The organism is Enterobacter asburiae, assembly GCF_007035645.1.
Lineage (GTDB): Bacteria > Pseudomonadota > Gammaproteobacteria > Enterobacterales > Enterobacteriaceae > Enterobacter > Enterobacter asburiae_B.
In genome coordinates this window covers 2,184,258-2,239,824 of sequence record NZ_AP019632.1, presented here as the reverse complement: position 1 = coordinate 2,239,824, position 55,567 = coordinate 2,184,258, and the positions used below count along the sequence as shown (strand labels likewise).

The following is a 55,567-nucleotide window of genomic DNA, read 5'->3' as shown; positions in this document are numbered from 1 at the left end:
GCTGCCAATAATGCCCGCTCCGCCGAGGATCAACAGCAGGACGGTGGCAAAGTTGGCGCTAAAGCCCGCCACCACCTGCACAAAGGGTTCAATGTAGCTGTACGCCGTGTAATGGGCCGTCACCACAATGACGGTAAGCAGGTAGATACCCAGCAGCGCCGGGCGACGCATCAGCAGCGGCAGGCTTTTCAGCGAGCCGGAATGTTCGCTCGGCAGCGCGGGCAGCAGCTTAATCAGGCATACCAGCGTAACCAGCGCGCCCATACCAATGGCGAAGAACGTCGTACGCCAGCCGAAGTATTGCCCTACGATGCGGCCAATCGGCAGACCCAGCACCATCGCCAGTGCGGTACCGGTGGCAATCAGGCTCAGCGCCTGGGCGCGTTTACCCGCTGGCGCGAGTCGAATAGCCAGCGACGCGGTGATCGACCAGAACACCGCATGGGCAAAGGCAATACCGATGCGGCTAATGACCAGCACCGTAAAATTCCACGCCATAAACGACAGGACATGGCTGGCGATGAACAGCACAAACAGGCCGATCAGCAGCCTGCGCCGCTCCATCTGGCTGGTCAGCAGCATAAACGGCAAGGACATCAGCGCCACAACCCAGGCGTAGATGGTCAACATAATGCCCACCTGCGCCGTTTCCATCTGGAAACTTTCAGCGATGTCAGACAACAGCCCAACCGGAACAAATTCTGTGGTGTTAAAAATAAACGCGGCAATGGCCAGCGTGACCACGCGTAGCCACGCAACCCTGCGGGAAACTGTGTTCGTTGTCATAGGGGTGTCGGAGATTCGTTGCTGAAAAGAAGAGGAGACGATCTTAAAACGTCGAACGGCGAAAACTCAACCATTATGTGACGCAGATCTCAATATTTACCTTATGAAAGCGGTAGCCGGGAACGCCGTTTTCATTGAATATAAAAGAACAACACAATAAAAACAGGCGGTAAGACAATGCAGGAGATTGATTTTTATCTGGTAGATGCGTTCAGCGACACCTCGTTTGGCGGCAATCCGGCCGCCGTTTGCCCGCTCAAGGAATGGTTACCCGATGAGACCTTGCTGAAAATGGCGCAGCAGCATAATCAGTCGGAAACGGCTTTTTTCGTCTGCAGTAAAGGGGGCATTGAGCTACGCTGGTTTACCACGCTTACCGAAGTCAATCTCTGCGGCCACGCTACGCTGGCGGCCGCGCACGTGCTGTTTACCGAGCTGGATTACCCGGATTCGCGGATCCACTTTGATACCGCCTCTGGCCGCCTCACCGTCAGCCGGGAGGGGGAGTGGATGACGCTGGACTTTCCTGCATGCCCAACCCATCAGGAGACACCCCCGCCGGAGATGCTCTCGGCGCTGGGTATCAGCCGCTACGTTGAAGCCCGTAAAGGGCGCGCATGGCTGATCGTTCTGGAAAATCGCCAGCAGGTTGAAGCGCTTGCGCCGCGCTTCTCGGTGATGACGCCGGGCGAGCATAAGGTGAGCGTTACGGCGCGCGGTGAGGGGAAATATGATTTTGTCAGCCGCTTTTTCTCACCGGGCGTTTCCGTCCCGGAAGACCCGGTCACCGGCTCCGCGCACACCATGCTGATCCCATACTGGAGCGAAAAGCTGGGCAAAACCACGATGTTCGCCCGTCAGGTATCAGCGCGCGGCGGCGATGTACGCTGTGAGCTGAAAGGTTCGCGCGTGCTGATGAGCGGGCAGGCCACGCTTTATCTGAAAGGCACAGTTTTTCTGCGCTAAAAACCCATAACAAGAGAGGAAGAGACAATGCAGGAAATTGATTTTTATCTGGTGGATGCCTTCAGCGATAAAACCTTTGGCGGCAACGCCGCAGCGGTATGTCCTCTGGAAGAGTGGCTGCCGGACGAAACGCTGCTCAAAATGGCGCAACAGCATAACCAGTCTGAGACCGCCTTTTTCGTGCGCACCGACGGCGGGTTTGAGCTGCGCTGGTTCACCACGCTGGATGAAATTAACCTGTGCGGTCACGCTACGCTTGCCGCATCGCACGTCATTTTCGAATACCTTGATTATCCGCATACCGAAATCACCTTCACCACGCGCTTCGTGGGCGAGCTGACCGTCAAGCGCAGCGGCGACTGGCTGACGCTGAACTTCCCCGCGTGGTCGACGGAAGTCGTCGAAAACCCACCTGAGGTGCTGTTTAGCGCGCTGGGCATCACGGAGGCGAAAGAGGTGCGCGTCGGACGCGATTACATGGTGGTGCTGGAGAGCCAGCAGCAGGTGGAAGCGTTAACGCCGGATATTGGGGCCATGCTTCCGCTGGATAAAATGGTCTGCGTGACGGCGCCGGGAGAAGAATATGACTTCGTCAGCCGCTTCTTCTGCCCTGGCGAAGGGGTGCCGGAAGATCCCGTCACCGGATCCGCCCACAGCATGCTGATCCCTTACTGGAGCGAAAAGCTGGGCAAAACGTCACTCAATGCCCGCCAGGTGTCATACCGTGGCGGGGATCTGCGCTGCGAGCTGAAGGGCGACCGCGTGCTGATTGGCGGCCAGGCTACGCTGTACCTGAAAGGGCGAATCTTCCTGCGCTAGCTGAGTGACGCGCTATAAGTTAATACTATGAACCACTCCGGCAGGCCTGAGCTATGTTGATATAAAAACAGCAAGGAGCCTGCCATGTATTCCATTACCTCTGAATCTGCACGTCATCCGGACATTCTCACGCTGATCGCGGCGCTTGACCGCTACCAGAGCGAACTCTATCCCGCCGAAAGCAATCATCTTCTCGACCTGTCCGCGCTGCCGGAAGCCTCGCTGATCCTGATGGTCATTCGTGACCAGCAGCTGCACGCCGTAGGCTGCGGAGCCATCGTGCTCAACGGCGACGGAACGGGGGAGATGAAGCGGGTCTATATCGATCCGGCCCATCGCGGGCAGCATCTCGGCGAGACGCTGCTGGCCGCCCTGGAAGATGAGGCCCTGAGCCGCCATTGCCACACGGTAAGGCTGGAGACGGGCATCAAACAGCGCGCTGCGGTTCGCCTGTACGAGCAGTGCGGGTACGATTTGCGTCCGGCGTTTGCCCCGTACGCTGACGATCCGCTCAGCCTGTTTATGGAGAAGGCGCTGGTTGAAGACGTTCGTTTAGCAGCGCTATAAAGGCTTCCAGCTGGCGGGTCATCGCCCCGCGCCGCCACACCAGCCAGGTAGTGAGCCAGCGCCAGTTTTCCGCCAGCGGCCAGGCTTCAACCTGATGATGTCCCGGCATACTCTCCAGCATCGAGCGCGGCATCAGCGCGATGCCCGCGCCCGCAATGACGCAGGCGAGCATGCCGTGATAGGACTCCATCTCATGAATGCGGCCGGGGGTGGCTCTGTCCGCATGAAACCAGCTTTCCAGATGTCGACGGTACGAGCAGTTCGCGCGAAAAGCGTAAACGTCGCTGCCGCTAACCTGCGTGGCGCGGGCGACCTCCGCGTGCCCGGCTGGCGTGACCAGCATCATCTCTTCCCGGTAGACCGGCATCCCCTCCAGCTCCGGGTGCGACAGCGGCCCGTCGACAAAGGCGGCGCTGAGGGTTCCCTCCAGCACGCCATCAATCATCGTCCCGGATGGCCCGGTAGAAAGGGCAAACTGGATGCGCGGATAGCGCTGGTTAAACTGCGCCAGCGTTTCGGGAATGCGCACCGCGGCGGTGCTTTCCAGCGCGCCGAGGGCAAATAGCCCCTGCGGCTCATCACCCGCGACGACCATGCGCGCCTCATCCACCAGGGCGAGGATCTGCCTGCTGTAGCGCAGGAAGTTATGTCCGGCGGGAGATAGGCGCAAACGCTGGTTCTCACGAATAAACAGCTCAACGCCAAGATCGGCTTCCAGCTGGCGGATGCGGGTCGTCAGGTTAGACGGCACGCGATGCACCTTCTGCGCCGCCTGGGTGATGCTGCCCGTCAGCGCGACGGCGTTAAACATTTCAAGCTGGGTTAAGTCCATGGCATTCTCGTTTCGTGAATAAGGTGGTTAGTATTATTCATTTTTAAGAAATAGCAGAGTGAGCCACAATGAATCAACCGAAATGCGTGGAGAACATCATGAAATATTCATCTGCTACACATGCCCTGTCCGTTAACCCGGCAACGGGGGAAACTCTTGCTGCTTATCCCTGGGCGACGCCGGAAGAGGTTGACCGCGCGATTGCTCAGTCTGACGCGGGGTATCGCCAGTGGCGACGCGAAAGCGTGTCCCACCGGGCGCAGAAGCTCCGGGATCTCGGCGCCGCGCTGCGAAACCGCGCGGAAGAGATGGCGCAGACGATCTCCCGTGAAATGGGGAAACCCATCCTGCAGGCGCGGGCGGAAGTGGCAAAATCCGCCGGTCTGTGCGACTGGTATGCCGGGCACGGCCCGGCGATGCTGCGTGCGGAACCCACGCTGGTGGAAAACCACAGCGCGGTTATTGAATATCGTCCTCTGGGGCCGATTCTCGCGGTGATGCCCTGGAACTTCCCGCTCTGGCAGGTGCTGCGCGGCGCGGTGCCCATTCTGCTGGCAGGTAACAGCTATTTGCTTAAGCATGCGCCAAACGTGCTCGGCTCTGCGGAACTTATTGGGCAGATCTTTGCGGATGCCGGTTTCCCTGAAGGCGTATTCGGCTGGGTGAACGCCACCAATGACGGCGTAAGCCAGGCGATTAACGATCGCCGTATTGCGGCGGTGACCGTCACCGGCAGCGTGCGTGCCGGTGCGGCCATTGGCGCGCAGGCAGGAGCCGCGCTGAAAAAATGCGTTCTTGAGCTGGGCGGCTCCGACCCGTTTATCGTCCTTAACGATGCCGATCTGGATCTCGCCGTGAAGGCGGCGGTGGCGGGTCGCTACCAGAATACCGGGCAGGTGTGCGCGGCGGCGAAACGTTTTATCGTCGAGGAGGGTATCGCAGAGACCTTTACCCGGCGTTTTGTCGAGGCCGTCTCTGCGCTGAAAGTCGGCGCACCGGATCGGGAAGAGAACTTTATTGGCCCGATGGCGCGTTATGACCTGCGCGATGAGCTGCATCAGCAGGTGCAGGCCACCCTGGCCGAAGGGGCAACGCTGCTGCTGGGCGGAGAGAAAATCAGCGGAGAGGGCAATTACTACGCGCCAACCGTGCTGGCCAACGTCACCCCGTCGATGACGGCGTTTCGCCAGGAACTGTTTGGTCCGGTCGCGGCCGTGACTGTCGCAAAAGACGCGGAGCACGCCCTGGCGCTTGCCAACGACAGCGACTTTGGCCTGTCCGCCACCGTCTTTACCGCTGACGCGGCGCTTGCGGATAAATTCTCCCGCGAACTGGAGTGCGGCGGCGTGTTTATCAACGGCTTTAGCGCCAGCGACGCGCGCGTGGCCTTCGGCGGCGTTAAGAAAAGCGGCTTTGGCCGGGAGCTTTCCCACTTTGGTTTGCACGAGTTCTGCAACGTGCAGACGGTGTGGAAGGATCGGGTGTAATTTATTGCCCGCCTGTGATTACGGCCCTCATCACGAGGGCCGTTGTCATTTATCTGCAATGGTTCTGTCATTTTCATTTCGTAGACTCGCTCGCGTCTAACGCATTGTTAATGAAGATAATTATGAACCTAACGCAAATTTTTCGCCGTATTGCGCAGCGTCTCACCCCTCGTCACTTTGGCCTGCTGACGGGTATCTTTTGCATTATTGGCCTTTTCTCCGCGCTGCAGCTCTCCTCCTCATTTCTGCTTAACGCCTCCCTGAACGACGCCCAGCGCAACGAGCAGCAAAACCTGCTGGCCTGGCAGCAGCAGAGCAAGCTGGATCTGGCCCGCGTCTCCCTGCTGGCGGCAAGCGACCTGCTTAACCGCTCCGGCGTCTGGTTTATGCAGGATAAAGAGACCGGCTCCGACGGGAGCTGGCACAGCCTGATGGATGATGCGCAAAAGGCGCTGGCGGTTTCTCAGCAGGCGTGGAAGGCCTGGCTGGCGCTGAATCCGCCGAAAGACGATGCCCTGGTGAACAGCTATCAGCTTTTCTACGGCGCGATCAACGAGCAGGCTGAAGGTTTGATTAAGACCAACACCATCGACGCGTTTTTTGCCGTACCGGCTCAGGCGTTTCAGTCTGATTTTAACGACAACTATGCGCGCTATCAGCAGGCAAGCGAGAAGCAGGCCATGCAGGGGCGTCAGAGCTTAATGGCGCAGCTCTCCGGCCTGCAAACGTTGTTCCTGTTTGCGCCGGTGCTGCTGCTTGCCATCGCGGTTGTCGTCTGGTTCGGCATGTCCAGATGGGTGATTACGCCGCTGCGTCGGTTGATTGCGCATATTAACCGGCTGGCGGCAGGGGATCTCTCCGGCACGCCGCCGGACGTCATGCGCTTCAACCGGGAGATAGGTCAGCTTAGCGACAGTATTGCGACGATGCAGCACGGTCTGCAGCAGCTGGTGACGCAGGTCAGCCATGCCACTGCCACCATGGTGGAGAATATTGGCTCCCTTGCGCAGGGTAACCAGAAGCTGTATCAGCAGTCAGCGCGCCAGGCGAAAGAGCTTGAGGATGTGACGGCGCATATCGCGTCGCTGGAAAGCCATGTGGAAGGGAATACCGGCTATGCCAGGCTCGCCAGCTCGCGGGCCGATGAAGCGCGTCAGGCCGCCGTGGGGGGCGACCGGATGATGTCTACCGTGAATGCGTCCATGCAGGCGATCGTCGACCGATCTTCTGAGATGCGCGGGATCGTGGCGATGATCGACAGCGTGGCGTTTCAGACCAACATCCTGGCGCTGAATGCGGCCATCGAGGCGGCCCATGCCGGAAATCAGGGGCGCGGTTTTGCCGTCGTCGCCAGGGAAGTCGGGCTTCTGGCCAGAAAAAGCAGCCACTCGACGCAGACCATTCAGGAGCTGATCAACCGTTCGCTGCGGGGCATTGAAGACGGTTCCCGCGCCGTTACCCTGATGGAAGAGAATCTGCAGCAGGTCACCGGCCTGGTGGGCAATTTAAGCAGTTTGCTTAATGAGATCTCAACCGCCACGCTCAGCCAGGGAGACAGTATTCACCAGATGACGCGCCAGCTTCAGGCGCTGAATCAGGTCTCCCGGCAGACGGACCTGCTGGTCTCTGACGCCTCGGATGCCTCTGAGCGGCTGCAAAAGCAATCCGATCTTTTATTGCAGGCCGTTTCGCGTTTTCGTCTTAGCGCCTGACGCAATACATAAGCCTCTGTTATACTCGCAGCCCGTTTTAGCCTGAGGGCAAGGAGCAAAGTGTGGCTGCGGTCATCCATAATGAGATGTTGGACGAGATTCTGGCGCAGGTTCGTCCGTTAATTGGAAAGGGGAAGGTTGCCGACTATATTCCGGCCCTTGCCTCGGTGAGCGGGAACAAGCTGGGGATTGCTATCTGTACCATTGACGGACAGCGATACCAGGCAGGCGATGCGGCTGAGCGTTTTTCCATTCAGTCCATTTCGAAAGTGCTGAGTCTGGTTGCGGCGATGCGCCAGTATGAAGAAGAAGAGATCTGGCAGCGTGTCGGTAAAGATCCTTCCGGCCAGCCTTTTAACTCGCTGCTTCAGCTCGAGATTGAACAGGGTAAACCGCGAAATCCCTTTATCAATGCCGGGGCGCTGGTGGTCTGCGATATGCTGCAAAGTCGCCTCAGCGCACCGCGCCAGCGAATGCTGGAGATTGTTCGCCAGCTCTCGGGCGTTGACGATATTGCCTATGATGCGGTGGTGGCACGCTCGGAGTTTGAACACTCCGCCCGTAACGCGGCTATCGCATGGCTGATGAAATCCTTCGGTAATTTCCACAACGACGTGGCGACCGTGCTGCAAAACTACTTCCATTACTGCGCCCTGAAAATGAGCTGCGTTGAGCTGGCCCAGACGTTCCTGTTCCTTGCGCACCAGGGGCACGCGCCGCATCTCGATCAGGAGGTGGTTTCTCCGCTTCAGGCCCGGCAGGTTAACGCGCTGATGGCCACCAGCGGGATGTATCAAAACGCCGGCGAGTTCGCCTGGCGCGTTGGCCTTCCGGCTAAATCGGGCGTTGGCGGCGGGGTCGTGGCGATTGTGCCGCATGAAATGGCGATAGCCGTCTGGAGCCCGGAACTGGATGAAACGGGAAATTCCCTTGCCGGCGTGGCGGTTCTGGAGAAACTTACCCAGCGCCTGGGACGTTCCGTATACTGATGTCCGATCTGGATCCTCTCTTTTCCCGCCTGGCGCGATCGACATTTCGCTCGCGCTTTCGCCTGGGCGATAAGGAACGACAGTACTGCTGGGACAAAGGCCCCGAAACCATTGATCGGCACGCCGCGGATTTTGTCGAAAAGCGCCTTGCGCCCGCGCACCCCGCCAACGACGGTAAACAGACGCCCATGCGCGGTCACCCGGTGTTTATCGCCCAGCATGCCACCGCTACCTGTTGTCGGGGCTGTCTGGCAAAATGGCATAACATTCCACAGGGCGTAACGCTCACGGCGCAGCAACAAAATTATATCGTCAGCGTCATCCACCACTGGCTGGTGCTGCAGATGAACGCCTAAATTTGACGAGTTATGCTCCCGTGGTATTTGTGTTATAGATGCATCCCAAGTTAGTCCCGATCATGCTGACGACCGCAATAATTGCCATAAGCTTTCATATGGAATGATATTTAATGCGTTCTGCTCTTACCGCTTTCAGGCCGTTCCAGATTGATACGCCGCTGCGAAATGCAGCGACGATCTTCATCCTCACCACTTTATTCTATTTTGTGGGCGCGGAATTACGGCTCGTTGAGGCCCTGTCGCTGTTCTGGCCGCTAAATGGCGTCATGGCAGGGATTTTCGCCCGCTATGTTTACCTGAATCGCCTGCATTACTACGCGGTATGTTATGTCGCGATGCTGTTGTACGACGCGGTAACGACCAACTGGGGTATGGCCTCCGTGGTGATCAACCTGTCAAACATGATCTTTATCGTCGTCGTCGCCGTGCTGGTCCAGCGCGACAAGCGGCTGATGAAGAAAACTCCCGATCCGCTTAACGCGCTACGCCTGTTTAACTACTGTCTGATTGCCGCGCTGCTTTGCGCCTTGCTCGGCGCGGTAGGGTCGGTCGGGATTGACAGTCATACTTTCTGGCCGCTATTTGCCGACTGGTTTAGCGAGCAGTTCTCAACCGGCGTGCTTGTTGTGCCCTGTATGCTCACGTTACGCATGCCAGGGCGTGAGCTCAGGCTACGTCTTGAGCAGCTGCTGCCGGTAATTGCGCTGATCGTCTCGGTGATCGCGTCGGTGGTGATTGGCGGAGCGGGGAGCCTCTCGTTTCCTCTGCCTGCGCTTATCTGGTGTGCGGTTCGCTACTCGCTGCCCGCAACCTGTCTGCTGACGTTTATCACGGGTGCCACTGAAATCATTCTGGTCGCCAACTCGATTATTAATATCGCCGTGGCGACGCCGTTTACGACGCCAATGATGTTTTCAGCCCGGCTGGGGATCGCCACGATGGCGATCTGCCCGGTGATGGTATCCGTCAGCATGGCGGCGATTAATTCCCTGATCCGCCAGGTTTCACTGAGGGCGGATTATGACTTTTTAACGCACGTCTACTCGCGTTCCGGGCTTTATGAGGCGTTAAAGCATGAAGAGACGTACCGGCACACGCGTTTTCTAACCGTCATGCTGCTGGATATTGATTATTTCAAAAGCATTAATGATAACTACGGCCACGAGTGCGGAGACCGCGTGCTGGCGTCGTTTGCCCGACAGGTTCAGCAGGTCGTCGGCGAAGACGGCATGGTGGCGCGCATGGGCGGAGAGGAGTTCGCCGTGGTGGTCAATTCAGGCGACGCGCAGCACGGTTTTGAACTGGCTGAACGTATCCGATCCACCGTTGCCGGTCATCCTTTTACATGGCGTCACCAGACGCTCTATCTGACGGTCAGCATTGGCCTCGGCAGCGGAAAGGCTGAGTCCTGGCAGCTGACCGAGGTCTTCAACAAGCTTATGGCCGAAGCGGACGATCATCTCTATCGTTCAAAAAAAGCGGGTCGAAACCGTACCAGCGCCCGGGTGGCGGACGAGCAGATTGCCGCGCCCTCCGGGAGTGAAACATAGCTGCGTTAATCGTCATAAGGCATTGACGTGAATAGTAAGCGGCTTAACAGGATGTCAGAACACTGACAATGTCTCTGTTTAAGCTACGCTTTTAGTAACGCTTTACGTCAGGAGACATTATGAAAGCACCTGCAACCCCTGAAAATGAAACAGACAGACTCAACTCGCTACGAGAATCAGGTCTGCTTGAGATCGACAGTTCCCCGGCGTTTGACCGCTTAACGCGTCTGGCAAAACGCTTCTTCCAGGTGCCGCTGGCGATGGTCAATCTCATTGATGAGCATTCGCTGATCGTGAAGTCGGCCGACGGTCAGGCGCCGGGCAGCGTTCCGCGCAATATCTCATTTTGTGGCCATACGATCCTCACCGAAGCGCCGCTGGTGGTGGGGGATATGCTTCAGGACGATCGCTTTGCGGATAACCCGCTGGTGGCCGGTGAGCCTCGCGTGCGGTTTTACGCGGGCTTCCCGCTGCGCCTGCGCGACGGCGCAAGCGTTGGCTCGCTGTGCCTGATTGATTACGCTCCCCGCGAGTTTTCTGCCGCCGACCTCGCCGTGCTGGGGGACCTTGGCGCGCTGGCGGAAGATGAATTTGCTGCCATCAGCGCGGCGACCACGGATGAATTAACCGGGTTATTCAACCGTCGGGGCTTTAATCAGCTCGTGCGGTTCACGCTTTCCGTTGCCCGGCGTCGCGCTGAGCCGCTCACGCTCGGCTGGCTGGATTTGGATCGCTTTAAGGAAATTAACGATCGCTTCGGGCATGAAGAGGGGGATAAGGCGCTGAAAGCGATGGCGCAGCTAATGCGCGCCTCTTTCCGCGAAGCGGATCTGCTGGTGCGTTTTGGCGGGGACGAGTTCGCCGTGCTGTTCGCGGATACGGATGAGCAGGGCGCCTGGATTGCCATGCAGTATCTTGCCGAGCAGGTAGAAAACTATAACGCCCGCAAGCTACATCCCTGGTCGCTCCATTTCTCGTGGGGGCTCAGTGAATTCGATCATAACGGCAACGACCTGCAGCAGTGGTTAAAAGAGGCCGATGAAAAGATGTATGCCATGAAACAGCAGCGACAGCGCTCCCGGTAACATAACAAAAGCGTATGTCCGATCCGTTTGCGTTAAGAAGATGTTAAATGCACAGTGACGGTATTCAACGTAAGGAAAAACAATGAATACCTCACTGCAAATCAAAAACCTCACCCGAGACGACATTCTCACCCATCTTGATGCGCTGGCCGGGATCCTCGAAAACTGTGTGAACGGCGGGGCATCCGTCAGCTTTATGCTTCCCTTTAGTCTGGATAAGGCTCGTTCGTTCTGGCGCGGCATCGCTGAAAGCGTAGGGCGCAACGAGCGTCTGGTGCTGGCCTGTGTCGACCCGCAGGACGGCGTCATCGGTACGGTGCAGCTGATCGTCGACCAGCCGGAAAACCAGCCGCATCGCGCCGATGTGGCGAAGCTGCTGGTTCACGAGAAAGCGCGCCGCAAAGGTGCCGCGATGGCTTTGATGGAAGCGCTTGAAGCGGAGGCCCGGGCCAGAGATATTTCGGTTCTGGTGCTCGATACCTCCACCGGCAGCGGCGCCGAGACGTTCTACCAACGTGCCGGCTGGCAAAAGGTGGGGGAGATCCCGCGCTATGCCCTGATGCCGGACGGCGCCATGACGGCCACGTCCGTGTTCTATAAGTTCTTATGATTATTTTGTACAACTACGCTGTGGATTGATCAAAACAGGGTTTCTGGTCGTTAAGTTTTGATAAGTTATCGTACCAATCTTATCAGGCTGTATGACTAATCATGAAAGGAACCCTCTTGTGAACACGCTCAACCGTCGTGATTTTCCCGGTGCTCAATACCCGGAACGCATTATTCAGTTTGGCGAAGGCAACTTCCTGCGTGCGTTTGTCGACTGGCAAATTGACCTGCTAAATGAACATACCGATCTTAACGCCGGTGTGGTTATCGTCCGTCCTATTCAGAGCGACTTCCCGCCGTCGCTGAACACTCAGGATGGTCTCTATACCACGATCATTCGCGGCCTGAACGGGCAGGGTAAAGCGGTGAGTGAGAGCCGTCTTATCCGCTCGGTTAACCGGGAGATCGACGTCTACGGCCAGTATGATGCGTTCCTGAAACTGGCGCACAATCCGGACATGCGCTTTGTTTTCTCGAACACCACCGAAGCGGGTATCAGCTACAACGCGGGTGACCGATTCGCCGATGCCCCTGCGGTGAGCTACCCGGCGAAGCTGACGCGACTGCTGTTTGAGCGTTATAGCCACTTCAACGGTGCAGCAGATAAAGGCTGGATCATCATTCCGTGCGAGCTGATTGACTACAACGGTGACGCGCTGCATGAACTCGTCCTGCGCTATGCCCGGGAGTGGGCGCTGCCTGCCGCCTTTATCCAGTGGCTTAACGAGGCAAACAGCTTCTGCTCGACGCTGGTTGACCGTATCGTGACCGGTTACCCGCGCGACGAAGCGGCCACGCTGGAGGCTGAGCTGGGTTATCACGATGGTTTCCTGGATACGGCTGAACATTTCTATCTGTTTGTTATCCAGGGGCCGGCATCTCTTGCGCAGGAACTTCGTCTGGATAAATACCCGTTGAATGTGCTGATTGTCGACGACATCAGGCCCTACAAAGAGCGCAAAGTCGCTATCCTGAACGGCGCGCATACGGCGCTGGTGCCGGTGGCATTCCAGGCTGGGTTAGAGACGGTAGGCGAGGCGATGAATGATGCAGAGATCTGCGCGTTTGTCGAAAAAGCGATTTATCAGGAGATCATTCCGGTTCTCGATCTGCCGCGTGACGAGCTAGAATCTTTTGCCAGCGCGGTAACAGGGCGTTTTCGCAACCCTTACATCAGACACCAGCTGCTTTCCATCGCGCTTAACGGTATGACCAAATACCGCACCCGCATTCTGCCGCAGCTGCTGGCAGGGCAGAACGCAAGCGGACAATTGCCTGCACGTCTGACGTTCGCGCTGGCTGCACTGATAGCGTTTTATCGCGGGGAACGTAACGGGGAGAACTATCCGGTGCAGGATGATGCATTCTGGCTGGAACGTTATCAGCAGCTGTGGGCACAGCACCGCGACCAGCAGTTGAGCACCCGTGAGCTGGTGCAGTCCGTACTGAGCGTGAGCGAGCACTGGGAACAGGATCTCACGCAGGTCACCGGGCTTGTCGACCAGGTGACCCTGGATCTTGACGCCATTCTCCTGAAGGGAATGCGCGCAGCGGTGAACCCCCTTTGCTAATGACGTTACCCGGCTTCGGCCGGGTTTAATTACATCTTAATTTAGTTACAACATACTATGTACTCTTTTTTTAAAACCGCATGCAGCACCGTGCGGTTATCGCTAAGCAGGTCATAAAATTCAATGTCCCGTTAACATGCTTGCAACCGTGAGGGAGATCACGTTTAATAGCCACGCTCTTTTCCTTCCTGAAACTCACTATGATTGTTCGTCCTAAACAGCACTGGCTACAACTGATTTTTGTCTGGCACGGCTCGGTACTTCCCAAAATTTACACCCGACTGCTGCTCAACTTCCTGCTTTCTATTGCCGTTATCCTGATGCTGCCGTGGTATACCTCGCTGGGTATCAAATTTACCGTGGCGCCATTTAGCATTCTCGGCGTGGCGATCGCTATCTTTCTCGGTTTCAGAAACAACGCCTGTTATTCGCGCTACGTTGAGGCTCGCCTGCTTTGGGGGCAGTTGATGATAGCGGCACGCTCGCTGTTTCGCGAGGTGAAAAACACCTTGCCTGACGATAAGCACCTGGGGGAATTTGTCCGCCTGCAGATAGCTTTTGCCAACTGCCTGCGCATGACCCTCCGCCGGGACCTGAACGCCGAACAGCTCTCTCGCTATCTTGCTCCGGACGATTTACGTCACGTGATGAGCGCCAACTCGCCGGCGAACCGCATTTTACTGATTATGGGGGAGTGGCTGGCCGTGCGGCGGCGTAACGGGCAGCTTTCAGACATCCTGTTCCACAGCCTGAACAACCGTCTGAACGATATGTCCATCGTCCTCTCCGGCTGCGAGCGCATTGCGACTACGCCGGTGCCGTTTGCCTATACGCTGATTTTGCACCGCACGGTCTATCTGTTCTGCATCATGCTGCCGTTCGCGCTGGTTGTAGATCTGCACTACATGACGCCGTTTGTCTCGGCGCTGATCTCCTACACCTTTATCTCGCTGGACACCCTGGCGGAAGAGCTGGAAGACCCGTTCGGCACAGAAGATAACGATCTGCCGCTGGACGCCATCTGCAACATGATGGAACGCGATCTGCTGCAGATGAACGATGAAGAGAACATTCCTGAAAGGCTGATGCCGGATAAGCATTATCAGCTGACCTGACGGGCGTTCCATTCGTCGCGGGTAATCTCCCACAGTTCGGAATCCAGCATGCCGCTGACGTAGGCTTTTTGTTCCGTTCTGATAAGCCGCATGCCGCTACTGTCTGAAATACGCCGGGAGCGGCTGTTGGCGGCGGCTTTCGGAGCGCGTAACACGGGTTTGTTTAGGGTATTGAACCAGTAATCCGTCGCGGCAATGCTGGCCTCGCGCATGTATCCCTGCCCCTGAAACTCCGGAGCCAACCAGAATCCACGGTTGTTATCTTCAACGTCATACAAACAGATAATACCCATCAACTCATCCGGCACCTCGCGACGACGGATGCTCCAGAACCAGGCGATCCCTTTTGCCATATCCGGCAGCGCCACGTTGTTGACATAGTTTTCCGCGCCGTTATCCGGGTAGGGCCAGGGCACGGAAGAGACCATATAGCGGACGATCTCCCAGCGCGGATAACGCTTTTGTATCTGGGCAGCATCTTCGGCAACCAGCGGTTTTAGCAATAAGCGTTCTGTCGTGAGCGTCGGTATCGTCATCCGCGGATCTCCATATTTAAGCGTTATTCTTTTGTTTGTGTTCTGGTATTTTCATCTTTACGGCACTCTATCCCAGCGAGCTCTTTTCCCATACTACTAACAATTGCAGAGGTCAGCATGACATTAAGACGGGCCAACCCACAGGAAGCCGAAATACTCTGGAATATTCGCAATCAGGCGATTCGTCACGGCTGTAAAACCAGTTACGACGCTGACGTCATTGCGCGCTGGACGCCGGATCTCATGCCCGAACGCTATCGGCAGATGGTCATTGAATACCCTTTTTACGTGGTGGAAGATGAAACGGGCGACGTTGCGGCGACCGGCTATCTGGATCTGGATACCCACTGTCTGGAGGCGATATTCACCTTGCCCGCGGCCTTCGGTAAAGGCATGGCGACCCGAATTATCGAGGCGCTCAAAAATGAAGCCCGTAGCCGGGGGATAACCCGCCTGAGGCTGGATGCAACCCCTAATGCCCAGTCGTTTTATCAGAAGCTGGGGTTTGTCACGCTGCGCGAAAACTATCATCACTCGCGTATGGCAGGGGCTGATTTACGCTGTTTTGAAATGGCGATCGACTTGTAATGTGAGGAACACATGGCTGTCACGGTAAGACCTCTACGTGAAGACGATTATTCCCAATGGCGACCGCTGTGGGATGGCTATACCCATTTTTATGACTGTTACCTCGAGGAATCCGTCACCGCATCGACATGGGAAAGGGCGCTCTCAGCGCATTCCTCGATGTTTTGCCGCGTGGTAGAGAAGGATGAAAAGGTCATCGGTTTCGCGATGTGCATTCTGCACGAAGGAACCTGGTCAACGGCCCCCGTTTGCTACCTGGAAGATCTGTTTGTTGATGCCGACGAACGCGGGGCGGGAGCCGGTAAGGCGCTCATTGATGCTCTGATTGAGGAAGGCAAACGCGAAGGGTGGTCAAAACTGTACTGGGTCACCCGGGAGAACAACCCGGCGCGCAAACTTTATGACAAATACGGTCAAGCTGACGATTACGTCCGCTATCGCATCACCCTTTAAGGTGACAAGGCCTGGGTTTGTATCACACTGTATCTGCATCGCTGGTACATACACAGGCTTGCAATAAACCCGCTTTCGCACATATCCGCTATACATTGCCGTGTTGTTATATCCCCGTGAACTGTACTCAACCGGAGATACCAACATGTTTAGCAAACTCGCGTACTCAACTCTCGCACTGACCGTTTCTCTTGGCACCGTGATGTCCTGTCAGGCTGAAGTCACCGGCACAAATTTCGCGGCAGCCTTTGATCATCCGCAGCAAATTAACGCCGGCGATCTGAATGTCGGTTATGTCGACATCGGCCCGAAAAACGGCCAGCCGGTTATTTTACTGCACGGCTGGCCTTACGATATTCACAGCTACGCCGACGTCGCGCCCGCGCTGGCGGCAAAAGGCTATCGGGTGATTGTGCCTTCTCTGCGCGGCTACGGCACCACGCGCTTCCTGTCACCCAAAACGCCGCGCAACGGCCAGCCTTCAGCCATGGCGAAGGATATTGTGAACCTGATGGATGCCCTGAATATTAAGCAGGCGGTATTTGCAGGATATGACTGGGGTGCTCGTACGGCGGATATCGTTGCGGCGCTGTGGCCAGAGCGCGTTAAGTCACTGGTGTCGGTGAGCGGGTATCTCATCAGCAGCCAGCAGATTGGCAAACAGCCGCTGCCGCCAAAAGCGGAACAGCAGTGGTGGTATCAGTTCTATTTCGCTACCGCGCGCGGTGCTGAAGGCTATGCCAAAAACACGCATGACTTCGCCCGTTTGATCTGGTCTCAGGCCTCGCCTGACTGGAAATTTAGCGATGCTGTCTTCAACGCCAGCGCCAAATCCCTCGATAACCCGGATCACGTCGCGGTGACGCTCAGCAACTATCGCTGGCGTTTAGGGCTGGAAAAAGGCGAGCGCAAATACGATAGCTACGAGCAAAAACTCGCTACGCTGCCGAATATCACCGTTCCAACGATCACCATCGAAGGCGGGAACAACGGCGCGCCGCATCCGGCTCCGCAGGCCTACGCGGGTAAATTTACCGGTAAATATGAGCACCGCACCTTCGGGGCAACCGTGGGGCACAATCCGCCTCAGGAAGATCCGCAGGATTTCGTCAAGGCCGTCGTTGACGCGGACAAGCTCTGAAATGTGCTATTTTCAGTACGTTACCCTTCGGTCTGGAGATTTCGGTGGAGCATATTGATCATATCCTTGTCGTCGATGACGACAGGGATATTCGTGAACTGATTGTCGATTATCTCGTTAAGTCTGGCTATCGCGCGACGGGCGCGGCCAACGGCAAAGAGATGCGCGTCGTGCTGGATAAACAGCATATCGACCTGGTGGTGCTGGATGTCATGATGCCCGGCGACGACGGGCTTACGTTATGTCGAGAGCTACGCGTCGGGAAATACAAAGATCTGCCCATTCTGATGCTGACGGCCCGCAACGAGGAGACGGATAGGATCCTGGGTCTGGAGATGGGCGCGGATGACTACGTGGTGAAGCCGTTTGTCGCCCGCGAACTGCTGGCGCGTATCAAAGCGATTTTACGGCGTTTTCGCACGATGCCGCCCAATTTGCAGGTGACAGAAGCCGGGCGGCTGGTGATGTTCGGTGAATGGCAGCTCGATACCGTTGCCCGTCACTTAATCGATCCGGAAGGGGTGATCGTGGCGCTCAGCGGGGCGGAGTATCGCCTGCTGCGCGTTTTCCTTGACCATCCTCAGCGGGTGCTGACCCGCGATCAGCTGCTCAACCTGACGCAGGGGCGAGACGCCGAGCTGTTTGAACGTTCTATCGATCTGCTGGTTAGCCGGGTCCGCCAGCGCCTGAACGAAGATGCCCGCACGCCTGCCTATATCAAGACCGTGCGCAGCGAGGGCTACGTTTTTACCATGCCGGTCACCATCAAAGAGGCTAACGAATGACGCTCTGGCCACGCTCGCTGCTGGCCCGCCTGCTGCTCGTCGTGCTGTCCGGCCTGCTGCTGGCCAACGCCCTGAGCCTGACGCTGGTCATGATTGAACGAATGCACAGCGCCAGAACGGTGATGCTCGGTAATCTGGAAAACGACGTCGCAACCAGCGTCGCCATTTTAGACCGCTTACCGGCCAGCGAGCGCGCAGCCTGGCTTCCGCGTCTCGAACGGGGCAACTACCGTTATATTCTGGGGCCGGGGGAGCCCGGCAACGCGCCGACGGATAAGCGTTCGCAGGACGCCATCCGAACCTTAAAAGCGACGCTTGCGACACAGTACCCGCTCAGCTTCACCGCCGTTCCCGGTGCCGTTTCACACATCCAGGCGCATCTGACGTTACGCGACGGCGCGCCGCTGACCATTGACCTGATCCCACGCATGCCGCCGGTCGCCAGCTGGCTGCCCGTAGTGCTGATCCTGCAGCTGCTGCTGCTGGCTGCGTGCGCCTGGATTGCCGTGCGGCAGGTGGTGCGGCCTTTTTCACAATTTACCCGCGCGGTGGATTCGCTGGATCCGGCGGCCAGCACGCCAATGACGGAGAAAGGGCCGCTTGAGGTGCAGCGTGCAGCGCATGCCTTCAACGCGATGCAGGCGCGCATTCAGTCTTATCTCCGGGAGCGCGCGCAGATCCTGGCGTCCATTTCTCACGATCTCCAGACGCCGATTACCCGCATGAAGCTGCGCGTCGAGATGGCAGGGGAACCTGAACTTCGCGACAAGCTCCTGAACGATCTCGATAGCATGACGCGCCTTGTTCGCGAGGGTATTGCGTATGCCCGGTCATCAGAATCCCTGGAAGAGACCCCGCTGAAGCTGGAGCTGAACGCCTGGGTCAACAGCATCGCCTGCGATTATCAGGACATCGGTAAAAACGTGCAGCTTCAGGCAAACGATACCCGCTTGCCGATCGTTACGCGTCCGCAGGCGCTTCGTCGGGTGATGACCAACCTGCTGGATAACGCCCTTAAGTTCGGTGGGTATGCCGTTATTGCCATTGATAATTCGTCTTCCGAAGAGGTGGTGATTCATATCACTGACGGCGGACCGGGAATACCCGATGACGAGCTTGAGGCGGTATTACAGCCGTTTTACCGGGTGGAAACATCGCGCAACCGCGATACCGGCGGAACAGGACTCGGACTGGCGATTGCCGCGCAGCTCACCGCTCAGCTGGACGGAAAGCTCAACCTGACGAACCGGGCCGGAGGCGGACTGGATGTCTCCATTACGCTACCGCGCCATTAATTGTACGGCTTTGTATCTCCCGGCCCGGTTGATACAGAGCCAGACAAAATCTGCGTTTTTACACATATCCTGAACACATCCGCACGATGAAATAGCCTCACTGCAGCGTCGCAGGACTTGTATTGTGAGGTGTCTATGTTTCTGGTAATCGCTTTTCTGGGCGGGATGATAAGCCTGCTCAGTCCATGTACGCTCCCGGTTATCCCACTCCTTTTCGCCGGTTTTCAGGGACAGCGACGACATATTCTGGCCCTGCTGGCGGGGATGATCGTGATGTTCACCCTGGTGGCGATGGCCGTCACCGTCGCCAGCGAGTGGATAGCAGAGGCAACCATCGTCGGGCGCTGGATCGCTCTCGTTATTCTGGCCACGGCCGCGCTGGCCTTAATTTTTCCGTCATTCGCCCAGCGTATTGCGGGTCCGGCCGTCAGCGCGGGAAATGTCCTGAACACCCGAAGCGGGCAAACGCGCGGTATGGCATCGGCTTTTCTGGCCGGGCTTGCGGTGGGGCTGCTCTGGTCTCCCTGCGCCGGTCCCATACTGGGCGCCATTTTCAGCATTAATATCGCGGGCCATTCGGCCATTACGACGGGCGCGCTGCTGGCGGCCTACGGCAGCGGATGCGCGCTAATGCTGAGCCTGCTCGTTTCAGGAGGCCGCACGCTGATGGCGCCGTTAAGAGCAAAATCGGCGCTGATGGAAAAGCTGCGGCAGGGGGCGGGCGTAGCGATGCTGGCGGCTGTCGTATTCAACGCGACGGGAATGACTTCGCTTCTGACAGGAGCAAACGGCGTTGCGGACCGTCTGGAGACAACACTCCTGACGCTGGCGAAACCCACAGCCGCGCCGGTGAAGCTCCAGCCGGTCGTGATGACAGAGCCCAGCAGCCAGCTGCCTTCATTAAGCGGGGGGACAGGGTGGATTAACGGTGACCCTGTCACGTCTGAATCCCTGCGAGGGAAGGTGGTGTTGATTGATTTCTGGACGTGGGATTGCATTAACTGCCAGCATACGCTCCCGCACGTGCGGGACTGGGCCACGAAGTATCAGTCGCAGGGGCTGGTCGTGATTGGGGTTCACACGCCGGAATATCCCTGGGAAAAACCGCTCGCCTCGGTGAAATACGCGGTAAATAAATGGCAGCTGCCGTACCGGGTGGTGACGGATAACAACTATCAAATCTGGAACGCTTTCGGGAACCAGTACTGGCCAGCGCATTACTATTTCGATGCCAAAGGCCAGCTACGCTATACCGCCTTTGGCGAAGGAGATTATGCGCAACAGGAAAAGGTCATTCAGCAGCTGCTTAAAGAAGCCCGGTCATAACCCGTCAGGGCTGGCGTTGCGCCACGATAAACAGCCGCGGAAAAGCGAGCAGTATCTGCCCATTTTCCTGGAGCGGATACTGCTCTTCCAGCAGTTCATGGTAGCGTTTCAGGAAACGTTTCTGCTCGCCCTCGTTAAGTTCCTGGAGCCACGGGCGCAAGCCGGTGGCGCTTACCCAGTCAATTATGGCCTGGTGTGAGCTCATTTTATGGAAATAGGTTGTCCGCCAGATATCCACGTCACAGCCCGCCTCGGACAAGATATCGTAGTAGGCATGCACACCCGGGAGAGGTTCGCGGCCGCGGTCAGGGTAGTCTTGTTCCAGCGCCACTTCACGCATCGCCACATGAGTAGGTTCAAGCCAGTTGTCAGGCATCTGGATTGCTAATACGCCGTTAAGCGTGAGTAAAGAAACGAGATGAGGCAGGAGATCGTAATGGTCAGGAACCCATTGTAGCGAAGCATTGGCATAAATCAGGTTCAGCGGTTGGCCAGGCTTGTACTGGCGGATATCGGCCTCAACAAAATGGCAGTCAGGCAATGCGGCTCTTGCTTCCTCAAGCATTGCAGGGGAGTTGTCGACCCCGGTAATGTGCGCCGAAGGCCAGCGATGCTTCAACAGCGCGGTGCTGTTTCCCGGCCCACAGCCTAAATCAGCAATGGTGGATACCTCATCCAGAGGAATTCTGGCGAGCAGTTCAGCGGCAGGACGCGTTCTTTCCGCGCCGTACTGCAGATAAAGAGAGGGATTCCAGTCGGCCATTTTGGTTCTCCGTTTAGCATGCTTCTGCAAGAGTAGCACAGCATTAAGAACAGAGATAATAGGAGAAAAAATAGAAAAAGGAAATATTACCCCTTAAATACTTAAGGGGCAATACTTTAATTGTAATTATTTTATGATTATCGTTTTTTAATATTTTATCGGCTAAGTGCTTCTTACGCTCTGTACCCGAAACTATAAATATTAGATAATCATGAATGGATATATCCCTGGTGTTTCGTAGGTCTTTGACCTCCTGGCCACTGAGTTTCACGAGGACTTAGTGGCCGGGTACTTTTTAAGTATAAGGAATACCATGCACAATGAAAGCTGTCCTAAAAGACAGGGGATAATAGTTTCAGGTGTTATTATCAGGAATAAGAGCAATGAATTCTGTTATTGAGTTTTTTTTGCATGATTACGATGATTTACCGTCAGCATTAGCCCGCGAACTCTTCCGACTCAGGAGAAAAACCTTTCGGGACCGACTCGACTGGAAAGTTGAATGCGTTGAAGATATGGAAAAGGATCGGTTTGACAACCCAAACACGACATACTTGCTGGGTATGTATGAGGGACAGTTGTTATGCGGCGCACGATTCATTAACTCGACGCATCCGACGATGATAAGCGAAATATTTCACAATTATTTTGACGAAGCCATTATTTTCCCGGCAGATGTTCCCTGCTGTGAAATTAGCCGTTTATTTTTAGATAAAGAAACGCGAGACTCCGCAAGTCTGCAGGGCGTGCCCGCCAGTAAGGCATTGTTTCTTGCAATGAATATGTATTGCATAAAGCAAAAATACCATGGAATGTACGCAGTCGCCAGTCGCGGTATGTATGCCATATTTCGCCATGCGAACTGGAAAGTTGAAGTTATTCAACGCGGTGTTTCTGAAAAAGGGGAGGTTATTTACTATATTTATATGCCTGCCAGCACCAGCATTATTGAAGACATTATTAGCAAAGACAAATCCAGTCACTGGCTTCGCGAAATGCTGGAGCATTTACGCCACTTATAACCAGTGGCTGAGGCTCAGTCGTCCAGTAAGCGTAGTTCTGTTCCAAGCTTTATTGCGTGTCTGGCATTATTCACACCGAGCTTTTTCATTACATTTCCCATATGGAACTTAACGGTGCGTTCAGCAATAGACAAAATAACAGAAATTTCTGCGTAGGTTTTCCCGGCGCTGACCCATTTAAGGATTTGTCGCTCACGTGGTGACAGAAAAACATTCTTTTTCTGTTGATGCTGGCTATACAGGTTGAGTGTCTTCTGATGCAGTTGAACAAGGAAACTTAGAAATTGTGGCCGATATTTTTCTATATCAATACCAGAGTGCTTAGGACTGATGACGGATAAGACGACAAGATTATTCAGATAGTCATGCAGAGGAAAAGTCTGTCCCTGGTAGATATCATACTGGACGCTTTCGTTGAAAATGCGCGTCAGGTTATAACCATCCGACAGGATGACATCACTTTCCCAGAAAAAATCTTCAACACAGCGCAAAGCCCGAATGATAACAGGGTCAATGAACTGATATTTCCTGTCGAGGTAGATATCAAACCACTCGGGGCTGTTATTGATTATCCGCATCTGGGAAGGATCTTTCTTGTTCATAATGGCGTAGGCGAAGACGATCCCTTTGAAATCCTCAAAAAACGCGTCCAGCTCACTCTGAATTAGCGTATTGATCGCTATGTCGTTGTAATATGTATCCTTCACGTGAGTTGCTTGCCTCCTGTTCGAGTGGAGGAGCAAGTATAATATGCTTCGTTATCTGTAGCGAGTCGCATTTTAATCCAGCCAACAGATAAGACAGACTACCTCAACTGGTAGCCTGGTCAACGTGTGGCATTTCTAATGGTAAATGCAGATGACTCGGCGAATTTTTGAAAATTTTGTCAAATCCCGAAATAGTTCACTAAATATAGTAGGCTGCAAAATTTAGGAGGTTTTTCGCTTTACATTTGAGTAATGGACAAGCGTACCGACCCAGATTCAAAATCAGGATTTTAACCAGCAGTCTACATAATGCCTTTAAGAGCAATATGATAAAGCAGCATGATGGTTTTACCGTCGACAATCTTGCCTGTTTCTATGCCGCGTAATGCCTCTTCAAGCGTCATTTCCAGCACGTCGATATCTTCTCCCTCAGCCTTGATCCCGCCGCCTGCGCCGGTTCTGTCTTTCGGCTGATACTCGGCAAGATAAAAATAGAGTTTTTCCGTGACGGAGCCCGGGCTCATATAGGCTTCAAAGATTTTCTGCACGCTCGAAACCTGAAACCCTGTCTCTTCTTCCGCTTCTGCTTTTATGCGGCTTTCGGGATCCATGTTGTCCAGCAGTCCCGCCGCGGCTTCGATTAAATCGTCCTCATGGCCGTTGATAAAGACAGGAAAGCGGAACTGGCGCGTCAGGATCACCGTTTTTTCCTCACGGTTGTAGAGAAGAATAGTCGCGCCGTTGCCACGGTCGTAGACCTCCCGTTTCTGTCTTTGCCATTCGCCGTCACGGCGCTGCAGGTCGAAGGTGTATTTTTTAAGGTTGTACCAGTTATCTGACAGGGTTTCACTGTCAATGATGCGCACATCTGCACGTTTTGATTGCACGTTTGTTCCTCCTTACGTAGAGTAATTATCATAAACAGCATTATCGTGCACTTTCAAGATAAAACATGCAACATCAGGAATTCATGATGCTCACCAGTCAGCGAAAAAAATTGATCCTCGAAAAGCTCGGCGCCGAAGGTCAGGTCCAGTCAAAAGCACTCAGCATGCTCTTTGACGTCTCTGAAGACACCATTCGGCGTGATTTACGCGAGCTGGCGGCAGAAGGGCGTTTACAGCGGGTTCACGGCGGCGCGCTGCCGTCATCTTCTGCTATTGCTCCCTTTGCCGAACGGCAATCCGTGAAGATGGATGCAAAAAAGAGGGTCGCCCGGAAAGGGGCTCAGCTGATTTCATCAGGGCAGGTGGTGATCGTTGACGGTGGCACGACAACATCGGAGCTGATTACGTTTTTCCCTCCTGACCTGCGCATCACGGTGGTTACGCACAGCCCGAGCATCGCACTGCGGCTAGTGGATCATCCGTCCATCGAGGTGATTCTGATCGGCGGTCGCTTGTATAAACACTCCATTGTTGCGGTTGGCGCTGCGGCCATCGAAGGCATCGAAAATATTCATGCAGATCTGTTCTTTATGGGCGTGACCGGGATCCATCCTGAAGCGGGGCTGACAACCGGCGATTTCGAAGAAGCGTGCATCAAACGTGCATTTTCCGGCAGAGCCGCGGAGACGGTCGTCCTGGCTTCCCCGGAAAAGGTCAACACAGCGTCTTCGTTTGTGATTGGCGATGTGTCATCGGTGAACACCATCGTCGTTGAAGACAATACCGATCGGGACTGGATCCGCGCGGTATTGGAAAAAGGGGTCTCCGTCGTGTTGACCTCGGAGAGTGACTGAAAAAGCCTTGTGCTACACGCCCTCCGGCGCATGGCACACTGCCTCGATATTGTGGCCATCGGGCGAGATGACAAACGCGGCATAGTAATTTTCACCGTATGACCTCAACCCCGGCCCGCCGTTATCACGTCCGCCGGCGCGCAGGGCGGCATGGTAAAATTCATCGACCTGCTGGCGCGTGTTGGCTACAAACGCCAGATGCAAAAGGGCAGGTTTTTCATTTGTCTGAAAAAGACAGAGCGAAACATCGCCTGAACTCATTTCGACACCGTAGTCTGGCGTGCCCTCATCGATGAGTTCTACACCAAGCGGCTTAAGCGCATGGAGGAAGAAGGTTTTACTTTTTTCATAATCACTGACGCCGAATTTCACATGATCGAACATGGTTCCTTCCTTTATGAGATGGAGAAATAACCAGTATAGAAGGAGAGTGGGGCGACCATACGAAATAACGTGTCAATGTGACAGTCATCAATTTATGCAGTCTTTTCCGATGCCGAAGCGGACAAATGGCATATTTAAAACGTCAGGGTTTGAGCTGGAAAAATAGACCAATCCGGTTCTGTTGTCCCGCGGGTTGTATTTTTTCAACATTTCAAGCTCAATGCCGGTGCTCATAAATGTTTTCCCGTTTTTATCAAACAGGAAGAAACACATTTTATTATCTTTGCCCGGCTCAATACTTTTACCCGACGCGTTATCAAGCGTAACCTTGTAGCTAACCATATATTTTGCTTCGCCCGTTGTACTGTCCCATTGGCTTCCCTGAGACTCTTTTTGAGCGAAAATGGTTATCCCGGTGAGCTTGTCGTCATGGCTCTCTTTCTTAGCGGCCTGAGCCGTCCCGGCGGCGGACAGCGCTAACGCAAGACAAATTCCTTTAGTCATGAGACTTCGCATTTTTCTTCCTCTTCATTTTTTACATTGATTCACTTAGCTATAACGCCGAACGCTTTCGTCCAACGAACGTCCAGCGCAGGTAGTCGTAAAGCCAGTTAAACAGCATCGTATAGGGCAGGAAAAACAGCACCAGGCCAATCTCAACAAAAAATGCCTCCGTCACGGTCAGGTTCAGCATAACCATTGCCACAGGGATTAAGGAGATGATAAGTCCCGTTTCAAAACCAACCGCATGGATTGCGCGAACGAGAAATGTGCGTTGAAACTGATGTTTTTTCTGCAGGGAATCAAAGAGCTTATTAAAAATAAAATTCCAGACCGTTGCGGTAAGTGCAGATATCACGGACAACGAACCTGACTGAAGTACCGACACGTTCATCAGCCAGGCGAGTGACAGCGCGATGATAACGTTGGCCGTCACTTCAAAAATGACAGCATGGAAAACTCTCTCTTTAAAACTTTTATTTAATTCAATTTCCATTTGCTTACGACAGCGTTTTCAAAAGCTGAAGTATATCAGACATTTTTCAACCCTTTCTAAACGTGCAGGTTATGTTAAATACAGCCCAGGCCCGCTAGTGTAGAACGCACGGCCTCGGTAAGAGGGGTCTGCGGTTCATGGCCTAAAAAGGCGATCAGTTTTGAATTATCCATCTCTATTGTCTGCTCCCAGAGATAGCGCATCTCCCGCATTTCACGCAGCGTGGTGTTAAACGGACTCATTGCAGAGACCAGCCACCATGGAAATGACTTCACCTTCGCCTTAATACCGGCATGCTCCGCGACGTGCTTAACGGCTGCGGTCATCGTTGTCCCATCAGGATCCCAGTGTCCACGCATATGGAAACAGGAAAACGGTTCGAGTTCATCCCGCCGCGCCAGCAATGCCGCAACGGTTTCGGCGACATCCGGCAGATAAGCCCACTGATGTCCTGCGCCGGGTTGCCCGGGATTTTTAATAACCTTGGGTGGATGCCCTGATTTTACCAGTCCCTGTGAAAACCAGTTGTTGCCTGCGAGGGGACCAAAAAAGTCACCCGCCCGCAAAATGAGCACCTTTCCGCCACGCTGAGCATAGGCTGAGAGCGCCTTCTCCATTTGCACGCGTATGGCTCCTTTTCGGGTAACCGGATCCTGAGGGGAATCCTCGCGTAAGAGGGGAAAAGCATCCGGACCGTAGTTATAAATCGTGCCCGGCAGAACGATTAATGCACCGTTTCGCTCCGCTGCGTTGATGGTGTTATGCAGCATGGGTAAAACCAGCTGTTCCCAGTTTCGATAACCCGGCGGGTTAACGGCATGGACAATCACGCTGCAATCTGACGCCGCTGCCTCAACCCGTTCAGCATTCTGCGCATCGCCGCTTATCCAGGTCATGCTTTCGTTGCGATCGTCATGTTGAGGAGCGCTGCGGCGCAATGCCCGAACATCCCATTCGTCACGGATCAATTTACGGGCAATTTCGCCACCGATCCCACCCGTTGCGCCCAGTATCAGTACCTTATTTGTGCTTATCATTGTCTGGCCCTTATTGGATATCTGCTTGACATCTTAAGGGCTGCACGAGCTAAATGTAATTGCATAATATAAACCAACAGGTATGCATTTTTGTATGAAGCTAAATATCCCGTGGGAATGGTATCGCACCTTTTTGGCCGTGATGAAAGAAGGGTCTTTGTCAGGGGCCGCACGCAGGCTTGCCATTACCCAGCCAACCGCCGGACGCCACATTGCGGCACTGGAATCAGCCCTGGGCCTCGTTTTATTTACCCGTTCGCAGACGGGATTGCAGGCCACGGATGCAGCCGTTGAGCTGAAGGGCCATGCGCAGGCGATGGAAAATACGGCCATGATGATTGAGCGGTCGGCTGCGAGTTTCAGCTCCGGCGCAACCGGGTTGCGGGGCGTGGTGCGCGTCGCCGCCAGTGAAATCATCGGCACGGAGGTTCTGCCTCCCGTGATTGCACAGATAAAGGATGCATATCCGCAAATAACCGTTGAACTGGTTCTGTCTAATCGAGTTCAGGATTTACTGAATCGGGAGGCGGATATTGCCGTACGCATGGCCACGCCGGTGCAGGAGCAACTGATTGCCCGTCGGATGGGAAGGGTTGAAATAGGTCTGCATGCAGCGCCAGCCTATCTGTCACGACGTGGTGCTCCGGAAAATATTGATGAGTTATTCACCCATACGCTTGTCGGTTTCGATAATTTAACGCCCTTTATTTTACAGGCACTTAAACAATATCCACAGCTAAACCGCGATCGGTTTACCGTACGGACCGACAGTGATATTGCCCAATTAAACCTTATACGCGCAGGGGCCGGTATCGGAATGTGTCAGGTTCAACTGGCAGATTTTTCTCCGCCGTTGCAGAGGATAATGCCTGATTACTTTGCGTTTCATCTGGACACCTGGCTGGTGATGCATGAGGATTTACGCCACAGTCAGGCCTGCAAAACGGTGTTTGATTTTCTTGCTGAGGGTTTACAGGCTTATATCAACAGAGCAAAACGGTAAGCCATGCACTGTGAGGCGATCATGACGATAGCAGCACGTGAGAAGACACTATCAGAGGACATCAGCATCCAGGCCCAACGTGTCCATAAGATGCCAGATTTCTTCTGATTCCACATTGGTACGCATAATGTATATTATGTTAAATGTAATATGGACATCAGAGAATAAGCCATAAACCGTTCAGTCAAACCCCTCATAGCTGCCTTCCCTCTCACATCAATGCAGTAACCTTTGGATCACTGCATCGGTTACTGAGGAAGTTATCTTTTATTAAGATATTTATTGAAGAATGCCGTGATGTTATCGAACGGGATCTTATCCATACGATCATATAAATGAAGGTGTATACAGACTACCATCCCGTCATCAACATGCTCCATCAAATGACCAATTTCGTTGATGATATGTCTGGCACCATGCTCCGTTAACAATACTAGTAACGGGTCGATACCCCTCTCTGACTTGGACCTTTAAGGAACATCTTTACGATTTGATCGCTGAGTTAACGCTGCTATTATCTAAGTCTTAATAAGCGCAGAATCCAGGTATCTCCAGCGCCGGCGTGAAGGCAGCGATCCGCGCAGGCGTCTACCCGAAACGTTTCCCCAGCGAATCATTACAAAAATCACTGCAACGTGAGCTGATGAGTGCCGTGAACAACGCATCGGCTTTTGTGGGCAGTTCACTCACGGGAACGATCCGCAATCCTCAAAACACCGTCCAGTCCGGGCGCTATGTAGTCGGTCTGTTGCAGTCATTTTCGCCTAACTAAACGCTGAGTATTCAAATGGTTAAAGTTTTTTCCCGCCGCCTGCAACACTGTAACGAGGTGGCTACCAGCATAAGCAATGCCTCCCCGACACAGCTGCAACAGCTAAAGACTGAGTTGGCTGACGAAATGGGCAAACCTGTAGGTCTACACACCATGGGTATTCCAGCGGCGATCAGTACCCTCGGGGTGATTGTCAGTTTCGCTATTCCTCAGCTGTGGCTGGGGTATGGCGTACTCGCAGGACTCGACCAGCCAGCGGAACACGTATTCGTCTGGGTTGTCCTGATCGCCCTTCTGTTCGCTGGCCTTAACGGCGTGACGATGTTTATGATTGGCAAAGGCAGCATGCGCGCCGTGAGGTTACACCTTACGCTGGCGGTGATAAGCCTGGTATTAACAGCAGCCTATATGCTGGTCGCGCTGAGCGGTAGCGCAGCTCCGGGCGTCAGTCTGACCGCGGCGCTAGTGAGTATCGGCATGCTACTGCTTAGCGGCAGCTGTATCCTTTCCACCGCCTTCTATAAGATGCTGCTGTTTACTCTGCATAATCGTGCCTGGCGCAAGCTTCTCAGCCAGACGCGTGCTAAAACAGCGCGCTAAGGGTTCATCCCGTAAAAAACCCGCCATCGCTGGCGGGTTTTTTTATGGCTTTTTATGCCTGCGCAGCCAGATTAACTTGTATGCCGCAGGAATAATAAACAGCGATAACAGCGGCGCCGTGATCATCCCGCCAATCATCGGCGCCGCTATCCGACTCATGACCTCTGACCCTGCCCCCGTTCCCCAAAGAATGGGCAGCAGGCCGGCAATAATCACCGCGACAGTCATGGCCTTAGGCCGCACGCGCAGCACGGCGCCATGGTAAAGGGCGTCATCAAGCCCCTGTTCAGTGAACGTGTCCCGATGGGACAACGCCGGCTGAGCCTCAACGGCATGACGCAAATACATCAGCATGACTACGCCAAATTCTGCCGCCACCCCGGCCAGGGCGATAAAGCCGGTGCCGGTTGCCACAGACATATGGAAGCCCTGCCAGTAGAGGAACCATATTCCCCCGACCAGGGCGAACGGCAGGCTCATCAGGATCAGCAGCGCTTCATCCACGCGGCGGAACGCCAGATACAGCAGAATGAAGATAATCATCACCGTCATCGGCACCATCAGCTTCAGTTTCTTGTTGGCGTGCTCGAGGAGCTCAAACTGCCCGGAGAATGAGACGCTGGTGCCCGGCCTCAGCTTTACGTTCTGACTGATGGCCGTCTTAATGTCGTTCACCACCGACACCATATCCCTGCCGCGAGCATCGATATAAATCCAGCTCGCAGGGCGGGCATTCTCCGTTTTCAGCATCGTGGGGCCGGAAACCACGTTGATATCCGCCACATCGCCCAGCGTGATCTGCTGTTTCATCGGCGTCAGGATCGGCATTTGCTTCAAGGCGTTCGGGCTGTTTCGGTAGTCCTGCGGATAGCGGATATTAATCGGGTACCGGGCGACGCCTTCCACCGTTTCCCCCACCGTCGCCCCGCCGATGGCTGATGAAACGAACAGCTGCACATCGCCCACCGTCATCCCGTAGCGCGAGGCTTTTTCCCGGTTGATATCGACATCAATGTAGCGCCCGCCCTCCAGACGTTCAGCCAGGGCTGACACCACGCCCGGCACCGTTTTGGCTACCGCCTCGATGCTCTGCGCCGTGGCGTCGATATCCGACAGAACGGTACCCGACACCTTGATACCAATCGGGCTTTTGATCCCGGTTGAAAGCATATCGATGCGGTTACGAATGGGCGGAACCCAGAGATTCGCCAGGCCGGGCAACCGAACGGTCTTGTCGAGTTCGTCAATAATCTTGTCAATCGTCATGCCGGGACGCCACTCATTCTCAGGTTTGAGCTGGATGGTGGTTTCCACCATTTCGAGCGGAGCGGAATCCGTTGCGGTCTCAGCCTTACCCGTTTTACCAAAAACGGAGGCCACTTCTGGCACGGTTTTGATTAACTTGTCCGTGGTCTGCAACAGTGCGGCCGCTTCTGCCGGAGAGACGCCCGGCAATGTTGACGGCATATACAGCAGATCGCCTTCGTTGATCTTCGGCAGGAACTCGCCGCCCACCTGGCTGAGAGGCCAGATCACCGTGAAGATGGACAAAGCCGCAACCAGCAGGGTTGTTTTTGGCCAGCGGAGCACCTTAATCAGTAGCGGATGGTAGGCTTTAATCAGTAGCCTGTTCAACGGGTTACTGGTCTCAGCGGGAATCTTACCCCGGATCCAGAACCCCATCAGGATGGGGATAACGATTATAGCCAGCGCAGCCGCACCTGCCATGGAGTACGTTTTGGTGAAAGCCAGCGGACCAAACAGCCGCCCTTCCTGCCCCTCAAGAGTAAAGATGGGAATGAAGGATAAGGTGATAATCAGCAGGCTGATAAACAGCGCGGGGCCAACCTCGACAGAGGCGTTGGTAATCACCTTCCAGCGGGTGGCGTTATCAATCTGCTCTCCCGGATGCTGGAGATCCCACTCTTCGAGCCGTTTGTGCGCGTTTTCAATCATGACGATGGCGGCATCCACCATCGCCCCGACGGCAATGGCAATGCCTCCCAGCGACATAATGTTGGCGTTCAGCCCCTGGAAATGCATGACGATAAAGGCAATACACAGGCCAAGCGGCAGAGAGATAATCGCGACCAGCGCAGAGCGGACGTGCCACAGGAACAGTGCGCAGACGATGGCCACCACGATAAACTCTTCGAGCAGTTTGGAACTCAGGTTGTCGATTGCCCGATCGATGAGCTGGCTGCGATCGTAGGTGGTCACAATCTCAACGCCTTCCGGCAGGCTGGCCTTCAGCGTCTCAAGCTTATCTCTCACCGCCGTAATGACTTCGCGCGCATTTTTTCCCGAACGCAGGATCACCACGCCACCCGCAACTTCCCCCTGCCCGTTTAATTCGGCAATGCCGCGGCGCATTTCCGGCCCCGTTTGTACGCGGGCGACATCGCGAAGATAAATCGGTACCCCGTTCTCTCCGGCTTTCAGGACAATGTTATTGAAATCATCCATCGTCTGCAGATAGCCGCTGGCCCGGACCATATACTCCGCTTCCGCCATTTCAACTGACGATCCCCCCGCCTCCTGGTTAGACGACTCAAGTGCCTGCTTAACTTCCGGCAGGCTAATGCCGTACTGAGCCAGTTTTAACGGATTGACCTGGATCTGATACTGCTTTACCACGCCGCCGACGGAGGCCACTTCGGCCACGTTCGGGATGGTTTTCAATTCAAATTTCAGGAACCAGTCCTGCAGCGAGCGCAACTCTGCGAGATCGTGTTTTCCGCTGCGATCCACCAGCGCATACTCAAATATCCAGCCCACGCCGGTGGCATCAGGACCGATTTCAGAGCTCACGCCGGCAGGCAGCTTGCCCTGAACCTGGTTCAGATACTCCAGCACGCGCGAACGGGCCCAGTACAAATCGGTGCCATCTTCAAAAATGACGTACACGTACGAATCGCCAAACTGCGAAAAACCGCGCACGGTCTTTGCGCCGGGAACCGACAGCATGGTGGTCGTCAGTGGATAGGTGACCTGGTTTTCTACAATCTGCGGGGCCTGGCCGGGGTAACTGGTTTTGATAATCACCTGAACGTCAGAGAGATCGGGCAAGGCATCGACTGGCGTGTTAATAATCGTCCATGTCCCCCAGACGCTGAGAAACAGCGCCCCCATCATGACCAGGAAACGGTTGGCGACCGACCGCCGGATAATCCATTCAATCATCATCGTCTCCTTAATGGCCAGAGTGCGCGTCGTCAGCGGCTTCAGCGTGACGCATGCGCTCCAGCGCGCCGGTAATATTGGCCTCCGAGTCAATCAGGAACAGACCGCTGACCACTACCGACTCGCCCTCTTCCAGTCCGCTACCAATGCCGGACTGCTGTTGAGATTCGTGCAGTACGTGGATCCTTTTCGGTACAAAATTCCCGTCCGCATCGACGGTAATCACGCGCTGTTCTTTGCCGGTATCGATAACGGCCTGGGAAGGGATCAGCAGCATTTCCTGGCTTTGGGTATTCAGCTTCAGGTACGCGTTCATGCCCGGTTTCAGCAGTTCATCCTTGTTAGAGACCTGCAGGCGCACCTGCAGCGTACGGGTGGTTGGATCCACGCTCGGCAGAAGACTCCATTTATCAACCGGGAAGGATTTATCCGGATAAGCCGGTATCGAAACCGCAAACTGCGAGGTCTCTTTCAGCAGATAAGCAATGGATTCAGGCACTGCCGCGCCGATCCAGACCGGATCCATCCCCTGAATTTGCGCCACCACCTTATCTTTGGAAATATTCATGCCGGTACGCAGATCAAAGGCCGTGATCGCTCCGTCGATCGGCGCCCTGATGGTAAACCGGGTCTGAATAGTACGGGTCGCACGCAGCCTCTGAATATCCTCATCCGGCATACCCGCCAGCCGAAGCCGTTCCAGAACCCCTTTGATTTGCGTCGGCGTTCCGCCGGTGCCGGATAACAGCAGAAACTCGCTCTGCGCCTCTACCCAGTCAGGAATGGTTATATCAACGAGCGGCGTGCCTTTCTTCACCTTATCGCCCGTCGTCAGCGGGTACACTTTTTCCACAAAGCCTTCCGCGCGGGCCTGCACAATGACAAACTGATAGTCGTTATAGCTGACGTTAGCCGGGATCGTCTGGGCATAATTAAGCGTTCCGCGCGTCACCTTTTGCGTTTTTAATCCCAGGTTCTGGACCTGCGTCGGGTCAATACGGATACCGGCACTGCTTTTATTGGCGTTTTCATCCGCATATTTCGGTACCAGATCCATATCCATAAACGGCGATTTGCCGGGCTTATCGAATTTAACGTCGGGCTTCATCGGGTCATACCAGAAAAGCACCTTTCTTTCAGAGGCGCTATTTTCTGTTTTTTCAGATGAATGAAGCGCCTGCCGTGCCGTCACCGATATCAGCCCTCCCGCAATAAGGCTGCTGACTATCACGGCAGCATATTTTATTTTTAATGAGGCCATGCCGCGTCTCGCTATTTAATGCTCTTGAGTAAAGAGAGATTGCCCTGCTGAACAAACGAGAAATTCACGTGGTTACCGATTTTTAAGGCATTAATACTCTCGTCAGCCTGAATAAAGGTAAAACGCATGGTCATCGCGGGCCAGCCAATTTCCGGGATCGCTTCATGGGAAATCGTGACTTTTTTATTCGTGAGATCAATGTCCTTCACGATGCCGGTTCCCGTGATGAGCTGCTCTGAGGTCCCTTCGCTGGCAGCACTCATCATCTCGTGCTGATGAACTTCAGCCTGCAGGCCGGCAGAAAACACAATGGAGATTGCACCAAATACAACGGCCTTAAGTGAATTGCGCATGGTTATTTTCCTGTTTAATTAAATAAGGTTATTCGACCCAACCGCCGCCGAGCGCGGTGAAGAGATTAATTTCATTAACCTGCCGGGCATAAATAAGGTCGAGAATATTTTGCTGGGTAGAGAAAAGAGAACGCTCCGCGTCAAGCACTTCGATATAGCTGACCGCACCGCTGGAATATAACCCTCTGGCACGTTGAAGCGTGATGCGGAGCGAATCCAGATACCGCTGTTGTGCAGCAAGCTGCTGGTTAATGCTGTCCCGCAGCGCGAGCGCGTCGGCAACCTGTTTAAAGGCGGACTGAATTTTTTGTTCGTAATTAACCACCGACTGCTGCTGGCGAATTTCGGCCAGCTTCAGGTTGGCCTTATTTCTGCCCGCATTAAAAATAGGAATTTCTATTTTAGGAATAAAATTCCACATCCCGCTCCCGGACGTAAAGAGGCTGGACAACTCCGTGCTGCCCGTTGAAAGCCCGCTGGTCAGGGAAATAGACGGAAAAAAGGCGGCGCGCGCCGCACCGATATTCGCATCGGCCGCTTTAAGCTGATACTCCGCCTCCATAATATCCGGGCGCTGCAGCAGTATCGCGGAAGAAAGATGAGGAGGCAGTTTTACCGGCGCAACGTCGCTGGCGTTCATGCCGCCGTCACCCGGCAGCGCGCGATACGTGCCGAGGACCAGCTGCAGGGCGTTATTGGCCTGCGCCAGCTCCCCCTCTCTTTTGGCAATCTCTGCCTGCGTGCTTTCGATCTGTCCCCGGGCCTGTTCCAGCGCCAGGACGTTCGTACTGCCCGTCACCAGCTGCTGCTCAACGAATGCATAAGACTGCCGGTAATTTTTCAGCGTATCCTGCGCGATACGCAGCTGTTTATACGCCAGCTGCTGGTTGAAATAGCTCTGGGAAACGTTAGAGACGAGCAGGATATGCACCGCGCGACGGGCCTCTTCGCTCGCGAAATAGTTTTGTCGGTCGGCCTCGCTCATGTTCTTTAGCTTGCCGAAGAAATCGAGTTCATAGCTAAGCGCAAGGCCCGCGTCGTACTGCTGCGCGGTGGGTTTGTCACTTTTCAGCCCGCCGCTGTACGTGATGCCCGAGGAGGCATTCAGCTGAGGGTAGCGATCCGCATCCGTCACGTTGAATTGCGCCCGGGCCTCTTCGACCTTCAGGGCGGCCATTTTCAGATCGCGATTGTTCTTCAGGGCCTCCGTAATCAGCCCGGCAACCTGAGGGTCGACGAAAAAGTTGCGCCAGCCGGTGTCCTGATACCCCGCCGCCGCGGGCGTCAGGCCGTTACGGGAGAGCGAAAACTGCCGGGGGACAGGTGCCTCCGGCCGCTGGTACTCAGGGGCCAGCGAGACGCAGCCTGCCAGAATAAATACCGTACTGATGCTTAGTCGTTTTAACAGGAACATAACGGTTCAAATAAAGTCCAGAGTAGTTTTAGGGCTACTCTACGCAACGCATCCTGTTTGACGGGTGACAGGATAATGACAATGTTGTCATTTTTAGCGTAAGTCATTGTTAACGGCGGTACGCTCACTAGAATGTCATCAGCAGCCAGTCAGGGGAGCACGATGAAAATACTGATCGTCGAAGACGAAATGAAAACCGGTGAGTACCTGAGTAAGGGGCTGACTGAAGCGGGGTTTGTGGTTGACCACGCGGATAATGGCCTGAACGGCTACCATCTCGCCATGACCGCTGAATACGATCTGCTGATTCTGGATATCATGCTGCCCGATGTGAACGGCTGGGACATTGTCCGCATGCTCCGCTCTGCGGGAAAAGGGATGCCCATCCTGTTACTCACGGCTCTCGGCACGATTGAACACCGGGTTAAAGGGCTTGAGCTGGGCGCGGATGACTATCTGATTAAGCCATTCGCTTTTGCCGAGCTGCTCGCCCGGGTGAGGACGCTGTTGAGACGCGGAAATACGGTGATCGCGGAAAGCCAGCTTCAGGTGGCGGACCTGACGGTTGACCTCGTGTCGAGAAAGGTAAGCCGGGCCGGAAGCCGCATCTCGTTAACCAGCAAAGAGTTCAGCCTGCTGGAGTTTTTCATGCGTCATCAGGGAGAGGTGCTACCCCGCTCCCTGATTTCCTCCCAGGTGTGGGACATGAATTTTGACAGCGACACAAACGCAATAGACGTGGCGGTAAAGCGGCTTCGCGCGAAAATCGATAACGATTTTGAACCGAAGCTGATCCAGACGGTGCGCGGCGTGGGCTATATGCTGGAGGTGCCGGATGCGCGTTAAGCTTCCCGGGCGCCCTTTTTCGCTTGCCCTGCGGCTGACCTTTTTTATCAGTCTCTCCACGATACTGGCCTTTTTCGCCTTTACCTGGTTTATGCTGCATTCCGTTGAAAAGCACTTCGCCGAGCAGGATGTCAGCGACCTGCAGCAAATCAGCACCGCGATGCACCGCATCCTGCAGTCTCCGGTCGATCCTGACCAAAAGAAAATCAGCAAGATCAAAGAATCGATCGCCAGCTATCGCAACGTAGCCGTCCTGCTCCTGGATCCGCAGGGCAATATCCTGTTCAGCTCGGCGCAGGGGGCAGCACTGCGCCCTGCGATGAACGCGGCGGATTTTAGCGAACACCGCCGCGCGCAGGATGTGTTTCTCTGGACGGTTGAAGACTCTGCCGCAAACATGCACGCCGGGTCCGACATGAAAATGGAAACGTACCGGATTATCGCCTCTTCAGGCACGGCGACGCTGCAGGGCAAAACGCAGGGCTACGTGATGCTGATCGGGCTCTCCATCAATTTTCATCTGCACTACCTTGAGGCGCTGAAAAAGAATCTCCTGGCGATTGCCGCGGCGATCAGCCTGCTGATTATTCTTGTCATTCGCATCGCGGTTCGTCAGGGACATTTGCCCCTGCGTAACGTCAGCAACGCCATTAAAAATATCACCTCAGAAAACCTCGACGCGCGGCTGGAGCCGTCCCGCGAGCCCGTTGAGCTGGAACAGCTGGTCATCTCCTTCAACCATATGATCGAAAAGATTGAAGATGTCTTTACCCGCCAGGCGAATTTTTCCGCCGATATCGCGCATGAAATCAGAACGCCCATCACCAACCTGGTGACGCAAACGGAAATCGCGCTGAGCCAGAACCGCTCGCAGAAAGAGCTGGAAGACGTTCTGTACTCCAGCCTTGAAGAGTACAACCGGATGACCCGGATGGTCAGCGACATGCTTTTCCTGGCGCAGGCGGATAATAATCAGCTGATCCCTGACCGGGTGATGTTTGATTTAAGTGCTGAGGTCATGAAAGTCTTCGATTTCTTCGAAGCCTGGGCGGAAGAACGCAACGTTACGCTGAAATTTAACGGGATGCCCTGCCTGATAGAAGGCGATCCGCAGATGTTCAGAAGAGCAGTAAATAATCTGCTCTCCAATGCCCTGCGCTATACGCCAGCCGGTAAAGCGGTGACGGTCTCCATCAGAGAACAGGATAACGACGTTGAACTGATGATAGAAAATCCCGGAACGCCGATCCCGCAAGAGCATCTGGCAAAGCTGTTTGACCGTTTCTATCGCGTCGATCCGTCAAGGCAGCGCAAAGGCGAAGGCAGCGGGATCGGGCTTGCCATCGTGAAGTCCATCGTTTCGGCGCACCACGGAAAAGTCCGCGTGGAATCGGATGCGGCATCGACGCGCTTCATCCTCATCGTGCCGGGAAAAGTGGCCTGAGCGTCAGCGCACGGCCCGACACACTTCCAGTACTTTTTCCCTGAGCCATCGATGTCCCGGGTCCCTTTCCATGCGCGGATGCCACATCTGTGACACCGTAATGGTCCGGGTTTTAAACGGCAGTTCAAAGACGTGTACGCGCTTGTTCATCGGCTGATTGAGCAGGTACAGCGCCGGCACCATGGCAATCAGATCGGACGCCAGCGCCACGGATAGCGCCGTTGGAAATCCGGGCACCACGCTGGCGACCTTGCGTTTCATCCCCCGTTCCGCCAGCGCGTCATCGACAAACCCGTGTAGCGATCCGTCCGGCGAGGCCACCACGTGGCCCCACGCGACATAATCGTCAAGGCTGACGTCAGGCCGTAATGACAGCGGATGTCCCTTACGCACCGCGCCAACAAACCGATCCTGAAAGAGCCGTTGCAGCCGTATTTCCGGCCCCATATTGCTCTGCACGCCGATCTCCAGGTCGACCAGCCCCTCACGCAAATAGCGCGAGGTTTTTTCAGGTTTCGGCGAGAAGCGGATGCACACCCCGGGGGCAACGCTCGCCACCGCCGCAATCAGCAGTGGCCCAAACGCCACCACAAAACCGTCGTTGGCTCTGATGGTGAACAGCCGCTCGAGATTTTCCACCTTCAGCGCGTCGGTGGAGGGCTGCAGCACCGCCCTCGCCTCATGCACGGCGCTTCTGGCGCGGTCCCGCGTGGCTTCTCCCCAGGGCGTCAGCACCATATGACGCCCGGCCCTCACCAGAACAGGATCGCCGGTCACCTCCCGCAGCCTGCTCAGGGTGCGGCTCATGGCGGAGGTGCTGAGGTTCAAACGTCGCGCCGCGCCCGCCACGCTGGCTTCGGCCAGCAGAACGTCGAGCGCAACCAGAAGGTTAAAGTCAGGATCGGACACGGTGACTCCTAAGATAAGGCGTTATATGCAACGATTAAGTGCAGCTGATGCGTCTTCCGCCCTGTATACCGCATGCTTATAGTTTCGTCATCACTATTCTTATGCGGAGTAACGACGATGACGTTTTTTTCAAACCTGCCCGGCGATGAAGGCTTACCCGGTCATGAACGCGCCCGGGTCATGGCCGCCGTCATGACCACCACGCTGATGGGCGTCTTTGACGGCACCATGATCAACATCGCGCTGCCCTCCATGGCAAGGGCGATGCAGGTACCCGCAAACGTTGCGGTCTGGTTCTCCAACGGTTACCTGCTTTCAGCGGCAATGACGTTAGCCATCTTCGCGGCGCTGGCGGCGCGCGTGGGCTATCGCCCGGTGTTTCTTGTTGGGCTTGCCACCTTTACGCTCACCTCGCTCGGCTGCGCGCTGGCAGCGACGCCGGAAATGTTAACCGGCATGCGTATTCTGCAGGGCATCGGCGGTGCGGCCACCCTGAGTATCGCCCCGGCGATCCTGCGATCCGTTTTTCCGGGTCGACTGCTTGGCCGTATTCTGGGGCTGCACGCCCTGCTTATCGCCTCCAGCACGGCGATTGCCCCCGTGCTGGGCGGAACCATACTGGACGCGCTGAGCTGGCAGTGGCTGTTCGCCATTAACATTGTTCCGGGCAGCGTCGCCCTGCTGCTGGCGTGGCGGGCCTTGCCGCGGGAAACGGCCGTTGACCGCTCGCCCTTTGACGCGCCGGGCGCCGTGCTCTCCGCCGTGCTGTTAGGTTCAGCAATCATGCTGGCCGACAGCCTTCAGCACGTGACGCAAAACATCAACCAGACGGCCACAGGCTGGGGGCTGCTCGCGCTGGTCAGCGCCCTCGCCTTTATCTGGCGGATTCGGCGCGCGCGAAGCCCCATCCTGCCGCCCGTCATGTTTAAAAACGGACGCTTTACCCTCGCCGCCCTGACCTCGCTGGCCTCGTTTGTCAGTCAGGGCATCACCTTTGTCGCGCTGCCGTTTCTGTTTCAGAGCGTGTATGGCTACAGCCCGGTGGTATCCGCGCTGCTGTTCACCCCGTGGCCGATTGGCATCGTGCTGATCGCGCCGCACGCGGGACGCTGGGCAGATACGATTCCCGCGCCGCTGATCTCGACAATCGGGCTGATGATTTTTGTCTGTGGGCTGGTCCTGCTGGCGACGTTGCCGGAAAATCCTTCCGCATGGAATATCAGCCTGCGCAGTCTGGTTTGCGGGATTGGGTTTGGCTGCTTCCAGAGCCCCAATAACCGGGAGATGCTCTCTAACGTGGCGCGGGAATATGCCAGCTATGCCTCCGGCGTGTTGTCGATTGTGAGGACATTCGGCCAGTGTCTCGGTGCCGCCGCGGTGGGCGTGCTGCTGGCGACGACCGAATCAGACCATGACCGGGCCGTGCATTTTGCGCTGTGGATAGCCGTCATCGCCTCAACGGGATCGGTGTTGTTTAGCGTGAGTCGGCTGCGCCCTGCAGTTCGGGCATCAGCGTAAACTGTTGCAGCGCCTTTCGGCGCTGCTCGTTTATAACGCCTACGCTGTAAGGCGTTCATTCCACGCATCAGTGTATTGAATATTTCCGTCCAGGATTTTCCATGTGATTTTTGCGTATCGCAAAGATACATTTTCCAGGTGACCAGTACCGGGACAATCTCTTGTATCGTGCATAACTGGAGTTATTGAAATGACTTTCACACCTTCCATAAGAATATTGAAGTATTCCACTTCCTGACCAGCATCATTGATGTGATAGAACTTTAATTCAGCACTTTGAAGCGTTTGACCTGTAGCCACTGCTTTGTATAGATAGGGTGAAGATGAATCAATTGCTTTTGTTAAACTGAAAGCTGAGTGTTGCCTTGTACCTGTAAGTTTACCTGTTGCCTCATCTGTTGGAATGCTCAGGTTATGGATCAGATCTCTAAGCTCTATGCTTCCTTCACGGTCTGCAACATCAGAACCGCCACGGATCATTGCTCTACCATCGTCTTTCAAAAAGAGGTGTACTGGTACAGCCATTTCTAAAACTCCTTATGCTAATTAATCTCTTATTCCATTTGCTATGAGGTTAATTACAGGCATGATCGCTACACCATCTGCATAGAACAGATCCGAATTAGTGAATGAATAAACCTTACCTGTGATTTTTATATTTACCGTGTTCCCATAAGCAGAAGCTGTAACATTGCTTGTATTGGCTTCAAGGAACGGCGAGCGTTCTTTAAGGGCCTTCATAATGTTCCCGCTGCTGTCTTTATCTAAATAGAAGCGGTAAACATCCGACACCGTAGCTCCTCCGTCATCATACTTTGTTATGTACAGTGTGACGGTATCAGATAGTTTCTGTTTGCTGACAAAGCTATCGTGAGGAGGTGCATTAAAATAATATTGATATGTCAGAAACCCGCAAACAATGATCAATAAAATCGTTGTGAGTAAATAATGAAGCCGTTTAATAACCGTGTTTCTTTGCATATTCAATCCCTTGACTTATCCAAAACTGATCGTGAGGATCATCCCCATATGGCGGTTTTTGATACCAGTGCCCCCATTTCTTTTTGGAGGTTTTAGCTCTTTCCTGCGCCCATCCTGCCCCCATCAATAACGTTTCTGATGGTATCCCGGCAGCATAGCCAGCCGAACCATAATTGAAGTTACCAAAGTTCGCTAACTTAGGGTGTCCCTGCTTGTAATCCCAAGGCCCCTTATTTCTTACTTTTTGATAAAACCAAAGATAGGTTGTAGGAATAGCCATATTTCTACTCATACCATGCGCTCTTGCAATCCTCATGTTTGCTAATGCAAGCGCGATTCCTTCTTTTGGTAACAAAGGTATAACAGCCATATTAACCATTCTTTTCACATGGATATATGACCACGTATCGTACACTTTTGCGATAGTAAAAAAGATATCTGTTTCGAGACAAATGACGGAAAAATAACCGATTAAGATATTAATCGCATTAAAAATAAAGAAATTTAGGCTGCGCCTGCAGTTCGGGCATCAGCCTGATTCGCCCGGCGGCGCTACGCTTGCACGGGCCTACAAGGAAGCTTTGCACAATGTAGGCCGGGTAAGCGCAGCGCCACCCGGCAAGAAAGACGGCGCGTTCGTTTACTCCAGCGCCAGCAGCGCAAAGCTCGCCAGCCAGTGCCCGCCGCTGTAGTGGCTGCCGACCACATGCTCAACGCTAGCCGTCAGGTGTTTCGTCACCGCCTCGCGAAGCGCCTGCTGCGCCGGATGGTTTGCGGGAAGCGCTCTGGCAATATGCTTCATGCACCAGGCGCGGCTGAGGTTTAACCCATCGAGATGGGCAATTTTCGGGTCGGTACGGTCGCTCACTTCCGCCGGGTTCATCAGCGCCGCAATGGTGCCCACCTCCGGGAGAAACGCGTCAAACCAGGCCGGGAAGTCCTCCAACACTTTGCTCATCAGCAGCGCTTCCGTCAGCGCGCCGGAAATATACTCATCACCGCCGGGCTCGTAGTGGGCAGGATAGCGCGTGTCGGCGAGATAAAACCGCTCCGCCGCCGTGACAATCGCCTGCTCAAGCGCGCTATCTTCCACGGCTCGCGCGTAATCGAGCGCCAGCGCGAGGGCAAACGCCGTGTTGTAGTGCGTCCCGACGCGGATCGGATAGGTGAGCTTGCTGAGGTAATCCACCAGGCGGTTACGAATATCCTGGGTTAACGGCTCAAGCGTCCGGTACCAGCCTGCGGCCTGCGGCAGCGACGACTGCTTTAGCTCCTGGGCCAGCGCCAGCAGCCAGCCGTAGCCATACGGGCGCTCAAACGAGGCGCGGAACGGCGCGGTGAAATAGGCCAGCTCCTTCGCCACGTTCTCTTCCGTCAGGTGCTCGTCGACAAGCGCGACGATCGCGTCCCGGCTCGGCAGCTCCGGGTAGAGGCGCACGCAGCGCAGCAGCAGCCAGTAGCCGTGCACCGCCGAGTGCCAGTCGAAACAGCCGTAGAAAATGGGGTGCAGTTCGCGCGGCGGCAGAACGTCACCATCATCATTCAGCAGGTGCATGATGTGGTTCGGGTATTCCTGGCGCAAATAGGTCAAAGGCATGCGGGCAAACGCGTCAGCCTGATGTTGCGTTAATTCCATAACAGCTCCTTAGCGAAACACGAGGAAATACATGAGGAACACGTTCACCACCAGCAGGGTTAACGCGGTCGGGATCTGGATCTTGATCACCTGATACTTATCTTTCAGCTCCAGCAGCGCGGCGGGAACAATGTTGAAGTTAGCGGCCATCGGCGTCATCAGCGTGCCGCAGTAGCCCGCGTACATGCCAATCGCCAGCAGCGGCGCCGGGTTGCCGTGATGCACGTTGATCAGAAACGGCAACGCGATCCCCGCGCTCAGCACCGGGAAGGCCGCAAACGCATTCCCCATGATCATGGTAAACAGCGCCATCCCCACGCAGTAAATCACCACCAGCATAAAGCGGTTATCCGGGTTAACGAACAGGCTCACCACCTTCTGCACCGAATCACCGGTGTTGGCCGCCACGAACACGCCGCCGAGCATGGCCAGCATCTGCGGCAGGATCACCGCCCAGCCGATGGTATCGACAAGACGACGAGACTGGCGAATGGCGTGCAGCGGCGTGCCTTTGGTCAGCCACCATCCGGTGAGGATCGCCGCGACGCAGGCCACGCACAGCGCCGCCAGAGTGAGCTGCTTCTGATCGAGCAGGAACACGCCGCCAACCGAAACCCCTTTCAGGAACAGGGTGCCTATAACCGTCACCACCGGGATCATCAGCGCGGGCAGAAACAGCCAGTTTTTAAGGCGGTTTGACGAGGCGAGACGTTCGTCTTCGGTGGACATTTTATAGTGCCCTTTTCCGACCAGACCAAAACCCGCCAGCAGCGCGATAGCGATGACGCCCCCGCCGATTATCCGGTACGCCAGCGATTTCCCCAGCTCCTGCACCATCAGATCGCCGAACAGGAAGATCCCGCCAAATAAAAACCAGAACAGCGCCGTGGTAAAACGCTTCGGATTGGCGCGATCGCGTAGGGTCATCACAACCAGCAGCATCACGACGAAGCCGATCAGGTAGTACACGCGGTTAATGGTGATAAGCGTCATCATTGCGCGGCCTCCCGCGTGCTCTGCTCCGCGCGCCAGGCCATGACGTCGCGACGGATGCTGGCATCCAGACGCAGCAGGCGCGTCATATGAATAACTAATGCCGCAATGGCGGTTGGGATGGCCCAAAGGCCAATATGCAGCGGTTCGATGCCCTGAATGCCATTCTCTTTCAGGAACGCATCGATCAGCAGCACCGCGCCGAAGGCAATGAAGATATCTTCCCCAAAGAAGACCGCAATGTTGTCGCACGCGGCGGCATGGGCTTTGATTTTGTCGCGGATGTGCTGCGGCAGCTCGCCGTATTCGTTCAGCGCCGCCCCTTCGGCCATCGGCGCCAGCAGCGGACGCACCGTCTGGGCATGACCACCCAGCGACATCAGCCCCAGCGCGGCGGTGCCTTCACGGGCGACAAAATAGAGCATCAGAATACGCGCCGAGGTCGCGCTGGCGATCTTCGCCACCCAGGCCTGGGCGCGCTCCTTGAGCCCGTAATATTCCAGCAGACCAATCACCGGCAGGATCAGAATGAAGGTCGCCAGGGATCGGCTATTCACGAACTTTTCGCCAAAGGTCTCCAGCAGCATCCCGAAATCCATACCGACCAGCAGACCCGTCGCCAGCCCCGCCACCACGACCACCAGCAGCGGGTTGAAGCGCAGTGCAAAACCAATAACCACGATCGGTATCCCGATCAGCGGCAACAGCGTAGTACCGTCCATAACGTTTACCCTATCCAAAGTGAGCGTTGCGCGCCGACGGCTATTTTTTTATTTTGCGGCGAGCGATGTTGTGTTTTTCGACAGGTTTCGGAAAACCTGCGCTAAAAAGCTATATCTGAACCTCAAAAACATGTAAACAAATTATCAATAAAATGTTCTTATTTTATCGATGAGTTTACATTTCTGGCTAAGGAACGTTATGACCTCGGAAAAGAGTGCTACACCCCCTCACGACGATATCAACGATGGCCGAATCGTCTCGTCCCGCCACCTGGTGTCCGAGCGCTGCGCGGAACTGTCAGAGCTGGAGTACGCGCTGATCATGACCAGCAACGCGTTCAATAAATGGATGGTGCGCTGCATGACTGCAGCCGGCGAGCCCGATATGGGCGCATTTGACGTCTCGCTGCTGCATCACGTAAACCACCGCGACCGCAAGAAAAAGCTGGCCGATATCTGTTTCGTTCTTAACGTGGAAGATACCCACGTTGTGACCTACGCCCTGAAAAAGCTGGTCAAAGCGGGCTACGTGACGAGCGAGAAAGCGGGCAAAGAGCTCTTTTTCTCGACTACCGAGGAAGGGAAAGCGTTGTGCATGAAGTACCGGGACGTGCGGGAGGCGTGTCTGATCGCAATCCACGCGGAGAGCGGCATTGCCGGGAAGTCGATTGGCGAGACCGCGCAGCTGTTACGCACGATCTCCTCCCTGTATGACACCGCCGCCCGCGCGGCGGCATCACTCTGAAGCTAAGGACGTCTAAAGAGGGTAATACTGCGTCCGGCCAGTTCGTACTCTACGGTTTCGGTGAACGCTGTCCCGGTGGCAGCGTCCTCTGCCGTAGACAGCTCCAGCACCCATCCCCCTTCGCCAAACTGCGGGATCTGGAACGGCACGGTCCCTTCAAACGGGTTGAACAGCATCAGCACGTCGTGCCAGATGCCGTCCTCCTGCCTGAGATCCGGCCTGCTGATGGAGACGCCGAGCGTCGAGCCTTCATCCCACTGCTCGGCCTGCTGCGGGCCGCCGCCGGCATTGAACCAGCGGATCTCCAGCCCGTCGCGCCAGCTTTCACGGCGCAATAACGGCTGTTGCGCGCGAAGGTCAATGAGCCGTCGGGTAAACTCGCGCAGCGCAGCGTCGTTTTCGGTTATTCCGTTCCAGTCGATCCACGAGATCTCGCTGTCCTGACAGTAGCCGTTGTTGTTGCCCTTCTGCGTGCGGCCAAACTCGTCCCCCGCCAGCAGCATCGGCGTGCCGTGGGAAAACAGCAGCGTGGTCAGGAAATTCCGCTTCTGCCGTTCGCGGGTAGCAATAATATCCGGGTTCTCCGTCGGCCCTTCTTCGCCATAGTTGTACGAGCGATTATCGTTATGCCCGTCGTTATTGTCCTCGCCGTTGTCGGCGTTATGCTTCTCGTTGTACGACACCAGGTCATTCAGCGTAAAGCCGTCGTGAGCGGTGATGAAGTTGACGCTGGCCCACGGACGACGCCCGCGCAGGTCGTACAGATCCCCGGATCCCAGCAGACGCGCGGCAAAGTCGGTGGAGACGTTATCGCCCTTCCAGTACTCGCGGACGGTATCGCGGTATTTGTCGTTCCACTCCCCCCATCCCGGCGGGAAACCGCCGACCTGATACCCACCGGGACCGATGTCCCAGGGTTCACCAATCAGCTTAAGTCTTGATAACACCGGGTCCTGCGATATGGCGTCGAAGAAACCGCCGCGCGGATCAAACCCTTCCGGCTCGCGGCCCAGTATCGTCCCCAGGTCGAAACGAAAACCGTCAATATGCATCGATTCCGCCCAGTAGCGCAGCGAATCCATCACCATCTGCAGCACGCGCGGATGCGAGGTGTTAACCGTATTTCCCGTCCCGGTGTCGTTGATGTAGTACCGGTGCTGGTCCGGCAGGGTGCGGTAATAGCTGTAGTTATCAATCCCCTTAAACGAGAGCGTAGGGCCAAGCTCATTTCCTTCCGCAGTATGGTTGTACACCACGTCCAGAATCACCTCGATGCCCGCATCGTGATACGCGCGTACCATGTCGCGAAAGCCCTGGGTCCCCGCCGGGCCGTAGTAGCGCGACGCCGGAGCAAAAAAGCCGAGGGTGTTATAGCCCCAGAAGTTCTTCAGGCCGCGATCGAGCAGATGCTGGTCGTCCGGGAACCAGTGAACCGGCAGAAGCTCCACCGAGGTGATGCCAAGACTCTTGATGTAGTCGACCGAGGCTTTGTGTCCCATCCCCTCAAACGTGCCGCGCAGCTCCTGCGGGATGGCCGGGTTCATCTGGGTAAAGCCCTTCACGTGGCTCTCATAGACGACGGTATGCGGCCAGGGCACGTTTGGCCGGCTGTTGTCCTGCCAGTCAAAGGCGTTCGGGTCGATGACCTTGCATTTCGGCGTGAACGGCGCGCTGTCGCGCGTGTCAAAGCTTAAATCTAACTCGTCATGCCCCAGCTCATAGCCGAAATGGGCATCGTTCCAGTCGATATCGCCCACCAGTTCTCGGGCGTAAGGGTCGATAAGCAGCTTGTGCGGGTTAAAGCGGTGGCCGTTTTCCGGATCGTAAGGGCCGTAGACGCGATAGCCGTACAGCGCGCCGGGCTTCAGGTCCGGCACATAGCCGTGCCAGACCTCATGGGTATATTCCGGCAGTTCCAGCCGGGCGATTTCGTTTTTCCCGGACGGGTCAAACAGACAGAGTTCCACCCGCTCGGCGTGAGCGGAGAACAGCGCGAAGTTGACCCCTTTCCCGTCATAATTCGCCCCCAACTGCTGGCCATGACCGGCCCGAATTTCAAACGTAGTATCCTTTGCCATTTTCGTTCTCCACGATTATTCGCAGGTAAGCAGAACCAGTACACATCCCTTTTCTGACGTTAAATTCAGCGTCTCTTGCAGAATGCGGCTCTCACCGCTGAACAGATCCCGATAGCGTTTCCCGGCCAGTTCTTCCGGTATCGCGACCCTGGTATTGACCCACAGCTGATGATTATCGGTGACATCAAAAACCAAACGCGGTACGGCGACAATCAGCGCCTCCTCGTCCTTAACGCGGGCATAGACAATCAGGTTCTCCTCGCGCTCGCCGGTGACCTTAAGCGGCAGCCAGTCGCCGTAGCGGAAAAGCGCGTCGTAATGCGGACGCAGCCGCAGCAGCGTGGCGGTGACGAACTGCTTAACGCGCCCGTCTCGCCAGCAGGCCGGGTTATCAAATACCGTGGCATCCGCCGCGCAGAGGTTGTGCACCAGCGCGTTGAAGTCCGGCTCCCGTCGGTTATCCGGGTCGACGAGGCTAAAGTTGAGCGCCTCGCTGCCCTGATAGATATCCGGCACGCCGGGAGCCGTCAGCTTGATTACCGTCTGGCTGAGGCTGTTTATCAGCCCGGCCCGGATAAAGGGCTGCATCGCCTCGCTAAAATCCTGCAGGAACAGGGCGTTGTCCGGCGAAAGCAGGTGCCGCGCGTAGCTCAGCACCACGCTCTCATAGCTCTCGTTGCTGTCGATCCAGTCGGTGCGCTGTTTTGCCTCGCGCAGCGCTTTCTCGAGGAAGCCGATAAAACGCGCTTCCAGTGATGCAAGCCCTTCAGCGTCGTCCGGAGACAGCGTGGCGGGCCAGACGCCCGCCAGCGCCTGATAGATCATCCAGGTATCGGCAGCGTTCGGCGCGGTACCGTCATTGAGAAAACGCACCTGAGTCTGGTTCATCTGTCGCCAGCGGGCCAGATTTTCCCCCCAGCGTTCCGGCGCTTCCGTCAGGGTGTAGAGACGCGCCCGGGCGTCTTCCCCGCGCTTGGTATCGTGCGTGGAGGTGCCCAGCAGCGCGTCGGGCTGTCGGGCGAGACGAATGCGCATCTCCTGGTGGAAGCGGGATAATGAAAACGCGCGCGGCGTCGGGTCGGCGCCCACTTCATTGAGCGCCAGCTCGAGGTTGTGGCGAAAGAACAGCGTGTCTTCAACGGACTTCGCCATCAGCGGCCCGGTAAGCTGCTGGAAGCGGGTTCTGAACAGCGCGGCGGACTCGCGGCAATCTTCCAGCAGGTCGCCGGTAAGAATGCGCACAATCAGGCTCAGCGCCGCTTCAGACGTCTCCACGCCGGCGACCACGCGGTTAAGCAGCGCCACGTCCGACGAGGTTAATCCCTCCCGGGTGCCGTAGGTGCGGTAGACCGGAAAGGCAATAAGCAGCTCGCGCAGCGCGCGGCGGATCTCCTCGCGCGGTAGCGCAACCTCATTGCGGCGGGCCAGATCGTCAGCAAGGTTAAGCAGCGTAGTGAATTCACCCTCAAAATTGCGATCGGTCATCAGGCCCTTGGCATCGCGCAGTTCCGCGTGGCGATCGACCGTTATCCCCAGCGTTTCGTCGTGGATGGTCTCCAGGCGCGACAGGTTATCGTCGTCGACCAGCACTTCCGCCAGCGAGGCGATAAACTCGTAGCCGGTGGTGCCGGATACCGGCCAGTCGGCGGGGAGCTGTTCTCCCTTCGCGAGAATTTTTTCAACCGTGATGTAGCAGTCGGGCCCGGTTTTCTCCCGCAGGCGCTGCAGATACCCCAGCGGATCGGCCAGGCCGTCGACGTGGTCGATGCGCAGGCCGTCCACCACGCCGGCGTGAACCAGCTCAAGGATCAGCCGGTGCGTATCGTCGAAGACCGCGTCGTCTTCAACCCGAACGCCGACCAGCCCGGTGATCTCGAAGAAGCGCCGCCACGAGAGCTGCTTCGGCGCTTCCCGCCAGGACATCAGTCGCCAGCTTTGCGCTTCATGCAGCTCAGCGATGCTCTTATCCTCGCTGTACGTGCCGGGGTTGAGCGGATACTCGGCGTCGTAGTAAACCAGCGCGGCCGTGTTCGTGACAGGGTCACGTTTTAGAGCGATCGCCCCCTTCTCCAGCTCCGCCTCAAAGGTGTCACCGAGAAACGGCAGCGTCAGCGGGCGCGACCCGTCGATATCGAAATAGCGGAAATAGCGGCTCTGCTGGCCGTATTCAATCACGTCCCGCCACCAGGCATTTTCCAGCGAGGTGGACATATGGTTCGGGACAATATCCAGAATCAGCCCCATGCCGGCCTGCTTAAGCGCTGCCGACATGCGGTCGAAACCGTCTCGTCCGCCGATTGCGGGGTCAATTTCATTCGGGTTGGTCACGTCATAGCCGTGAGTGGAACCCGCTGTGGCGGTAAATACGGGCGACGCGTAGAGATGGCTGATGCCGAGATCTTTCAGATAAGGCACCAGCGCCGCAACGCGGTCGAAGGTCATGCCATTGCGGAACTGAATACGGTACGTGGCGGAAGGGATCATAACGATGCTTCTCCATCAGCAAAGCGAACGACAATACCGTTCGGCGGTAAAACGTCAGTGACTTCCGGCCAGGCAAAGCGCGTCTCACCCGCGAGATCGGGCAGCGCGACGGGCTTATTACCGATATTCAGCGCCAGAGAGAGCGTCCCCGACGTGAAATGCCAGCTCACCGCCACCATGCCGGGCGCGGTCTTGATTATCTTGCCCTCAACGGCGCCGCCATGACGCAGAAGCGGAACGATATGGCGATGACGCAGCGTCAGCAGGTGGCGCGTGAAGCGCAGCCACGTTTTGCCTTCGTCGGTGGCAATCTTATTCCAGTCGAGTTTTGAACGGATGAAGGTGTTCATGTCATTCGGATCCGGGACGGTTTCATCGTGCCCGGCATGGCCCGTAAACTCTTTCGCGCGCCCTTCCCGCACCGCCTTCGCCAGATCGCCGTGAAAATCGGTGAAGAACAGGAACGGATGCGTTTCACCAAACTCCTCGCCCATAAACAGCAGCGGGATATGGGGAGAAAGCAGCAGCGCGGCAAGCAGCACCCGCGTCTTGTCGACACCGGCCAGGGTGATAAGACGCTCGCCCTGGGCGCGATTCCCGGTCTGATCGTGGTTCTGAATAAAATCGACGAAGAACTGCGGCGGCTGCGTCTGGCACTCCACCCCGCGGGATTCGCCGGTTTGCAGCGAAATCTCGCCCTGGTAGACAAAGCCTTCCGCCAGCGCCCGGGCGAACTTTTTCTCCGGCTCAAAGGCAAAATCCTGGTAGTACGCGTGCGTCTCGCCGGTGGCAAACACGTGGGCGGCGTTGTGGAAGTCATCATTCCACTCGGCGGTGAACAGCGGCGTGTTGCCCTGTTCATCGCGCGGGTGCAGGAAAATCACGTTGCGGCTGTCTTCCGTGGTCAGGTGAACGTGGCGGTGCGGGATCGCCTCGCGGATTTTTGCGGCAATCTCCTCCAGAATGTGCATCTCCGCGCTGTCTTTAATCTGGTCGATGGCGTCAAAGCGCAGGCCGTCCAGACGATACTCCGTCAGCCAGTAGAGTGGCGCATCGGTGATGTACTGCCTCACCGGCTCGCGTTCGTAAGCAATTCCGTTGCCCCACGGCGTCATCTGCTGTGCATCAAAAAACGCGGGCGACAGCAGGGGCAGATAGTTCCCCTCGGGGCCGAAGTGGTTAAGCACGATATCCAGCACCACGGAAAGCCCCAGCCCGTGCGCGGCGCCAATAAACGCGTGGAAATCCTCCGGCGTACCGTAGGCAGAGTGCGGGGCGTACAGCAGCACGCCGTCATACCCCCAGCCGCGGGTTCCGCCAAACTGAGAGACGGGCATCACTTCAAGCTGGGTAATACCGAGCTCTGCCAGATACGGCAGCTTGTCGATGGCGGCCCGGAAGGTGCCCTCCGGGGTAAACGTGCCGATATGCAGCTCGTAGATAACCGTGTCTTCCCACGGCCGCCCTGCCCAGTCCCGGTTGACCGGCTGATAGCGTTGGGGATCGATAACGATGGAGGGGCCGTTAACGTCGCCTTTTTGCGCGCGCGATGCGGGATCGGGCACCGTCATGCCGTCCTGCAGAACAAATTGATATTCTGCACCGTGCGTGACGCCGGGTACGTCTGCCTGAAACCAGCCGTCGCCAGCTGCCGTCATCGGCACGTCGGCGGCCGCCAGACGTAGCGTAAGTTCTTTCTGTCCTTCTGCCCAGACGCGAAAACGTACAACGTCATCGGAAATAAACTCAGCACCCCACTGCTTTTGAAATGTCCTGAATTCCATTCATTGTCCTCGAATGACCCACATTTTACGCGGAACGAAGTACAAGCTTAGTTCAGGATTAAAAGTGTGTTAGGCCAGCGAATTTAACCGCTTCGTCTATTCTTTATGAAATAACTCACTACCGGGAATACTATGCAGATTCGAAAAGGACTCAGTACCGACCTCACGCGCCTTGAATGCTGTGACTTTTCTTTCACCATTAGCCACATTGCGCGAGAGCCCTTTATCCACTGCGATTTGCATATCGAAGCCGTCGCCGAACCCTGGATTAAAACCTACGAGCTCGACATCCAAACCCTTGAAAACCACTGCGTTAATCCGGACGCCATATTTCTTATTGCCGAAACGGATGACGGGGAAATTGCGGGATTTATTACCGCGTCAATCGGCTGGAATAAGTTTATCTCGGTGGATTACATTGCCGTGGAGCGCACGAAACGCAGAACCGGCGCCGCGCAAAAATTAATGGCCGCCGCGCACGTGTGGGCCCGCAGCGTAAACGCGCCGGGATTACGGCTTGAAACACAAAATGTGAACGTTTCTGCCTGTCTGTTTTACCGCAACTACGGGTTTACCCTGGGCGGATACGATCGTTATCTCTACAACGCCTTACCGGAAAAAGACGAAGTCGCCCTGTTCTGGTATTACATGCTGGTCTAACGGCGCGGCCTTCATATTTCTGTCATTGAATTTCAATACGCTTTCAGGATTTTAACCAGGGTGTTGAGGAAAAAAGTGTGAATTCAATGGCTAAGGCATTACTGCTGGCATTACCTGTTTTGAGTGCAACGGCAGCGGCGACGGCCGCCGGGGGCGAGCTGTGTGAACCCAAAGCGTACGAAATGGCGCTGCGCTATCAGCAGAAATCGGCAGAGATCGTGGCTCTTCAGCTGCAGACGTATCGGTTTGCCACCGAGCGTTTCAACGAGAAGTTAAAAGAGCTGAAAACGCCTGAAAATTACGCCGTGGTAATGGACCTGGATGAAACGGTGCTGGATAACACCCCTCTGCTGGTGCGCGACACCGAGCAGTGTCACGACTATACAAAATGGGACACCTGGAGCGACTGGGAGAAACAGGGTAAACCCGGCTTAATTCCGGGCGCGAAGGCGTTTCTTGACCATGTGAATCAAAGCAAGGTCCGTATCTATTATGTTTCGGACCGCATGCAGGAAAATAAAGCCGATACGCTCAGGACGTTAAAAGCCCTGGGACTTCCGCAGGTGTCCGATGAAAGCGTGCTTCTGGACACGGTCAGCAAGGAAGAGCGTCGCCAGAGCATCCTCAAAAAGCAGCAGATCGTGATGCTGTTTGGCGACAGCCTGCCTGATTTCGCCGTGCAGTTTAAAAACAAAAAGCCGAGCGAGCAGCAGCGCGAGCTGGTTGAAGCCAGCGCGGAACACTTCGGAAACGACTGGATTGTGCTGCCAAATGCCGCTTATGGCTCCTGGTCCAAAGCCACGCCGGACAGCTGGAACGCGCCGCTGAAAAAATAAGGTTTTACGGGCCGGGAAAGGCAGCATCGCCACCCGGCTTCTGCGCTGTACTATCCACTGCGTTTATAGGTCCTATCATTTCTGGGCAGGTTCTTATAATTTTACGAAGAAGTAAGATGAGCGCTTTCAAAGGAGACTCGTATGCTTACCGTGAAAAAACTTGCTCTTTCTACGCTGATTTCCAGTTCATTGCTTTTCTACCCTGCGCTGCAGGCGGCGGCAGAGACGCCCCAGCACGTCGTTAAACAACCGGCGGGCGGATACAGCGTTCAGGTCGGCGACGTTCTGGTCACCTCGTTTACCGACGGGACCGTCGCGCAGGATCTGCACAAGCTGCTGCGCCGGACAACGCCGCAAAAAATTGATGCGCTGCTCGCGAAAAATTTCCAGACCAACCCGCCTGAAGTGTCCATCAACGCGTTCCTGATTGCGATGCCCGGACATAAAATTCTGGTGGATACGGGCTCAGGACAGCTCTTTGGCCCCGGCAACGGCGGACGTCTGATTGAGAGCCTCGCCACCCAGGGGATTAAACCCGAGGACATTACTGAAGTCCTGCTGACCCACGCCCACTCCGATCACGCGGGCGGCCTGGTGAAAGACGGCAAGGTGGTGTTCAGCAACGCGCGCGTTTTCGTTGGCAAACCGGACGTCGACTTTTTCTTTAACGACGAGAATCAGAAAAAAACCGGCTACGGCAAGAACTACTTTGACGTCGCGCAGAAGACCTTAAAACCCTATCTTGACGCCGGTAAAGTGGTGCCGTTTAGCGGCACATCTGAGATTCTCCCGGGGCTGACCGGCACGGTTCATCCCGGCCATACGCCGGGTTCAGCCTTCTACACGCTGACAAGCAAAGGCGAGAAGATCACCTTTGTCGGCGACATCATTCATGCCGCGGCGGTTCAGTTCCCGCAGCCTGACGTGACCATTACCTACGATGAAGATCAGAACAAAGCGGCAAGCGTGCGCGAACACGCGTTTGCGGACTTTGTGAAAAATAAAGACCTGGTCGCCGCGCCCCATCTGCCGTTCCCGGGTATCGGGTATGTCACCAAAGGCGAAAACGGCGGCTATGCCTGGGTCCCTGTGACCTATACCAACCGGGACGCCGGCAGCGCGAAATAAAATGACGTTCGTCTCTGACATGGACATCGACCTGATCCTGACCCTGGACGCCCTGCTTCAGGACAGGAATATCACCCATGCGGCCGCGCGGCTGGGCATCAGCCAGCCCGCGCTGTCCGCCCGTCTCGCGCGTCTGCGAACGCTGTTTGGCGAACCGCTGTTTATTCCCTCCCCACATGGACGTGGGGTGCTGCCCACGCCGCGAGCGGAAGCGCTTAAGCCGCAGGTAGAGAGCGTGCTGCGCGGCATCAGCGCGATGTTTTCTCCCACCACGTTTGATGCCCAGACCAGCACCCGAACCTTTGTTATCGCGCTGCACGAAAACCCGGCGCTGATGCTGGGCACCGGGCTGCTTAACCAGGTGGGTACCGAAGCTCCTGGTATTCGCCTGCGCTTCGCCCTGCCACAGATGTCCGAACTGCCGCAGCAGCTCGAAACCGGAGATGTGGATATCTACATCGGCGTAAGCGCGGGCGCCCATGACGGCTGGGTGAGGCGCAAACTGCTCGACGATGCGTTTGCCACCGCCCAACGCAAAGGCCATCCGCGCGGGACCGGAGCGTTAGACCTGGAAAGCTACTGCGCGCTTTCTCATCTGGTGGTGTCATCGGCGGGAGATCCGTTTACCGGCTTTGTCGATCAAACCCTGGCCGGGCTGGGCTACCAGCGGCACGTCGCGATGTCCACGCAGAGCTACGCCGTGGCGCCTGCGCTTGTTGCCGGTACCGACCTGGTGTGCACCCTGCCGGAACGGATGCTGAAACAGTTTGCCGGCACGCTGGATCTCTTTGCGCCGCCGCTGCCGCTCCAGCCGATTACCATCTACATGTACTGGCACCCGAAAAACAGCCAGGATCCGGCAAATGCCTGGCTGCGCGAGCAGCTGCTGCAGGCCGCCGGGCGTCAGGTATGATCGAGGGTAATCAGGAATTTTTTAAGCACTTCTGAGCGAATAATCCGGTGGCAAACCAGCGTCAGCTCGCTTTCCCGGAGCC

Annotated in this window: 55 protein-coding genes and 2 pseudogenes (2 of these 57 only partly in view); 31 read left to right on the top strand and 26 right to left on the bottom strand. The window is 55.7% G+C overall.

Annotation, left to right across the window (positions count from 1 at the left end):
• A protein-coding gene (locus FOY96_RS10610; protein WP_143347009.1) for a sugar transporter crosses the window boundary here: on the bottom strand, window positions 1-786 show its 5' portion. It extends 411 nt beyond the left edge of the window; 786 of the gene's 1,197 nt are visible here — the first part of the coding sequence; the start codon lies at window positions 784-786; its stop codon lies beyond the left edge, outside the window.
• 177 nt (window positions 787-963) lie between these two features.
• On the opposite strand from FOY96_RS10610, the gene FOY96_RS10605 reads away from it, so the two are divergent.
• The 3 genes from FOY96_RS10605 (at window position 964) to FOY96_RS10595 (ending at window position 3,138) form a co-directional block, all read left to right on the top strand.
• On the top strand, window positions 964-1,752 hold the full coding sequence (locus FOY96_RS10605; RefSeq protein ID WP_143347008.1) for a PhzF family phenazine biosynthesis protein: 789 nt from the start codon (window positions 964-966) through the stop codon (window positions 1,750-1,752).
• Window positions 1,753-1,779: 27 nt separating this feature from the next.
• Window positions 1,780-2,571 (top strand): PhzF family phenazine biosynthesis protein, encoded by a 792-nt coding sequence (locus FOY96_RS10600; RefSeq protein WP_063441495.1) that lies wholly within the window; start codon window positions 1,780-1,782, stop codon window positions 2,569-2,571.
• A gap of 84 nt (window positions 2,572-2,655) precedes the next feature.
• Window positions 2,656-3,138, top strand: a complete 483-nt coding sequence (locus FOY96_RS10595; protein ID WP_047653295.1) for a GNAT family N-acetyltransferase — start codon at window positions 2,656-2,658, stop codon at window positions 3,136-3,138.
• On the opposite strand, the gene ptrR is transcribed toward FOY96_RS10595, so the two are convergent.
• Complete coding sequence (gene ptrR, locus FOY96_RS10590) at window positions 3,092-3,970, bottom strand: putrescine utilization regulator PtrR (RefSeq protein WP_033145537.1); 879 nt, start codon at window positions 3,968-3,970, stop codon at window positions 3,092-3,094. The two genes, FOY96_RS10595 and ptrR, sit on opposite strands and share 47 nt — an antisense overlap.
• A gap of 98 nt (window positions 3,971-4,068) precedes the next feature.
• Here ptrR and sad point away from each other — a divergent pair, with 98 nt between their 5' ends.
• From sad to FOY96_RS10545, 9 genes are all read left to right on the top strand, one after another.
• On the top strand, window positions 4,069-5,457 hold the full coding sequence (gene sad / locus FOY96_RS10585) for a succinate-semialdehyde dehydrogenase (protein ID WP_143347007.1): 1,389 nt from the start codon (window positions 4,069-4,071) through the stop codon (window positions 5,455-5,457).
• Between the two features lie 122 nt (window positions 5,458-5,579).
• Window positions 5,580-7,169, top strand: a complete 1,590-nt coding sequence (locus FOY96_RS10580; protein ID WP_143347006.1) for a methyl-accepting chemotaxis protein — start codon at window positions 5,580-5,582, stop codon at window positions 7,167-7,169.
• Window positions 7,170-7,231: 62 nt separating this feature from the next.
• Window positions 7,232-8,158, top strand: coding sequence for a glutaminase B (gene glsB, locus FOY96_RS10575; protein WP_033145540.1), 927 nt, complete (start codon window positions 7,232-7,234; stop codon window positions 8,156-8,158).
• Window positions 8,158-8,514 (top strand): DUF4186 domain-containing protein, encoded by a 357-nt coding sequence (locus FOY96_RS10570; protein ID WP_045354969.1) that lies wholly within the window; start codon window positions 8,158-8,160, stop codon window positions 8,512-8,514. Before glsB ends, FOY96_RS10570 begins: the two co-directional genes overlap by 1 nt.
• Before the next feature lie 113 nt (window positions 8,515-8,627).
• Window positions 8,628-10,067, top strand: a complete 1,440-nt coding sequence (locus FOY96_RS10565; RefSeq protein WP_096151534.1) for a sensor domain-containing diguanylate cyclase — start codon at window positions 8,628-8,630, stop codon at window positions 10,065-10,067.
• A 119-nt stretch (window positions 10,068-10,186) separates the two neighbouring features.
• Window positions 10,187-11,152 (top strand): sensor domain-containing diguanylate cyclase, encoded by a 966-nt coding sequence (locus tag FOY96_RS10560; protein ID WP_039262472.1) that lies wholly within the window; start codon window positions 10,187-10,189, stop codon window positions 11,150-11,152.
• Between the two features lie 82 nt (window positions 11,153-11,234).
• Complete coding sequence (locus tag FOY96_RS10555; RefSeq protein ID WP_033145544.1) at window positions 11,235-11,762, top strand: GNAT family N-acetyltransferase; 528 nt, start codon at window positions 11,235-11,237, stop codon at window positions 11,760-11,762.
• A gap of 118 nt (window positions 11,763-11,880) precedes the next feature.
• Complete coding sequence (locus FOY96_RS10550) at window positions 11,881-13,332, top strand: tagaturonate reductase (protein WP_143347005.1); 1,452 nt, start codon at window positions 11,881-11,883, stop codon at window positions 13,330-13,332.
• A 200-nt stretch (window positions 13,333-13,532) separates the two neighbouring features.
• Window positions 13,533-14,447 carry a bestrophin family protein gene (locus FOY96_RS10545; RefSeq protein ID WP_069302828.1) on the top strand — a complete coding sequence of 305 codons (915 nt, stop codon included), beginning with the start codon at window positions 13,533-13,535 and terminating at the stop codon, window positions 14,445-14,447.
• Here FOY96_RS10545 and FOY96_RS10540 read toward each other — a convergent pair.
• Window positions 14,435-14,983: a GNAT family N-acetyltransferase gene (locus FOY96_RS10540; RefSeq protein ID WP_064672502.1), complete on the bottom strand. Its 549-nt coding sequence runs from the start codon at window positions 14,981-14,983 to the stop codon at window positions 14,435-14,437. The genes FOY96_RS10545 and FOY96_RS10540 overlap by 13 nt on opposite strands.
• Window positions 14,984-15,100: 117 nt before the next feature.
• On the opposite strand from FOY96_RS10540, the gene FOY96_RS10535 reads away from it, so the two are divergent.
• From FOY96_RS10535 to FOY96_RS10510, 6 genes are all read left to right on the top strand, one after another.
• Entirely contained in the window at window positions 15,101-15,571 is a 471-nt protein-coding gene (locus FOY96_RS10535) for a GNAT family N-acetyltransferase (protein WP_087822581.1), read from the top strand.
• A gap of 12 nt (window positions 15,572-15,583) precedes the next feature.
• Window positions 15,584-16,024: a GNAT family N-acetyltransferase gene (locus tag FOY96_RS10530; protein WP_064672504.1), complete on the top strand. Its 441-nt coding sequence runs from the start codon at window positions 15,584-15,586 to the stop codon at window positions 16,022-16,024.
• Window positions 16,025-16,169: 145 nt separating this feature from the next.
• Window positions 16,170-17,165, top strand: a complete 996-nt coding sequence (locus tag FOY96_RS10525; protein WP_033145552.1) for an alpha/beta fold hydrolase — start codon at window positions 16,170-16,172, stop codon at window positions 17,163-17,165.
• Window positions 17,166-17,209: 44 nt separating this feature from the next.
• The gene (locus tag FOY96_RS10520) at window positions 17,210-17,950 is read left to right on the top strand and encodes a response regulator (protein ID WP_033145553.1); all 741 of its coding nucleotides are present in this window, start codon (window positions 17,210-17,212) and stop codon (window positions 17,948-17,950) included.
• Window positions 17,947-19,245 (top strand): ATP-binding protein, encoded by a 1,299-nt coding sequence (locus FOY96_RS10515; protein WP_143347004.1) that lies wholly within the window; start codon window positions 17,947-17,949, stop codon window positions 19,243-19,245. The genes FOY96_RS10520 and FOY96_RS10515 overlap by 4 nt, the downstream gene beginning before the upstream one ends.
• Window positions 19,246-19,380: 135 nt before the next feature.
• Complete coding sequence (locus FOY96_RS10510; protein WP_143347003.1) at window positions 19,381-20,571, top strand: cytochrome c biogenesis protein/redoxin; 1,191 nt, start codon at window positions 19,381-19,383, stop codon at window positions 20,569-20,571.
• A 4-nt stretch (window positions 20,572-20,575) separates the two neighbouring features.
• Here the strand turns inward: FOY96_RS10510 and tam are convergent, their stop codons facing one another.
• Window positions 20,576-21,334, bottom strand: a complete 759-nt coding sequence (gene tam / locus FOY96_RS10505; RefSeq protein ID WP_143347002.1) for a trans-aconitate 2-methyltransferase — start codon at window positions 21,332-21,334, stop codon at window positions 20,576-20,578.
• Window positions 21,335-21,717: 383 nt separating this feature from the next.
• Between tam and FOY96_RS10500 the strand changes: the two genes are divergently transcribed.
• Window positions 21,718-22,356: an acyl-homoserine-lactone synthase gene (locus tag FOY96_RS10500; RefSeq protein WP_087822586.1), complete on the top strand. Its 639-nt coding sequence runs from the start codon at window positions 21,718-21,720 to the stop codon at window positions 22,354-22,356.
• 14 nt (window positions 22,357-22,370) lie between these two features.
• On the opposite strand, the gene FOY96_RS10495 is transcribed toward FOY96_RS10500, so the two are convergent.
• Entirely contained in the window at window positions 22,371-23,063 is a 693-nt protein-coding gene (locus FOY96_RS10495; protein WP_023311808.1) for a helix-turn-helix transcriptional regulator, read from the bottom strand.
• Between the two features lie 302 nt (window positions 23,064-23,365).
• Window positions 23,366-23,950, bottom strand: a complete 585-nt coding sequence (locus tag FOY96_RS10490; RefSeq protein ID WP_143347001.1) for an NUDIX hydrolase — start codon at window positions 23,948-23,950, stop codon at window positions 23,366-23,368.
• Window positions 23,951-24,036: 86 nt separating this feature from the next.
• Here FOY96_RS10490 and FOY96_RS10485 point away from each other — a divergent pair, with 86 nt between their 5' ends.
• Entirely contained in the window at window positions 24,037-24,804 is a 768-nt protein-coding gene (locus tag FOY96_RS10485) for a DeoR/GlpR family DNA-binding transcription regulator (RefSeq protein ID WP_143347770.1), read from the top strand.
• Window positions 24,805-24,816: 12 nt separating this feature from the next.
• Here the strand turns inward: FOY96_RS10485 and FOY96_RS10480 are convergent, their stop codons facing one another.
• The 4 genes from FOY96_RS10480 to FOY96_RS10465 form a co-directional block, all read right to left on the bottom strand.
• Window positions 24,817-25,188: a VOC family protein gene (locus FOY96_RS10480; protein ID WP_033145561.1), complete on the bottom strand. Its 372-nt coding sequence runs from the start codon at window positions 25,186-25,188 to the stop codon at window positions 24,817-24,819.
• 87 nt (window positions 25,189-25,275) lie between these two features.
• Window positions 25,276-25,704: a DUF4354 family protein gene (locus tag FOY96_RS10475; protein WP_143347000.1), complete on the bottom strand. Its 429-nt coding sequence runs from the start codon at window positions 25,702-25,704 to the stop codon at window positions 25,276-25,278.
• A 37-nt stretch (window positions 25,705-25,741) separates the two neighbouring features.
• A complete protein-coding gene (locus FOY96_RS10470) occupies window positions 25,742-26,185 on the bottom strand; it encodes a PACE efflux transporter (RefSeq protein WP_033145563.1) in 444 nt (147 codons plus the stop codon).
• A gap of 74 nt (window positions 26,186-26,259) precedes the next feature.
• The gene (locus FOY96_RS10465; protein ID WP_143346999.1) at window positions 26,260-27,222 is read right to left on the bottom strand and encodes an NAD-dependent epimerase/dehydratase family protein; all 963 of its coding nucleotides are present in this window, start codon (window positions 27,220-27,222) and stop codon (window positions 26,260-26,262) included.
• A 94-nt stretch (window positions 27,223-27,316) separates the two neighbouring features.
• Between FOY96_RS10465 and FOY96_RS10460 the strand changes: the two genes are divergently transcribed.
• Complete coding sequence (locus FOY96_RS10460) at window positions 27,317-28,225, top strand: LysR family transcriptional regulator (RefSeq protein WP_143346998.1); 909 nt, start codon at window positions 27,317-27,319, stop codon at window positions 28,223-28,225.
• A 260-nt stretch (window positions 28,226-28,485) separates the two neighbouring features.
• Here FOY96_RS10460 and FOY96_RS10455 read toward each other — a convergent pair.
• Window positions 28,486-28,569 (bottom strand): annotated as a pseudogene (locus FOY96_RS10455) (alpha/beta hydrolase); the annotation flags it as partial.
• A 188-nt stretch (window positions 28,570-28,757) separates the two neighbouring features.
• Here FOY96_RS10455 and FOY96_RS10450 point away from each other — a divergent pair.
• Both FOY96_RS10450 and FOY96_RS10445 read left to right on the top strand, forming a co-directional pair.
• Window positions 28,758-28,997 (top strand): annotated as a pseudogene (locus FOY96_RS10450) (hypothetical protein); the annotation flags it as partial.
• 15 nt (window positions 28,998-29,012) lie between these two features.
• Window positions 29,013-29,597 carry a hypothetical protein gene (locus FOY96_RS10445; protein ID WP_143346997.1) on the top strand — a complete coding sequence of 195 codons (585 nt, stop codon included), beginning with the start codon at window positions 29,013-29,015 and terminating at the stop codon, window positions 29,595-29,597.
• Between the two features lie 42 nt (window positions 29,598-29,639).
• On the opposite strand, the gene silA is transcribed toward FOY96_RS10445, so the two are convergent.
• From silA to FOY96_RS10425, 4 genes are read right to left on the bottom strand one after another with little or no spacing between them, the layout of a single operon-like run.
• Window positions 29,640-32,780: a Cu(+)/Ag(+) efflux RND transporter permease subunit SilA gene (silA, locus tag FOY96_RS10440; RefSeq protein WP_143347769.1), complete on the bottom strand. Its 3,141-nt coding sequence runs from the start codon at window positions 32,778-32,780 to the stop codon at window positions 29,640-29,642.
• Window positions 32,781-32,790: 10 nt separating this feature from the next.
• Window positions 32,791-34,041, bottom strand: a complete 1,251-nt coding sequence (locus FOY96_RS10435; RefSeq protein ID WP_143346996.1) for an efflux RND transporter periplasmic adaptor subunit — start codon at window positions 34,039-34,041, stop codon at window positions 32,791-32,793.
• 11 nt (window positions 34,042-34,052) lie between these two features.
• On the bottom strand, window positions 34,053-34,394 hold the full coding sequence (gene cusF, locus FOY96_RS10430; protein ID WP_045888224.1) for a cation efflux system protein CusF: 342 nt from the start codon (window positions 34,392-34,394) through the stop codon (window positions 34,053-34,055).
• A 28-nt stretch (window positions 34,395-34,422) separates the two neighbouring features.
• On the bottom strand, window positions 34,423-35,808 hold the full coding sequence (locus FOY96_RS10425; RefSeq protein ID WP_143346995.1) for an efflux transporter outer membrane subunit: 1,386 nt from the start codon (window positions 35,806-35,808) through the stop codon (window positions 34,423-34,425).
• A gap of 162 nt (window positions 35,809-35,970) precedes the next feature.
• Between FOY96_RS10425 and FOY96_RS10420 the strand changes: the two genes are divergently transcribed.
• Together FOY96_RS10420 and FOY96_RS10415 are read left to right on the top strand one after the other, a co-directional pair.
• On the top strand, window positions 35,971-36,654 hold the full coding sequence (locus FOY96_RS10420; protein ID WP_143346994.1) for a copper/silver response regulator transcription factor: 684 nt from the start codon (window positions 35,971-35,973) through the stop codon (window positions 36,652-36,654).
• The gene (locus FOY96_RS10415) at window positions 36,644-38,098 is read left to right on the top strand and encodes a Cu(+)/Ag(+) sensor histidine kinase (RefSeq protein ID WP_143346993.1); all 1,455 of its coding nucleotides are present in this window, start codon (window positions 36,644-36,646) and stop codon (window positions 38,096-38,098) included. Before FOY96_RS10420 ends, FOY96_RS10415 begins: the two co-directional genes overlap by 11 nt.
• A 3-nt stretch (window positions 38,099-38,101) precedes the next feature.
• Here the strand turns inward: FOY96_RS10415 and FOY96_RS10410 are convergent, their stop codons facing one another.
• Complete coding sequence (locus FOY96_RS10410) at window positions 38,102-39,007, bottom strand: LysR family transcriptional regulator (RefSeq protein WP_143346992.1); 906 nt, start codon at window positions 39,005-39,007, stop codon at window positions 38,102-38,104.
• 117 nt (window positions 39,008-39,124) lie between these two features.
• Between FOY96_RS10410 and FOY96_RS10405 the strand changes: the two genes are divergently transcribed.
• A complete protein-coding gene (locus FOY96_RS10405; protein ID WP_143346991.1) occupies window positions 39,125-40,525 on the top strand; it encodes an MFS transporter in 1,401 nt (466 codons plus the stop codon).
• A 39-nt stretch (window positions 40,526-40,564) separates the two neighbouring features.
• On the opposite strand, the gene FOY96_RS10400 is transcribed toward FOY96_RS10405, so the two are convergent.
• The 6 genes from FOY96_RS10400 to FOY96_RS10375 form a co-directional block, all read right to left on the bottom strand.
• Complete coding sequence (locus tag FOY96_RS10400) at window positions 40,565-41,050, bottom strand: Hcp family type VI secretion system effector (RefSeq protein WP_143346990.1); 486 nt, start codon at window positions 41,048-41,050, stop codon at window positions 40,565-40,567.
• A 21-nt stretch (window positions 41,051-41,071) separates the two neighbouring features.
• The gene (locus tag FOY96_RS10395; RefSeq protein ID WP_047060899.1) at window positions 41,072-41,506 is read right to left on the bottom strand and encodes a hypothetical protein; all 435 of its coding nucleotides are present in this window, start codon (window positions 41,504-41,506) and stop codon (window positions 41,072-41,074) included.
• Window positions 41,484-41,876, bottom strand: coding sequence for a polymorphic toxin type 44 domain-containing protein (locus FOY96_RS10390; protein WP_143346989.1), 393 nt, complete (start codon window positions 41,874-41,876; stop codon window positions 41,484-41,486). The genes FOY96_RS10395 and FOY96_RS10390 overlap by 23 nt, the downstream gene beginning before the upstream one ends.
• Before the next feature lie 270 nt (window positions 41,877-42,146).
• Entirely contained in the window at window positions 42,147-43,142 is a 996-nt protein-coding gene (locus tag FOY96_RS10385; protein ID WP_143346988.1) for a DUF2891 domain-containing protein, read from the bottom strand.
• A gap of 9 nt (window positions 43,143-43,151) precedes the next feature.
• Window positions 43,152-44,138 carry a DUF979 domain-containing protein gene (locus FOY96_RS10380; protein ID WP_033145579.1) on the bottom strand — a complete coding sequence of 329 codons (987 nt, stop codon included), beginning with the start codon at window positions 44,136-44,138 and terminating at the stop codon, window positions 43,152-43,154.
• A complete protein-coding gene (locus tag FOY96_RS10375; RefSeq protein WP_039262430.1) occupies window positions 44,135-44,857 on the bottom strand; it encodes a DUF969 domain-containing protein in 723 nt (240 codons plus the stop codon). The genes FOY96_RS10380 and FOY96_RS10375 overlap by 4 nt, the downstream gene beginning before the upstream one ends.
• Before the next feature lie 199 nt (window positions 44,858-45,056).
• Here FOY96_RS10375 and FOY96_RS10370 point away from each other — a divergent pair, with 199 nt between their 5' ends.
• Window positions 45,057-45,602, top strand: coding sequence for a winged helix DNA-binding protein (locus FOY96_RS10370; RefSeq protein ID WP_039262429.1), 546 nt, complete (start codon window positions 45,057-45,059; stop codon window positions 45,600-45,602).
• Between the two features lie 2 nt (window positions 45,603-45,604).
• On the opposite strand, the gene glgX is transcribed toward FOY96_RS10370, so the two are convergent.
• The 3 genes from glgX to treZ are packed head-to-tail and all read right to left on the bottom strand — an operon-like array spanning window position 45,605 to window position 51,948.
• Window positions 45,605-47,680, bottom strand: coding sequence for a glycogen debranching protein GlgX (glgX, locus tag FOY96_RS10365; protein WP_143346987.1), 2,076 nt, complete (start codon window positions 47,678-47,680; stop codon window positions 45,605-45,607).
• 15 nt (window positions 47,681-47,695) lie between these two features.
• Window positions 47,696-50,164 (bottom strand): malto-oligosyltrehalose synthase, encoded by a 2,469-nt coding sequence (gene treY, locus FOY96_RS10360; protein WP_143346986.1) that lies wholly within the window; start codon window positions 50,162-50,164, stop codon window positions 47,696-47,698.
• The gene (treZ, locus tag FOY96_RS10355) at window positions 50,161-51,948 is read right to left on the bottom strand and encodes a malto-oligosyltrehalose trehalohydrolase (protein WP_143346985.1); all 1,788 of its coding nucleotides are present in this window, start codon (window positions 51,946-51,948) and stop codon (window positions 50,161-50,163) included. Before treZ ends, treY begins: the two co-directional genes overlap by 4 nt.
• A 132-nt stretch (window positions 51,949-52,080) precedes the next feature.
• Here treZ and FOY96_RS10350 point away from each other — a divergent pair, with 132 nt between their 5' ends.
• From FOY96_RS10350 to FOY96_RS10335, 4 genes are all read left to right on the top strand, one after another.
• Window positions 52,081-52,608, top strand: a complete 528-nt coding sequence (locus FOY96_RS10350) for a GNAT family N-acetyltransferase (protein ID WP_096151067.1) — start codon at window positions 52,081-52,083, stop codon at window positions 52,606-52,608.
• Between the two features lie 86 nt (window positions 52,609-52,694).
• Window positions 52,695-53,444 carry a 5'-nucleotidase, lipoprotein e(P4) family gene (locus FOY96_RS10345; RefSeq protein WP_226852640.1) on the top strand — a complete coding sequence of 250 codons (750 nt, stop codon included), beginning with the start codon at window positions 52,695-52,697 and terminating at the stop codon, window positions 53,442-53,444.
• A 141-nt stretch (window positions 53,445-53,585) separates the two neighbouring features.
• Window positions 53,586-54,572 carry an MBL fold metallo-hydrolase gene (locus FOY96_RS10340; protein ID WP_109844137.1) on the top strand — a complete coding sequence of 329 codons (987 nt, stop codon included), beginning with the start codon at window positions 53,586-53,588 and terminating at the stop codon, window positions 54,570-54,572.
• Window position 54,573: 1 nt separating this feature from the next.
• Window positions 54,574-55,485 (top strand): LysR family transcriptional regulator, encoded by a 912-nt coding sequence (locus FOY96_RS10335; protein WP_143346984.1) that lies wholly within the window; start codon window positions 54,574-54,576, stop codon window positions 55,483-55,485.
• Here the strand turns inward: FOY96_RS10335 and FOY96_RS10330 are convergent.
• Window positions 55,476-55,567, bottom strand: partial view of a LysR substrate-binding domain-containing protein gene (locus FOY96_RS10330; RefSeq protein WP_033145589.1) — the 3' portion only. The gene runs 793 nt beyond the window's last position; only the last 92 of its 885 coding nucleotides appear in the window; its start codon lies beyond the right edge, outside the window — the gene reads right to left on this strand; its stop codon occupies window positions 55,476-55,478. The genes FOY96_RS10335 and FOY96_RS10330 overlap by 10 nt on opposite strands.

What these genes read in the sequence shown, in the direction of transcription:
- cusF (WP_045888224.1), bottom strand. Translation starts at nt 34,394, where the DNA reads ATGCGCAATTCACTTAAGGCCGTTGTATTTGGTGCAATCTCCATTGTG.
- FOY96_RS10335 (WP_143346984.1), top strand. Translation starts at nt 54,574, where the DNA reads ATGACGTTCGTCTCTGACATGGACATCGACCTGATCCTGACCCTGGAC.
- FOY96_RS10605 (WP_143347008.1), top strand. Translation starts at nt 964, where the DNA reads ATGCAGGAGATTGATTTTTATCTGGTAGATGCGTTCAGCGACACCTCG.
- FOY96_RS10530 (WP_064672504.1), top strand. Translation starts at nt 15,584, where the DNA reads ATGGCTGTCACGGTAAGACCTCTACGTGAAGACGATTATTCCCAATGG.
- FOY96_RS10470 (WP_033145563.1), bottom strand. Translation starts at nt 26,185, where the DNA reads ATGGAAATTGAATTAAATAAAAGTTTTAAAGAGAGAGTTTTCCATGCT.
- FOY96_RS10540 (WP_064672502.1), bottom strand. Translation starts at nt 14,983, where the DNA reads ATGACGATACCGACGCTCACGACAGAACGCTTATTGCTAAAACCGCTG.
- FOY96_RS10420 (WP_143346994.1), top strand. Translation starts at nt 35,971, where the DNA reads ATGAAAATACTGATCGTCGAAGACGAAATGAAAACCGGTGAGTACCTG.
- FOY96_RS10400 (WP_143346990.1), bottom strand. Translation starts at nt 41,050, where the DNA reads ATGGCTGTACCAGTACACCTCTTTTTGAAAGACGATGGTAGAGCAATG.
- glgX (WP_143346987.1), bottom strand. Translation starts at nt 47,680, where the DNA reads ATGGCAAAGGATACTACGTTTGAAATTCGGGCCGGTCATGGCCAGCAG.
- FOY96_RS10560 (WP_039262472.1), top strand. Translation starts at nt 10,187, where the DNA reads ATGAAAGCACCTGCAACCCCTGAAAATGAAACAGACAGACTCAACTCG.
- FOY96_RS10570 (WP_045354969.1), top strand. Translation starts at nt 8,158, where the DNA reads ATGTCCGATCTGGATCCTCTCTTTTCCCGCCTGGCGCGATCGACATTT.
- FOY96_RS10475 (WP_143347000.1), bottom strand. Translation starts at nt 25,704, where the DNA reads ATGCGAAGTCTCATGACTAAAGGAATTTGTCTTGCGTTAGCGCTGTCC.
- FOY96_RS10445 (WP_143346997.1), top strand. Translation starts at nt 29,013, where the DNA reads ATGGTTAAAGTTTTTTCCCGCCGCCTGCAACACTGTAACGAGGTGGCT.
- FOY96_RS10340 (WP_109844137.1), top strand. Translation starts at nt 53,586, where the DNA reads ATGCTTACCGTGAAAAAACTTGCTCTTTCTACGCTGATTTCCAGTTCA.
- silA (WP_143347769.1), bottom strand. Translation starts at nt 32,780, where the DNA reads ATGATTGAATGGATTATCCGGCGGTCGGTCGCCAACCGTTTCCTGGTC.
- FOY96_RS10500 (WP_087822586.1), top strand. Translation starts at nt 21,718, where the DNA reads ATGAATTCTGTTATTGAGTTTTTTTTGCATGATTACGATGATTTACCG.
- FOY96_RS10525 (WP_033145552.1), top strand. Translation starts at nt 16,170, where the DNA reads ATGTTTAGCAAACTCGCGTACTCAACTCTCGCACTGACCGTTTCTCTT.
- FOY96_RS10350 (WP_096151067.1), top strand. Translation starts at nt 52,081, where the DNA reads ATGCAGATTCGAAAAGGACTCAGTACCGACCTCACGCGCCTTGAATGC.
- ptrR (WP_033145537.1), bottom strand. Translation starts at nt 3,970, where the DNA reads ATGGACTTAACCCAGCTTGAAATGTTTAACGCCGTCGCGCTGACGGGC.
- FOY96_RS10595 (WP_047653295.1), top strand. Translation starts at nt 2,656, where the DNA reads ATGTATTCCATTACCTCTGAATCTGCACGTCATCCGGACATTCTCACG.
- tam (WP_143347002.1), bottom strand. Translation starts at nt 21,334, where the DNA reads ATGGCCGACTGGAATCCCTCTCTTTATCTGCAGTACGGCGCGGAAAGA.
- FOY96_RS10515 (WP_143347004.1), top strand. Translation starts at nt 17,947, where the DNA reads ATGACGCTCTGGCCACGCTCGCTGCTGGCCCGCCTGCTGCTCGTCGTG.
- treY (WP_143346986.1), bottom strand. Translation starts at nt 50,164, where the DNA reads ATGATCCCTTCCGCCACGTACCGTATTCAGTTCCGCAATGGCATGACC.
- FOY96_RS10395 (WP_047060899.1), bottom strand. Translation starts at nt 41,506, where the DNA reads ATGCAAAGAAACACGGTTATTAAACGGCTTCATTATTTACTCACAACG.
- FOY96_RS10545 (WP_069302828.1), top strand. Translation starts at nt 13,533, where the DNA reads ATGATTGTTCGTCCTAAACAGCACTGGCTACAACTGATTTTTGTCTGG.
- FOY96_RS10460 (WP_143346998.1), top strand. Translation starts at nt 27,317, where the DNA reads ATGAAGCTAAATATCCCGTGGGAATGGTATCGCACCTTTTTGGCCGTG.
- sad (WP_143347007.1), top strand. Translation starts at nt 4,069, where the DNA reads ATGAAATATTCATCTGCTACACATGCCCTGTCCGTTAACCCGGCAACG.
- FOY96_RS10435 (WP_143346996.1), bottom strand. Translation starts at nt 34,041, where the DNA reads ATGGCCTCATTAAAAATAAAATATGCTGCCGTGATAGTCAGCAGCCTT.
- FOY96_RS10485 (WP_143347770.1), top strand. Translation starts at nt 24,037, where the DNA reads ATGCTCACCAGTCAGCGAAAAAAATTGATCCTCGAAAAGCTCGGCGCC.
- FOY96_RS10415 (WP_143346993.1), top strand. Translation starts at nt 36,644, where the DNA reads ATGCGCGTTAAGCTTCCCGGGCGCCCTTTTTCGCTTGCCCTGCGGCTG.
- FOY96_RS10480 (WP_033145561.1), bottom strand. Translation starts at nt 25,188, where the DNA reads ATGTTCGATCATGTGAAATTCGGCGTCAGTGATTATGAAAAAAGTAAA.
- FOY96_RS10565 (WP_096151534.1), top strand. Translation starts at nt 8,628, where the DNA reads ATGCGTTCTGCTCTTACCGCTTTCAGGCCGTTCCAGATTGATACGCCG.
- FOY96_RS10390 (WP_143346989.1), bottom strand. Translation starts at nt 41,876, where the DNA reads ATGGCTGTTATACCTTTGTTACCAAAAGAAGGAATCGCGCTTGCATTA.
- FOY96_RS10535 (WP_087822581.1), top strand. Translation starts at nt 15,101, where the DNA reads ATGACATTAAGACGGGCCAACCCACAGGAAGCCGAAATACTCTGGAAT.
- FOY96_RS10555 (WP_033145544.1), top strand. Translation starts at nt 11,235, where the DNA reads ATGAATACCTCACTGCAAATCAAAAACCTCACCCGAGACGACATTCTC.
- FOY96_RS10345 (WP_226852640.1), top strand. Translation starts at nt 52,695, where the DNA reads ATGGCTAAGGCATTACTGCTGGCATTACCTGTTTTGAGTGCAACGGCA.
- FOY96_RS10425 (WP_143346995.1), bottom strand. Translation starts at nt 35,808, where the DNA reads ATGTTCCTGTTAAAACGACTAAGCATCAGTACGGTATTTATTCTGGCA.
- FOY96_RS10405 (WP_143346991.1), top strand. Translation starts at nt 39,125, where the DNA reads ATGACGTTTTTTTCAAACCTGCCCGGCGATGAAGGCTTACCCGGTCAT.
- FOY96_RS10375 (WP_039262430.1), bottom strand. Translation starts at nt 44,857, where the DNA reads ATGGACGGTACTACGCTGTTGCCGCTGATCGGGATACCGATCGTGGTT.
- FOY96_RS10380 (WP_033145579.1), bottom strand. Translation starts at nt 44,138, where the DNA reads ATGATGACGCTTATCACCATTAACCGCGTGTACTACCTGATCGGCTTC.
- FOY96_RS10580 (WP_143347006.1), top strand. Translation starts at nt 5,580, where the DNA reads ATGAACCTAACGCAAATTTTTCGCCGTATTGCGCAGCGTCTCACCCCT.
- FOY96_RS10370 (WP_039262429.1), top strand. Translation starts at nt 45,057, where the DNA reads ATGACCTCGGAAAAGAGTGCTACACCCCCTCACGACGATATCAACGAT.
- treZ (WP_143346985.1), bottom strand. Translation starts at nt 51,948, where the DNA reads ATGGAATTCAGGACATTTCAAAAGCAGTGGGGTGCTGAGTTTATTTCC.
- FOY96_RS10510 (WP_143347003.1), top strand. Translation starts at nt 19,381, where the DNA reads ATGTTTCTGGTAATCGCTTTTCTGGGCGGGATGATAAGCCTGCTCAGT.
- FOY96_RS10385 (WP_143346988.1), bottom strand. Translation starts at nt 43,142, where the DNA reads ATGGAATTAACGCAACATCAGGCTGACGCGTTTGCCCGCATGCCTTTG.
- FOY96_RS10600 (WP_063441495.1), top strand. Translation starts at nt 1,780, where the DNA reads ATGCAGGAAATTGATTTTTATCTGGTGGATGCCTTCAGCGATAAAACC.
- FOY96_RS10465 (WP_143346999.1), bottom strand. Translation starts at nt 27,222, where the DNA reads ATGATAAGCACAAATAAGGTACTGATACTGGGCGCAACGGGTGGGATC.